This is a genomic window from Ideonella paludis (assembly GCF_018069865.1).
GTDB lineage: Bacteria > Pseudomonadota > Gammaproteobacteria > Burkholderiales > Burkholderiaceae_C > Ideonella > Ideonella paludis.
Map to the genome: position 1 here is coordinate 571,375 of NZ_JAGQDG010000003.1, position 45,189 is coordinate 616,563.

Below are 45,189 nucleotides of genomic sequence, written 5' to 3' on the forward strand. Positions count from 1 at the left end.
TCAGGTCCACGGTCAGGGTGTCGCCACCTTGGCCATCGCTCAGCTTGATCTGCTCGATCTGGCTGACTTGGCCCACCCAGTCAGAGAGGTCAATATCGGACTCAGGGGCCAGCAGCGTCAGGGTGTCGTAGCCGCTGCCGCCATCCACCTGGCCGATGTTGGTTGCGCTGTTGAGCACCAGGCTGTCGTCGCCGGCCTCCCCCCGCAGGCTGTCCACGCCGCCGCCACCCACCAAGGTGTTGTGGCCGCTGTTGCCGGTGATGACGTTGTTCAGGGCGTTGCCTTCGCCGCGCAGGTGAGCGCTGCCGGTGAGGCTGAGGTGCTCGAGGTTGGCACCCAGCACCCAATCCACGCCCGCTTCGACGCGGTCTGCGCCTTGGTCGGCGGCTTCGATGACTTGGTCGCTGGCGCTGTCCACCACATATACATCGTCGCCCAGGCCCCCGCTCAGGGTGTCCTGGCCCGAGCCGCCGTCCAGGCGGTTGGCTCCGCTGTTGCCGGTCAGGCTGTTGTTCAGTGCGTTGCCAGTGCCATTCAAGTCGGCGCTGCCGCTCAGGCTCAGGTTCTCGACGTTGGCCCCTAGGCTATGGCTGACGCTGGCGTTGACGCTGTCGATACCTTCGCCCGTGAGTTCGTTCACCACATCGCCCAGGTGGTCGACCAGGTAGCTGTCGTCGCCGCTGCCACCGGCCAGTGTGTCTGCACCGGCGCCACCATCCAACTGGTCGTCGCCGGCCCCGCCGCTCAGGCTGTTGCCACCGCTGTTGCCCAGCAGCACATTGTTGGCTGCATTGCCGCTGCCGCTGAGGTCGGCACTGCCAGTGAGGGTGAGGTTCTCCAGCGGGTCCGCCAGGGTGTAGCTGACGCTGCTGTGCACGGTGTCCACGCCTTGGCCGCTGACTTCTTGCACCACGTCGAGCGAGGAGTCCACGATGTACACATCGTTGCCCAGCCCGCCGACCATCGTGTCTGCGCCGCCGCCGCCGTCCAGCGCGTTGTTGCCGCTGTTGCCGACCAGCAGGTTGGCTTGGCTGTTGCCGGTGGCATTGAGGTGGGCAGACCCCAATAGCGTCAGATTCTCCACATGGGCGGCCAGGGCGTGACTGACGGTGGATTGCACCGTGTCAGTGCCTTCGTCGGCAGCTTCGGTGACTGTGTCGCCGCTGGTGTCGACCAGATAGAGGTCGTCCCCGCTGCCACCTGTCAGGCTGTCGTTGCCGCTGCCACCATCCAGCGTGTCGTTGCCGGCGCCGCCACTCACGGTGTCGTTACCGGCGAGGCCAGCGAGTTGGTTGTGGCCGCTGTTGCCCGTCAGCAGGTTGTCCACGGCGTTGCCGCTGCCGTTGAGGTTGGCGCTGCCGGTCAGGGTCAGGTTCTCCAGCTCGGCAGCCAGGCTGTAGTTCAGGCTGGCCAGGACGGTGTCGCTGCCTTCCCCAGCCAGCTCGGTGATCTGGTCTGTGAGGGTGTCCACCACGTAGCTGTCGTCGCCTTGGCCGCCGACGAGGGTGTCCACGCCTGCGCCGCCGTCCAAGGTGTCGTTGCCGGCCAAGCCCGTGAGGATGTTGTTGGCGCTGTTGCCCGTCAGTTGGTTGTCCAGGGCATTGCCCGTGCCGTCGATGGCCGCCGTGCCCGTGAGGGTCAGGTTTTCCACCTCGGCAGCCAAGGTGGTGCTGAGCGAAGTGAGCACGGTGTCTACGCCACCACCGGCCGCTTCGACCACGGTGTCGGCCGCGTCGTCCACCAGATAGCGGTCATCACCCAGGCCACCGGCCATGCTGTCCGCACCCAGGCCACCGTCCAGGGTGTCGTGGCCCAGGCCGCCGGTCAGGGTGTCTTGGCCTGCACCACCTTGCAGGCTGCCGCCAGTGCTGGCGTAGAGCAAGGGGGCGCTGGTCTTGTAGGGATGGCTGGCCGGCAGCAGGCCTTGGGTGCCCCACTTCCAGGCCAGATAGCCCTCCATCACTTGGCGGGTGGCCAAGTCCAGGGTATTGGTGGTGACGATGATTTCGCTCTCGTCGCCCGCAAAGTTCCAGTTGGAGTTGGCTGAACCGTAGCCATTGGCCAAGGTCAGTCCGCCATTGAAACCCAGGGGCTGGTTGACGATCGCGACGGTGTTCGTGCTGCCGTTCAGCCCGGTATAGACGCTGTTGCGGGTGGTCCAGTTGGCGAGCGCGCCGTTTTTGTAAAGCGCGGAGGTGGCGTAGAGGTTGCCCGTGCCCCCGATGTCGGTGCTGTTTTCGTTGATGGCGCCGATCAAGAACCAGCCATTGATGCCATTGTTGGAGGTCAGGGGCATGTAGTTGGTGTCGCTGGTCCTCTGCACCCAGAACAGGCTGTTGGTATTGCCGTTCAGTGTGGGCAGGCCCGAGAGTGTCATGCCGTCGTTCACCCCATCAAAACGCACCGTGGCCAGGCCATTCATGCCGCCTTGCACCACTTGGGGTTGTTGGAAGGTCTCGCCGGTCATGGCATGGCGGCCGTTGCCGCTCTTGTCGATCCAGGTGATCAGGGCGCCGGCATTCAAGCCGCTCTCGGCAATGCCCTCGCGGCTGCCGTCACCGTCGACGTCTGCAGCGTCCAGCCACAGCGCCAGGCCAGACCCCAGCGCGCCGGGCGACCAGACAGTGGCCAGGGTCAGGATGTCGTCGCCGTCACCACCGTCCAGGCTGCTGCCGCCGTCGGCCATCAGGTTGTCGTTGCCCAGGCCGCCTTGCAGGGTGTCGACACCGCCATGGCCCACCAGGGAGTCGTTGCCATCGCCGCCGTCCAGCACGTTGTTGCCGCGGTTGCCTGTCAGCACATTGGCCATCAGGTTGCCCGTGGCGTTGACGTTGCCCGAGCCCATCAGGTTGATGTTCTCCAGTTGGGTACCGGTCAAGTCGCTGCTGACGCTGGTCTGCAGGGTGTCCACGCCTTCGCCGGCCAGCTCGGTGATGGTGTCATTGCCTCCGCTGGCAATATAGGTGTCGTCACCTGTACCGCCCACCAGGGTGTCGTTGGCATCCGAGCCTTGCAGCATGTCGTTGCCCGCACCGCCGACCAGGCTGTCGCCTTGGGTGTCGGTGCTGATGGGGGTGCCGCTGCTGAGGTTGGCATTCGGGATGGCGGTGTAGCTGGCATTGCCTTGCTTGGCCCAGCTGAGCAGGGCCGTGGCGCCGCCACCGCCTTCATTGGTATCCACGCGAATGGTGTGGGTGCCGGCACTCAGCACCAAGGGCAGGCTGGTGACTTGGTTGTTCCAAGTTCCGCCGTTGTGCAACACCATTTGACCGTCGATCCAGACCATCAGGGTGTCGTCGGCGGAGCCGCGGAAGGTGTAGGTGCCGGCCTCCGCCGCTGACAAGGTCAATTGGCCGGTCCAGCGGGCCGAGAAGTTGTCGACGTTGACCACACCGGGGGCCGGGCTGCCGCTGCCCCAGTCGAAGTTGACGGTGGCGTCCTGTCGCGTCAGCACCGGCGTGCCGTACCAGCTCTGGTTATTGAAGTACTGAGCCTTCAGGCCGCTGAGTACACCAGTGCTTGCTTGTGCTTCTGCGGCGATGAGCACGTCACTGCCCGCTCCGCCGATCAAGGAGTCTGCCCCACCGTTGCCGCCCACCAGAGTGTCGTCACCCGTGCTGCCATCCAGGCTGTCGTTACCCAGGTTGCCAACGAGAATGTTGTTATTGGCGTTGCCCACACCGGTGTTGGTACCGGTGCCAGTGAATACCAGACGCTCCAGGCTGCTGGCCAGGGTGAAGCTGCTGAGGCTGGTGCGTACGGTGTCGGTGCCCGACGAATCGGTGAGAGTGTCGGCAGCGTTGTCCACCACAAAGGTGTCGTCACCAGCCCCGCCTTCCAAGGTGTCGGCACCGCTGGCCCCGTCTAGGATGTTGCTGTTGGCATTGCCTGTTATGCGATTGTTGAGCGCATTGCCGAAGAGGTTGCTGTCTCCGCCTGCATTGGCACCAGTCAGATTCTCGACGTCGTTGGGTAGGCGGAAGTGAAGGTTGCGAGCATCAACGGTATCGGTACCGCCCGTGGCCGTCTCGACCACATTGGTATAGAGGGAGTACACCACATAGGTGTCATTCCCATCGCCACCCGCTAAGCTGTTCGGATTGCCGCTGTAGCCTCCCCAACGCCAGGTTCCCATCAACGTGTCGCTGGCTGAGGTTCCCACGCCGCTGACCCCCCAGGTCGCCGTGAGGTCCAGAATCTCGGCATTGGCAGCCAGAGTGACTGTGACCGCAGTGCCCGAGTTGTTGCGCTGCACCCAAAGCGTGTCCGTGCCTTCTCCGACCAACTCGGTCACTGCATTGGCCGTGTTCAAGGTGCCATTGCTGTAGTCAATCAGGCGGTAGGTGTCGTTGCCGGTCCCACCCACCAGGGTGCTGGTGCCGCCGTCGGTACTGAAGCTCAGCGTGTTGTTGAAGGAGTTACCCACCCCCACCAGATTGCCCAGACCAAAGAGTTGCAGATTGTCGAGACCAGACGCATCGGTCAGCGTGAAGTTGATGCTGCTGAAGACGGAGTCGTTGCCACCGCTGTCGCTGATGGTGTCGCCGACGTTGTCCACGTAGTAGGTGTCGTTGCCGTCGCCCCCGTTCATGGTGTCGGAGCCGCGGCCACCGTCCAGCACATTGGCTGCGGCATTGCCTGTCAGCAGGTTGTCCAGGTCGTTGCCGTAGGCATTCAGGCTGCTGTTGCCCGTCAGCGTCAGGTTCTCCACATTCAGCTGCAAGCGCAAGCTGATGCTGCTGCGCACGGTGTCGTTGCCACCGCCGGCCAGCTCCACCACGCTATCTCCAACGTTGTCGACCACATAGGTGTCGTCGCCATTGCCGCCCACCATCCAGTCACCTTCGGCGCCGCCATCCAGGCTGTCATTGCCGTCGGCGCCATACAGCGCATCGACGCGTGCAGCGCCGGTCAAGTTGTCGGCCCCGGCGCCGCCGAACAGCACTGCATCCATGCGGCCGGCGCCACGGGCGACGGCGAGGTCATAGCTGGCGGTCATGCTGTCGGCCGATGCCGAGCCAAACGCGACCTTGGCATTGGTCCAGCTGTCGTCAAATCCAATGCTGCCCAGCGGCGCGACGGAGGCGTTTTGGCCGGTCCACTTGCCCCGCAAGTAGGCCTCAACAGCTTGACGTTGGATGTCGGTCAGTGCGCGGTTGAAGACCCAGACTTCGCCCAGGTCGCCCTTGCTGTACTCGCCCCAGACGGGGCTGCCGCCCAGGCTGATCTTGCCCAGGGTGCCGGTCCAACTGCTCGTAGCCGGCACCGCCGTGCCGTTGCTGTAGAGCGCGCCTGCGCCCGCATTGCCCACGGCGCTGTAGAGCTTGGTTTGATTGGCCACCACCGGTGTGTTCGGGTTGGAGACCCAGTTTTCCGCGTGGTACTGATCCTGCTTGCCACCCCACCAGCCCATCAACCAATTGTTGGTGCTGGAGGCCACCAGACGACCGTTCTGCGTTCCGGCCATGCTGCCCACCGCAAACACGGTATAGGTATTGCCGAAGTTGAGAGAGGAGGTCAGGACGTCATTGCCATCAAAGCGGATGGTGGACAGGCCATTGATGCCATTGGCGGTGAGCGTGGGGCTGCTGTTGGCGGCGCCAGACACCAAATCATTGCCCTGGCCACTCTTGTCGGCCCAGGTGGCCAAGGTCGACCCACCGCTGCGCAGGCCCACGGTCTCGCTCGCACCTTGGGCCAGGCCGTCGCCATTGAGGTCGGTGCCGTCCAGCCAGGTTGAGAGGCCGGCAATGCCGGTCAGCGGGTCGAGGATGCGGCCCCAGTTGCTGGCCAGCTCGTCAAGCTGAGGCATGACCAAGGCATTGGCGTCCACCGCCACCCCGGCATGGCCTTGTGCGATGGCCGTGAAGAGCTTGCCGGCCGTGCCGGTGCTCAGGACCACATTGGTGGCGTTGGCCACGCTGGAGACATTGGCGAATTCAGCCTCAGACAGCAGCACCACGTCCCGCGCGCCGACCAGGTTGTCCGTCAGCACCTCCAGCCGGTTGTTGGCATCAGTGCCAAGCAGCCCGCTGCGGTTGAGGTCGATGTCGCTGATGCTGAAGTTGGTGGCGGTGCCGCCGCGCAGGTCGAGCTGCTCTACGGCGGAGATGCGGCTGGCCAAGCTGCTGAGGTTGCTGACGCCCAGGGCGTCGATGCGCAGGCTGTCGAAGCCCGCACCGCCATCGGCCACGGCAAAGTTGTTGTCGCTCAGCGCAAAGCTGTCGTCTCCAGCGCCACCGTAAAGGCTGTCCGCCCCACCGCCGCTGGTGATGAGGTTGTTGCCCGCGTTGCCGATGATCAGGTTGGCCAGGCTGTTGCCGGTGGCGTCGATGTGCTCGCTGCCCGTCAGGGTGAGATTTTCCAGCGTGGCGCCCAAGGCCCAGCTGATGCTGCTGCGCACGGTGTCGGTGCCGTCGCCTGGGTTTTCGGTGATCACATCGCCGGTGTTGTCGACCACATAAGTGTCGTCCCCCGCGCCACCCACCAGGCTGTCTGCCCCCGTGCCGCCGTCCAGGGTGTTGGCGCCTCGGTTGCCAGTGAGCACGTTGTCCAGGGCGTTGCCGGTGGCATTGATCGCATCGGTGCCGGTCAAGGTCAGTCGCTCGACATTGCTGCCCAGCGTGAAGCTGACGCTGGCTTGGACCGTGTCGTCGCCTTGGTTCAGGCCCTCGGTGACTTGATCACCGCTGTCGTCCACGATGTAGAGGTCGTTGCCTGCACCGCCTGCCATGCTGTCAGCGCCTGCGTCGCCGTCCAGCCGGTTATTGCCGGCATTGCCTTGCAGCACATTGGCCAGGGCATTACCCGTGGCGTTGAGGTTGGCACTGCCCAGCAGGGTCAGGTTTTCGAGGTGGGCACCCAGGGTGGTGCTCAAGGTGGTGCGGACGGTGTCGGTGCCTTTGTTGGCCAGCTCGGTGATCACATCGTCGGCACTGTCCACCACATAGGTGTCGTTGCCGGCGCCGCCCTCCAGGGTGTCGTTGCCGCTGCCGCCGTCCAAGGTGTTGTCGGCGTTGTTGCCCAGGATCAGGTTGTCCAGGCTGTTGCCCGTGCCATCAATGGCTTCGGTGCCGGTGAGCCGCAGTTGCTCGACGTGATCGGACAAGCTGGTGCTGACGCTGGCATAGACCACATCCAGGCCGGCATTGTTCTCTTCCACCACCACATCATCGAGGTGGTCGACGGTGTAGCTGTCGTTGCCCAGGCCGCCTTGCAAGGTGTCGGCCCCTTCTTTGCCGTCCAGGGCGTTGTTGCCTTCATTGCCGATCAGCACATTGGCCAAGGTGTTGCCCGTGGCGCTCAGGTGGGCCGTGCCGGTGAGGGTCAGGTTCTCCAGGTTGTCGCCCAGCGTCAGGCTCAAGGACGACAGCACGGTGTCCGTGCCCTCGCCGCTGGCTTCTTGCACGACATCGGCCGCGTTGTCGACCACATAGGTGTCGTCACCCCCAGCGCCGGCCATCAGGTCCGCGCCGCGTCCACCGTCGAGGCGGTTGGCCCCGGCATTGCCCAGCAGCACATTGTCCAGCTCATTGCCCGTCGCATTGATCGCGCTGCGGCCGGTGAGCGTCAGGTTCTCCAGGTTCGAGCCCAAGGCCCAGCTGATGCCGCTGCGCACGGTGTCCGTGCCGTCGCCACTGCCTTCGGTGATTTGGTCGCCCGCGTTGTCCACGGTGTAGGTGTCGTCGCCGCTGCCGCCGATCAAGGTGTCGGCCCCGGCGCCGCCATCGAGGCGGTTGTTGCCCGCATTGCCCGTGATCTGGTTGGCCCCCGCATTGCCGGTGCCGTCGATGCTGCTGCTGCCTTGCAAGAGCAAGTCTTCGACGTTGTCGGTCAGGGCATAGCTGATGGCGCTGAGCACGGTGTCGCGGCCGTTGCCGGACTCCTCTTGCACCAGGTCGCCGGCGTTATCGATGAGATAAGTGTCATCGCCTGCGCCACCGGCCATTTGGTCGGCACCGGCTCGGCCGTCGAGGCGATTGGCACCGTCGTTGCCGATGAGGGTGTTGTCATCGCTGTTGCCGGTGGCGTCGATGTCCTGGCTGCCGGTCAGCGTTGCATTTTCAAGGTTGGCGCCCAGGGTGATGCTGACGCTGCTGCGCACCAGGTCCACGCCTTCGCCTGCGGCTTCCTCGGTCAGGTCTTGCAGGTGGTCCACCACATAGGTGTCGTCGCCCGCACCGCCGCGCAGGGTGTCGGCGCCGGCGGCCCCATCGAGCACATTGTTGCCGCTGTTGCCGACGATCAGGTTGGCCTGGGCATTGCCGGTGGCATTGGTGTGGGCCGTGCCGGTCAGCTCCAGGTCTTCGACGTTGGCGGACAGGGTGGCGCTGACGGAGGCCAGGACCCGGTCTTGGCCTTGGCCGTTCAGTTCCACCACCACCTCATTGACGTTGTCCACGACATAGGTGTCGTCGCCCAGGCCACCGGACAAGGTGTCCGCGCCCAAGCCGCCATCGATGCGGTTGGCGCCACTGTTGCCGTCAATGCGGTTGGCCAGCTCATTGCCGGTCGCGCTGAGGTCGTCGCTGCCGGTGAGGGTGAGGTTTTCGACGTCGCTGCCCAAGCGGTAGCTGATGCTGGCGATGACGCGGTCCGTGCCTTCGCCGGGGTTTTCGCTGACCGCATCGCCCAGGTTGTCCACGCGGTAGGTGTCGTTGCCAGCCCCGCCAGCCAGGGTGTCGGCGCCGGCGGCGCCGTCGAGCAGGTTGTCGCCGTCATTGCCCAGCAGCACATTGGCCAAGGCATTGCCCGTGCCTTCGAGGTGCTCGCTGCCGACGAGTTGCAGGTTTTCGACGTTGGCTGCCAGCACATGGTTGACGCTGGCCTTGACGCTGTCCGTGCCCGCATTGCCCGCCTCTTGCACCATGTCGAGTTCGTTGTCGACGGTGTAGAGGTCATCGCCTTGGCCGCCCACCAGGGTGTCAGCGCCTTGGCCGCCGTCCAGGCTGTCATGGCCGTCGCTGCCTTCGAGGCGGTTGGCCAGGCTGTTGCCGACCAGCAGGTCGTCCAGGGCAGAGCCCACGAGGTTCTCGATGGCGCTGAGCTGGTCGCCTTGTGCGTCGCCGCCGCGGCCTTGGCCGGACCCCAGGTCTACGCTGACGCCAGCGCTGGAGCTGGCATAGCTGGCCGTGTCGGTGCCGCTGCCGCCGTCCAGGGTGTCGGCGCCCGCGCCGCCGATGAGCAGGTCGTTGCCGGCCTCACCGCGCAGGCGGTTGGCATTGGCGTCGCCACCGAGCTGGTCCTCCAGGGCAGAGCCAATCAGATGCTCAATGCTGCTGTAGACGTCGCCCGCCGCTTCGCCGGTGTTGGCGCCGGCTTGGCTGAGGTCGGCCACCACGCCCGATTGCGCCAGGGCATAGCTGGCAGTGTCGCTGCCGCTGCCGCCCTGCAAGGTGTCCGCGCCCAAGCCGCCTTGCAGCAGGTCGTCACCCAGGCCGCCGTCCAGAAGGTTGGCGTTCACGTCGCCGACCAAGGTGTCGCCGTACTGCGAACCGCGCAAGCCTTCGATGCTGAGGGTTTGGTCGCCAGCGGCGTCGCCCGTGTTCTGGCCGGGCTGGGCCAGGCTGGCGGTCACGGCCACCGCGGCGGAGGCATAGCTGGCCACATCAAAGCCATCGCCGCCTTCCAGCGTGTCGGCGCCAGCACGGCCTTCCAAGACATCGTTGCCGTCGCCGCCACTCAGGCGGTTGGCCCCGGCGTCGCCGCTCAGGGTGTCGGCCCCGGCGCTGCCCAGCAGGTTTTCAATGCTGTCAAAGCTGTCGCCCTCGGCCTCGCCGCCTTGGCCGAGGTTGGCTTGCAGGTCGACGGCCACAGCCTGGGCCGAGACCGCGTAGCTGGCGGTGTCCTCGCCGTCGCCGCCGATCAGACTGTCGGCGCCCAGGCCGCCGATGAGGGTGTCTTGCCCCTGGCCGCCGCTGAGCTGGTTGGCCTCGTCATCACCACCCAGCACGTCCTCAAAGGCCGAGCCCAGCAGGTTCTCGATGCCGTCATAGCTGTCTGCCGCCGCGTCCCCGGTGTTTTGCGCCGGCTGCTTCAGTTGAGCCGTCAGCCCGGCTTGTGCGCCGGCATAGCTGGCCGTGTCTCGGCCCAGCCCGCCCACCAGCACGTCGGCGCCCGCACCGCCTTCCAGGGTGTCGTCGCCTTTGCCGCCCTCTAAGCGGTTGGCGTCGGCCGAGCCGACAAAGCTGTCGTTGCCGTCTGAGCCCACGAGGTTCTCGATACCTTGCAGGCGGTCACCTTCGGCATCGCCCCCCTTGCCCTGGCCGCTGCTCAAATTCACCTGTACGGCTGCGGCCGACTCGGCGTAAATGGCGGTGTCGCTGCCGCTGCCGCCGGTCAGGGTGTCGGCGCCGGAGCCGCCAATGACGGTGTCGTCGCCGCTGCCGCCGTCCAATTGGTCGTTGCCCAACAAGCCGGCCAAGGTGTCGTCGCCGTCTTGGCCCAGCAAGGTGTTGGCGCTGCCGTCGCCGGTCAAAGCGTCATGGCCTTGGCTGCCGGAGAGGTTCTCGATGAATTGGAAGACGTCACCCGCAGCATCGCCGCCCTCGGTGAAGCCGGTGCTGAGGTTGATGATGACGCCACTGGAGGACGTGCTGTAGTCGGCCATGTCCGAGCCGTCGCTGCCCATCAGGGTGTCGGCGCCGGCACCGCCGGTGAGCGTGTCGGCCCCGCGGCCACCGTTGAGCAGGTTGGCCTCGGCGTCGCCCATCAGCCGGTCGGCATAACGGCTGCCGATCAGGTTTTCAATGGCGGCGAGTTGGTCGCCATCGGCGTCGCCACCGCTGCCCAAGCCCGCGCTCAAGTCCACGGTGACGGCCTCGTTGGAGCTGGCGTAGGAGGCGGTGTCCAGGCCCGCGCCGCCGTCTAGGCTGTCGCGTCCCGCGCCGCCGACCAAGGTGTCTGCGCCCTCGGCACCGAACATCTGGTCGTTGCCAGGTCCACCGTACAAGGTGTTGGCCAGTGCGTCGCCGCTGAGGATGTCGTCGTACTCGCTGCCTTCAAGGTTCTCAATGCTGCTGTAGCTGTCGCCCAGCGCATCACCCGTGTTGCGGCTGGGGTCGGCCAGGCTGGCGATCACGCCGCTGGTGGCTTCCAGGTAGCTGGCGGTGTCAATGCCGGTGCCCCCCACCAGGGTGTCGGCACCACCGTTGCCTTCCAGCCAGTCGTCGCCGGCCCCACCTTCGAGCTGGTTGGCGCCCTCGTTGCCAGAAAGCTCGTCGGCGAACTTGGAGCCGATGAGGTTTTCAATGTCTTCAAGCTGGTCGCCTTCGGCGTCACCGCCCGCGCCTTGGCCAGTGCCCAAGCTGACGTTGACGGCCGCGCCTGAGGCGGCAAAGGTGGCGGTGTCGATGCCCGCGCCGCCTTTCAGGGTGTCGTTGCCCGCACCGCCATCCAGCGTGTCGTTGCCCTCGCGGCCCTCCAGTTGGTTGGCCAGCGCGTCGCCGATCAGCTTGTCGTTGAACGCCGAGCCCACCACGGATTCAATGCCGATCAGGCTGTCGCCCTCGGCGTCACCGCCGCTGCCGCTGCCACTGGCCAAGTTGACGGTCACGCCGGTTTGCGAGCTGCTGTACTCGGCGCGGTCCACGCCATCGCCCCCCAGCAAGGTGTCGGCGCCTGCACGGCCTTCGAGCACGTCGTCACCGTCGCCACCGTCCAGGCGGTTGGCTTGCGCGTCGCCGCGCAACAGGTCTTGTTGGGTGCTGCCGATCAGGTTTTCAATGTCCAACAGGCGGTCACCTTGGGCGTCGCCGCCTTCGGCCAGGCCTTGGGCCAGGTCGATGCTGACGCCGTCGGCGGAGCTGATGTAGCTGGCCGCATCGCGGCCTGTGCCGCCGTCGAGCAGGTCGGCGCCTATGCCGCCGATCAGGGTGTCGTTGCCGGCCTCGCCTTTGAGGGTGTCGTCCCCGGCTTGGCCCCATACGATGTCGTGGCCAAAGCCGGCCAGCACTTCGTCTTGGCCGCCGCCGGCCAGAATTTCATCGCCCAGGCCGAAAGCGGGGAAGACCACGCCTTCTTTGCCGCCCGCGCTGTACGCCATATCTTCAGGCGCCACCACGTCGCGCAAGATGGCGGGAATGACACGACTGCCCTCGATGTCTTTGCCATCCATCGTGCCGGTGGCCTTGATGCTCAGGTCAAACAGGCTGGGGCTGAAGGGGCTGCCGTCGGCGGCAATGGGGTATTGCAGCGTCACCTGCAGGCGGTTGCCGTTGGCGGCCAGGTCGGGCGGGAGCTCCAGCTTCCAGCCGTTGCCGGTTTGGGTGGCGCCGGTGACCACAAAGTTGTCAGGCAGGCCGGTGATCTCCACCGACTTGACGCTCAGGTCCAGTCGCCCCGAAAGGTTGAGCGTGAGCACACGCGCCCAGCCCTGGCCCAGCGCGGCGGCGCCGTCGCCCACGATGCGCTCATCGGCAGCCGTGCCCAAGATTTGTTCGCGCTCGCCCTGGGCGGCGATGGAGGCATCAGTGCCCGAGCGGGGGCTGCCGCCGGCACCGGTGATCACCGACTTGCCATCGGCTTGGCTGGTGGTTTGACCCGCCACATTGGTCCAGGTGGCCTTGATCCCGATGGTGTCGGGCGGCGGCGGTGGCGGCGGCGGGGGGTTGTTGTTGCCGGGCGGGGCACTGGGGCTGCCTTGCACCACCGGCGGTGCGGCCAGCGTGGGGGGCGCTTCGTTCTTGAAGTCTGCGTCTTTGCCGCCGGCGCTGGTCAGCTCAGCCTTGGCAATGCCCTCGGGCGCCGGGGGCTGGCTGGGCTTGGCGCTGGCCTCTGCATGGTCTGACTGCGCGGCTTTGGCGTCTGCGGGGTCTGCATCGGCGGCCGCAGCCTTTTTCTTGGTGTCGGGCGCCGGGGTGTCGTCGCTGCTGCCCGGGGTTTGGACCACGCGGGCGGTGGCCTCGCTGAGGTCGACCTTGCCGACCAGCTTCATCAGATCTTTGCCCGAGATAACCTGCCCGCCCAAGTTGAGTTGCAGCTGAGGCTGCAGGGCGACTTTGAGCGCAAAGTCACGCAGCAGGTGTTGGCTGCCGTCGGCCAGGGTCAGCACCATGTCGGTGCCGGAGATGCTCACGCCCTTGATGGCGGCCTTGGTGATGGGCAGTTGCGCCACGCCCCCGTCGGGGATTTGGTGCACGACAACGGAACTTTGAAGCCTCACGGCGGACTCCTGCAAACAGCTTGATGGGCTCGGCCCTGGCCAACCTGATCAACCGGCAACCCCGAGAGGTGGGCGTGGTTGGACTCAGGTCGGATTTCGGCCTGTCCGATGCTGTCGTGAAGTCCGCGTGCGTGATGGGCGAAACAACTTGCGCATTTCGTCCCATCTCCCTGTCACTTCAGTGTTTCAGGGTGTAAATCTTTGGGCTCAAGGCACATCGTGCCCGGTGCTGGCGGCCCAGAGGCGGGTCCAGTCTTCGCGGCTGAGGTGCAGCCGAGTGGCAGCCATGGCTTCGTCAGCGGCTTCGAGGCGGCGCGAGCCAATGACCGGCAGGGGGCGGCTGGGCAGACGCAGCAGCCACGCCAGCGCCAGGGTGGTGGTGCTGACCCCCAGGCGCGCGCCGATCTCGCCCATCACCCAGCGGACGCGGTGGGCTTGCTCGGTGTCGGCGTTGAAGAGCCGGCCACCGGCCAGGGGCGACCAGATCATGGGCCGCAGGCGCAGGCGCTGGGCTTGGTCCAGCGTGCCATCGTGCAGGGGGGCCAGGTGCAGCGGTGAACATTCCACCTGGTTGGTCACCAGGGGAATGCGGCTGTGCAGCAGCTCAAACTGCGCCGGCGTGAAGTTGGAGACGCCAAAGTGCAGCACCTTGCCGTCACGCCGCAAGCGCTCGAAGGTCTGGGCCACTTCATCCGCGTCCATCAAGGCGTCGGGGCGGTGGATGAGCAGCAGGTCGAGCCGGTCGGTGCGCAGGGCGCGCAGGGAGTTCTCGACCGAGGTGGTGATGTGGGCGGCCGAGGTGTCGTAGCTCTTAAAGCCATGCGCGGGCCGCGCCGGGCCGACCAGCTTGATGCCGCACTTGCTGACCAACTGCATCTGCTCGCGCAAGGCCGGGCGCAGGGCCAAGGCCTCGCCAAACAGGGCTTCAGCCTGATAGCCGCCGTAGATGTCGGCATGGTCAAAACTGCTGAGGCCGCGCGCCATGCAGCCTTCGATCCAGGCCAAGCGTTGCTCGACCGAGAACTGCCATTCGGCCAGGCGCCAAGCGCCCGCGATGATGGGGGAAAGCTGCAGTTCAGCCATGGATCAGCCCTTGTGGCGAGGCACACGGCCCATCAGGAAAAACTCGTCGTTCGGCCGCATGCCAATCACATTGGCCATGCGGTTGGACAGGCCAAAAAAGGCAGTGATGGCGGCAATGTCCCAAATGTCTTCGGCGCTGAAGCCGTGGCCCAGCAGCATGGCATGGTCTTCTTCGCCGACCTCGTGCGAGCGCTGGCAGACCTTGAGCGCAAAGTCCAGCATGGCTTTTTGGCGCGGTGTGATGTCGGCCTTGCGGTAGTTGACCGCCACTTGGTCGGCCACCAAGGGCTGCTTTTCATAGACGCGCAAGATCGCGCCATGGGCCACCACGCAGTAGAGGCATTGGTTGGCGCTGGAGGTGGCGACGATGATCATCTCGCGCTCGCCTTTGCTCAGGCCGCCTTCTTTGAGCAGCAGGGCGTCGTGATAGGCCAAAAAGGCGCGCAGCTCATCGGGCCGATGCGCCAGGGCCAGGAACACATTGGGCACAAAGCCGGCCTTCTCTTGCACGGCCAAGATGCGCTCGCGCAGGTCTTGCGGCAGGCTGTCCAAAGTGGGTACGGGGTAGCGGGAAATGGCGGGGGTGCTCATGATGGAAGGGGCTCCTTCTCAGGCGCGGAATTGCATGGCATGCAGCTTGGCATAGAGGCCCTCTGCGGCGAGGAGCTGGGCATGGCTGCCTTGCTCAATGATGCGGCCGGCTTCCATCACCACGATGCGGTCGGCCCGCTCGATGGTGGCCAGGCGGTGGGCGATCACCAGGGTGGTGCGGCCTTGCATCAGGTGGTCCAGGGCTTGCTGAACAAGATGTTCGCTCTCGGCATCCAGGGCCGAGGTGGCTTCGTCCAAGATCAGCACGGGCGCGTTTTTGTAGAGCGCCCGGGCAATGGCCAAGCGCTGGCGCTGGCCGCCGGAGAGCTGGTTGCCGTTGTGGCCGATGGCGCTGTGCAGGCCTTGCGGCAAGCCCTGCACAAAGTCCAGCAGATTGGCATGGCGCAGCGCGTCGGTCGCCCGGGCCTCATCAGGCGTATCGCCCAGAGCCACATTGGCCAGCACCGTGTCGTTGAACAGCACCACGTCTTGGCTCACCAGCGCGAACTGCTGGCGCAGGCTGTGGATGTCCCAGTCGGGCAGGGGCACACCATCCAGGCTGACCTGGCCGTGGGTGGGCTCGGCAAAGCGCGGCAGCAGGTGCACCAGGGTGGATTTGCCCGCCCCGGAGGGGCCGACCAGGGCCACGGTCTCGCCGGCTTGCACGCTCAGCGAGAGCTGGTCCAGCGCCGGGGCTTGGTCGGCGTGGTAGCGCACTTGCACATCGGCCAGCGTGATTTGACCCTGCGCGCGGCTGGCTTGGTGGCTACCGCCGGATTCGGCGGGCACATGCTCGATCAGGTCCACGCCGCGCTCCAGCGCGGTCAGGCCGCGGGTGATGGGGCCCATCACATCAGCCAAGTGCTTGATGGGCGTGATCAGCATCAGCATGCCGGTCACGTAAGACGTGAATTGGCCGACGGTGGCGCCGTTGGTTTGGCTTTGCCACAGCGCGATCACCACCACGGCCGACATGGCCACCGAGGCCATGATCTGGGTGATGGGAGTGATGGCCGCTTGGGCGGCCACCGACTTGAGCATCAGGCTGCGCAAGCGCTCGCTGAGCGTGGCAAAGCGTTGCCCTTCTTGGGCGGCTGCGCCGTGCAGGCGCACGATGCGCCAGGCCAGCACGTTTTCTTCCACCGCATAGGCCAGCTCATCGGTGGAGCTTTGGCTGGCCAAAGCCAGCTTGCGCAAGCGCTTGCCCGCCACGCGCATGGCCCAGGCCACGCTGGGCATCAGCACGGTGATCACCAAGGTCAACTGCCAGTTGAGGTAGAGCAGATAAGCCAGCAGGCCCACCAGGGCCAAGCTGTCCTTCACCAAGGTGTTCAAGGCGCTGGCCAACTGCTGCGCACCAGTGACGACCTCATGCACCAGGGAGTTGGTCAGGCTGCTGGCGCTGCGCTCGGCAAACACCGAGGGCTGGGCATTCATCAAGCGCCTGAACATGGCGGTGCGCAGCTCCAGCACGCCGCGCTGGGCCGCCCAGGCCAAAGCGTATTGGCCCACAAAGCTGAACAAACCCCGCACGCTGAAGAGGCCAATGATGACCACCGGCACGATCCACAGGGGTATCTTGCCCGCAAAGCCCTGGTCGATCAGGGGCATCATCAAATAGGCCGTGAGCGGCTCGGTCAGGCCGGTGATCAGTGAGGCAAAGAACGCCACCACCCAGGCTTTGCGGCCATCGCGGAAGTAGGGGGCCAGTCGGCGGAAGCGGGGCAATAGATCGTGCATGGGCGATACGGCCGTGCCGAAGTGGCACATCAAACTCAGGGGCCAAGGGGAGCCTGGCGGCCCTGATTATCAATGCCCGCACAGGGCGCGGGCGGGCGTGGTGGCCTGCCTACAATGCGCGGCGTCGGCGAAGCGCGCCTGCAGCGCGTTAGCCCAAGGTTTTCAACCTCTGCCAAGCCATGCAACACAAGCAAGAATCGACCGCACAGTGGCCCCGCCGGGCCTGGATGCAAGCCACCGCTGCCGCCGCAGCAGGGCTGGTTGCCCCCGCCAGCTGGGCCCAGTTCAAAGTGGAGATTTCAGGCGTGGGCGCCACTCAGGTGCCACTGGCCCTGGTGCCGTTCAGAGACGAAGGCAGTGCGCCGCAGGCGGTCTCGGCCGTCGTGCGCGCAGACCTGGAGCGCAGCGGCTTGTTCAAGGTGATGACCAGCGCCCTGCCCACCGATGAAGGCGGTTTGCCCACTTATCCAGCTTTGCGGGCCCAAGGTGCTGATGCGGTGGTGGCGGGCTCCATCACCCGCCTGGCCGATGGTCGCTTTGATGTGCGCTACAAGCTCTGGGACGTGGTCAAGGGCCAAGACCTGGGTGGACAAAGCTATGCTGTGCCGGCGGCCGATCTGCGCTTGGCCGCCCACAAAATCGCCGACGCGATTTACGAGCGGCTGACCGGTGACAAGGGCGTGTTTGCGACCCGTATTGCCTACATCACCAAGGGCGGCGGTAAATATTCTTTGCGCATCACGGATGCTGATGGTGAAGGCGGTCAAGTCGCCTTGACGAGCCCCGAGCCCATCATCTCGCCCGCCTGGTCGCCCGACGGGCGTGAACTGGCCTATGTGTCGTTCGAGCTGGGTAAAGCGATTGTTTGGATCCAAGAGACTTCGTCCGGCCAGCGCCGTCAGTTGGCCAACTACAAGGGCTCCAACAGTGCACCAGCTTTCTCACCGGATGGGCGCGAGCTGGCCGTCACGCTGTCGCGCGAGGGCGGCTCCCAGATCTATCTGGTAGGCCGCGATGGCGGCAACCTGCGCCGGGTCACCCAAAGCTTGGCCATCGACACCGAGCCGGTGTTCTCGCCCGATGGCAAGTCGATCTATTTCGTCAGCGACCGCGGTGGCAGCCCGCAAATCTACCGCCAAGCCACCAGCGGGGGCGGGGCTGATCGGGTGACCTTCAACGGCAACTACAACATCAGCCCGGCCATCAGCCCCGACGGTAAGACCTTGGCTTTTGTGCAGCGACAAGGTGGCGCCTTCCGTGTGATGACCATGGATTTGGCCAGCGGCCAAGCTCAAACCATCAGCGAGACCTCGGATGACGAAAGCCCCAGCTTTGCACCCAACGGCCGTTTGCTGATCTACGCGACCCGAGTGCAGGGCCGCGAGGTGCTGATGACCAGCACCTTGGACGGCAAGATCAAGAGCCGGCTGTTGACCAGCGGCTTGGACATCCGCGAGCCGGTTTGGGGGCCTTTCGGGCGTTGACCCGGCGTGCTCTGAAGCATTGGCCCCACGCTTCATCAAGCTTTACAGACAGCCGCACTCGGCCAGCGACAATGCGGGCATTCTTACTTTTTCCCCTCCACTCTTTTTCAGGAGTCACGACCATGGCCCATGCAAAAACCTCGACCCTTGTGATGTTGGCTGTCTCGGCCGCCATATTGGCCGGCTGCAGCTCCAGCGTGAAGCTCGATGAAGTGCCCGTGGAGACGCGCACGCCGGTGGCCAAAGATGCTGCGGCGGGCAACAAGGCCGCCACCACCAGCCAATCTGCGGTGGCCACGGTGGACCTGAGTGCCAAGAACGCCAATGCCAATGCGATGGCCAACACGGGCCTGGGGCGCGTGGTGTACTTTGACTTCGACAGCTTCAGCGTCAAGGACGAGTTCCGCCCTGTGGTCGAAGGCCATGCCAAGGCCTTGGTCGGCCAGCGCAGCAAGCGCATCGTCATTGAAGGCCATACCGACGAGCGCGGTGGCCGCGAATACAACCTGGCCTTGGGCCAAAAGCGCGCTGAAGCAGTGCAGCGCTCCTTGGTGCTGCTGGGGGCCACGGCCGAGCAGATTGAGGCCGTGAGCTACGGCGAAGAGCGCCCTGCCGCCACCGGCAGCAACGAAGACGCCTGGGCCAAGAACCGCCGCGCCGAGCTGAAGGACCGTTGAGCCCATGAGCGCGCAACGCCAACCCTCGCGGCCGCTCTGGCGTCTTTCTGCCGTGGCGCTGGGCCTGGCCGCTGCCCTGGCAGCGGGTGCGGCCCAGGCGGCCCTGTTTGAAGACGGCGAGGCCCGCAAAGCCATCTTGGATTTGCGCGCCCGTGCCAACCAAAACGACGAGCAGCGCCAAGCCCAAGCCGCCGCCATCAAGCAAATGCAAGAGCAAATCCAGCTCTTGCAGCGCAGCTTGCTGGACTTGAACAACCAGTTGGACCAAGCCAAGGGCGACAACGCCCGGCTGCGGGGCCAACTGGAGCAAACCCAGCGTGAAGTCGCCGAGCTGCAGCGCAAGCAAAAGGACATTGTGCAAAGCGTGGATGACCGCGTGCGCAAGCTCGAACCGCAAAGCGTGACGCTGGATGGCCGCAGCTTTACCGCTGAGCCTGAGGAGATCAAGGCGCATGACGATGCCATGGCGCTGCTGCGCAATGGCGAGTTCGAGCGCGCTGTGCCGGCCCTGGCCGCCTTCTTGCGCAAGTACCCTGAGTCTGGCTATCGCGACAGCGTGCGCTACTGGATGGGCAATGCGCAATACGGCGCTCGGGCCTACAAAGACGCGGTGTTGACCTTCCGCGCCTTTGCCACGGCCGCGCCCGAGCACCCGCGTGCTCCCGAGGCCTTGCTGGCGCTGGCCAACAGCCAAGCGGAGTTGCGCGACACCAAGACGGCGCGCCGCACCTTGGAAGAGTTGCTCAAGCTCTACCCCAAGTCGGAGGCTGCGCTGGCGGCCAAAGACCGTCTATTGACCCTGAAGTAAACCGTTTTGCAGCCTGAGTTGACCACCGCCGCAGAGGCCGACCTGGAGCGTCGCTTTGGCGGCCTGCGTCGCCTCTATGGCGACGGGCCTTACGAGCGCTTGCGCGGTCTGCGTTTGGCGGTGGTGGGCTTGGGCGGGGTCGGTTCCTGGGCCGTCGAGGCCCTGGCCCGCAGCGGCGTGGCGGGTTTGGTCTTGATCGATATGGATCATGTGGCCGAGTCCAACATCAACCGTCAGATCCAAGCCGTGGGCCAAACCGTAGGCATGGCCAAAGGGGAGGCGCTGAAGCAGCGCATCGCCGACATTCACCCCGGCTGCCAAGTCTGGTGTGTGGACGACTTTGTGACGCCAGAGAACTGGCCAGGCTTGCTGCCGGTGGTTGTGGATGGCGTGTTTGAGGCCTGTGACCAAGTGCGGGCCAAACAAGCGGTGGCAGCCTGGGCCCTGGCCCAGGGCGTGCCCGTGGTCACCAGTGGCGCGGCTGGCGGCAAGCGCCAACCCCACAAGCTGGAGCTTGACGATCTGGCCCATGTGACCCACGACCCGCTGCTGGCCTCTTTGCGCCAGCGCCTGCGCAAGTTTGACGGCGCGCCCCGCAGCGGCCCCATGGGCTTGCAATGCGTGTTCTCGCGCGAGCCTGTGCGCCAGCCCGAGCAGGCCTGCGATGTGGACGGCAGCCTCAACTGCCACGGTTATGGCTCCTCGGTCACCGTCACTGCGGCCGTCGGCTTGGCCGCCGCCGCGGCCTTGATCGAGCAGTGCTTGGCGCCGCGATAAGCGGGTCTGGCCGTGCAAACTCACAAGCATAGGTCAGCGACGCTTGAATTTCAGGCTACAATGGCAGGCTTGCCGGGTCGTTAGCTCAGTTGGTAGAGCAGCGGACTTTTAATCCGTTGGTCGCAGGTTCGAGTCCCGCACGACCCACCAAACGCTTCAGGCGAATTCGCTTAGAGCACTTGGAAAAGCAAAAAATCATGGCATAATCCATGGCTTCGCTGATGACGCAGCTTGCTGCATCTGAGGCTGAAGGGCTCTTAGCTCAGTTGGTAGAGCAGCGGACTCTTAATCCGTTGGTCGAAGGTTCGAATCCTTCAGGGCCCACCAAAATTCCCCAAAGAAATCAAAGGCTTGCACGAGAGTGCAGGCCTTTTTTCTTGGCTGCGCCCAACATGGGCTTGGGCTCGGGCCTGGAACCCCCAAGCTGGATCGAGGCGCACTGCAGCGTGCGTGGTTCAGCCTGGAGTGGGGTGCCGTGCTTTCACGGCGCAGGGGCTCAACAACGCGGTCTTTGCCCTTGCGGAGTCTGAGGTCTTGCAAGGAATACTGTATGAATGTACAGTGCTTGCAAGGAGATCGTCATGAAGTCTGAATTCCGCCTCGTCTACCAACCCAAGCCTTACCGCACACCCAGTTGGCTGCGCCGCATTTGGCTTTGGTTTTAAGGCCTCAGCCAGCCGGCATGGCCAAGTTGCGCACTTGAGTAGGGCCGGCCTGACGCTCAATGTCCGCCTTGAGCCGACGCAAACAGCCCATGGCAAACAGGGCTTCAGCCACCACAAACATGGGCCCCGTCAACAAGCCACTCAGGTTGAGTGTCTTCGCGGGTTTCGGGCCCTCGTAATAGTGGCCTACCCATTGGCAGCACCAGCCCAGCGCCAACGCCGCCAAGCCCCAACTCAGCCAAGCACTGCTGCTTTCGTTTGACAGGAGCAGCGCCGCGGCGCAGAGCAGGGCGCCATTGGCAGCACTCACCGCCACACCCAAGCCTGGCAGGCCGCGGCTGAGATACCACAGTGTCGTGGCCAGCCACACCAGCACCGCCGGAGTCAGGCCTGCTGCGCCCCACGGGGTGCTCAGCGCCCACAGTGCCGGTTGCGACAGCAGCGCCCCGAGGGCAAACACGATCAGTGGAATGCCCGCCAGGTGGGTGGCGATATTGCGCGGGTCGCGGTGCTGGGCGGCGTAGCGCACCAACAAGCTGGTGGCGTCTGTGGCGTGACGGGCCATGGCTGAGCTCCAAATGGGGCAAGGCCGACATGCTAAGCCAAGCGGCCACCTCTTGCGAAGGGGCTGGGGGCGTTTCAACGGTCAGCCAGAACCCGCATTGTGAGGTGGGGGGTGTCTACAGCATAAAGAAGGGGACAAAAGTCATCCTTATCAATCGGTTGCATTTCGTGTAGCCGGGCAACATCGATTCCGTCACTACATGAAATGGTTGGCGAATCGTGCTTGGCTTCTCTGCAACGCAAAAACGAATGGGCTGGGTGGGTGTCACGCTGCAAGGCGATACAGCCCGACTGGTTCATATCGTCCGTCCGGCGGGCGCAAAACCCCGCGTGGAGTGGGTGGCCAGTCAGCCCATGGCGCAGGCGGCCTCGCTCTGGCCCGGCCTGCGCAAGCGCTGGCAGCTGGATAAGCATCATGTGGTGGCAGTGCTGCCGCGCGGTCACTACCAGATGGTGTCCATGGAGGCGCCCGAGGTTCCTCGCGAGGAGTGGGTCTCGGCGCTGCGCTGGAAGCTCAAGGACGTGGTCGACTTCCCTGTCGAGCAGGCGGCCATTGACGTCCTGGCGGTGCCCGGTGCCACGCCCGAGAGCCCGGCACGCTCTGTGTTGGCGGTCACCGCGCCTGAAGAGCGCATACGCCCCTTGGTGGACATTTGCAATGACGCTGGCGTCGGCCTCGAAGCCATCGACATCGTCGAGACCGGTCTGCGCAACCTCTGCGCATTGACCGACGACTCCGAGCGCGCACAGGCCTTGATCCGGGTCGGCCCGATGGACACCCAGTTGGTCATCACCTATCGCAGCGAACTGTTGATGGTGCGCCACATCGAGGCCACCTCAGCGCAGGTGACCGACCCCGAAGACGACGTGAGGCAGACGGTTTTTGACCGCATTGCCTTGGAGGCGCAACGCACCTTGGACATGTGCGAGCGACTGTTCAGCTACGCCAATTTGGGCGTGCTGTGGGTCGCGCCAGGCTTGGGTGCACCGGGCTTGGCTGAATATCTGCGCGACGTGGTTTATGTCCCAGTCAACGAGATGAAGCTCAGTGATGTGCTGGACATCAGCGCAGCCACTGAGCTGAGTTCTCCAGAAGCGCAGAGCGCTTTTGCCGCGGCCCTGGGTGCGGCCTTGCGCGCCGAGCAAGGAGCCCGCTGATGGCACAGCAACTGAATCTTTACGGCGCCAGCTTCCGGCGGCCCCAACACCTCTTGAGCGCCGCGAACGCCCTGCGGGGCTTGGGCGTGCTGATCGCCTTGGGCCTGCTGGCCGGTGGCTTTTTGGCTTGGCGGACCAGCGCGAGCTCGGTGGATACCCAAGAGCAGCAGACCTTCGCTCAACACCGCGCCAAGGTGATGGCCATGCAGGAGCAGGTGGCTGCCCAACGCAAAGAAGTGGATGTGGAAGCGGCCAAGCTGCGCGAGGTCGAGCAAGCGCTGGCGCGTGTCAAAGCCACGCTGCAAGGGGGCTCCGGCGGAGAGCCTGCCGTCTCCTATTCGGCCTACTTTGAGGCCTTGGCCAAGCAGTCTCACAGCGCCCTCTGGTTGACTGGCTTTGCCGTGTCGGCCGACGGTCAGTCCATCGAGCTCAAGGGCCGCATGTTGGACGCCTCTGCCCTGCCGGATTACCTGACGCGCCTGAATGCAGAGCCTGTGTTCAAAGGCCGCCAGTTTGCGCAACTGCAGGTGACCTCCATGTCGACCGAAGGCGCCGAGACCACGGGCCCCCGTGTCACCGAATTTGTGCTGCGCTCCGGCGCGCCTGACAGCAAGGAGCTTGCACGATGAACGCCGCATCGCTGCGTCAAAAGCTCGATACCTTGTGGGTCGCATTGCCCACGCTGGGTCGTCGCTTTGATGCCAGACCCTTCCGGGAGCGCTTGATGATCACGCTGGCCGCTGTGGCCGTTTGCGTCATGCTGCTGGACCGCTTCCTACTCGACAGTGCGTTCAAGCGTTTCCGTGCGCACCAAACAGAGATCAGTGCCTGGAAGGACCAGCGTCGCACCATTGACACCGAGATCTCTGACCTCGCGCAAGAACTGCGCTCCTTGGAGCAAAGCAAGGCCCAACAGGTCCAAGAGGTTCGCAAGCGCTTGGCCGATGCCCAAGCTGCCCTGAATGACAACCAACAAGGCGTCGTCAGCGCCCAGCAGATGCTGCCGCTGCTGCAGCAACTACTGTTGCGCAGCCCTTGCGCCAATGCTCAGCCGGGCTGCAGCCGCATCCGGGTCCGCAGCGTCAAGTCGCTGGGCCGCAGCGAGGTGACCTTGCGTGCCGCGCAGCAGGCTCAGGCGGCGGCCCTGCCCGGTGCAGCGTCTGCGGCCTCTGCCGCCAATGGATCTGCAGCGGGCGCACCCGCCATGCCGCTGGCCGATGCGCTGTCCGCCCCGGCGGGCCCAGGCCTGTGGCGCCATGGCATTGAGGTCACCCTGGAGGGCAGCTACAGCGACCTGAGCGCCTACCTTCAACACCTGGAAGCCCTGCCACAGCGCGTGCTGCGTGCTGGCATGCGCTTTCAAGTCGAAGCCCATCCGAAAGCCAGCCTGACGCTGACGCTCTACACCCTGAGCCTCGATCAAAGCTGGTTGGAGATCTAAGCATGCGACAACCATCATCCCCTGCCGTTCTGGTCTTGGCCTTGCTCTTCTTGGCCGATCCGCGCACCGCGGGTGCCGCTCTGCTGGACCCGACTCGTCCGCTCGTGGGCGGTGGCCGCGAAGAGGCGGCCCCTCCCAAGCCTGCGGAGGCCCTCGCGGCTGCTGCGGCTGCCGCTGATGCGGCGTCGGCGCCAGCCGCGCCGCCTTCGCTGCAGTCCTTGCAAGTGCCTCGCCAAGGCGAAGCCACAGCCATCGTGGACGGCCAGTTGCTGAAAGTGGGCGGAAAGCTGGGCAGCTATGAAGTCACCCACATCGACGCCCACGGTCTGATGGTGCGTGGCCCGGCCGGCCGCGAACGCTGGACTTTGGCAGGCGTCGAAGTGCTGGACAGTCGCCAGTCCGCCGCCAGCCTGAAGATGGGCCCCTTGGGTGATGTGCGCAAGCCGACTCGCAGGCCCGTGGCCGACGCTGCCGCCTTGCCGCCGGACGGGCTGCCCCGTCCGCAGGGCGCAGCCCCCAGCCCCTTGGTGTTCCCGTTGCCTGCGCCGCAAAGCCAGCCCTTGCCGCTGCCCCGACCGGCTCAGCCCCTTGAGCAAGTGCCTCCCAGCGCGCCTGTGCCCGCAGCGCCCACCCGCCCGGCGGTCAAGCAAGCCTTGGCCGACGCCGGCACCTGGACGTCGGCTGCGCCCATGACCGTGGCCTTTGAGCCCGCCCCGATGGCCGCGCCCGTGCGCATGGCCCCAGCAGTCAAGCGCAGCGCAAAGGCGGGCCACACCTGGACCGCCTCTGCCCCGCAAAAGTCGCTGCGCATGGACTTGGACGATATGCGTCGCGTCATTCAAATGGGCGTCCAAACCAGCCCTGTTGCGGTGGCCAGTCTCGCGGCCTCGCATTGGCAGCGCCCCCTTGATCCTCAGCGCTATGGCGCCTGGGCCGCGGTCTGGGGCGCAGCGCCTGCAGGCTCCCAGCGTCAAGCGCTGTCTCTGCCATCGACCAGCCTGGTTCTGGCCCGCCTGCAAGCGCCCAGAGCGCAGCCCGCCAAGGCTCCCGTCGTGCGCTATGCCGCTGTCGCTGGCCCGCGGCCCATGCCCGCCAGCGTGGTGTGGCGTCAGTCCGCACCAGCCAAGGCCTGGCAGCCTCAAGGCGTGAATGAGCTGCCCGGCGCGCACACCAGCCAGTGGGCCAGTGCGGCGATGCGGCCGGTGCACATTGCCGCGCTGGAGGCCAAGCCCAGCACCCCGCGCAGCTTTGCTCAGGCCAGTGCCAAAACATTGCCGCGCGCCTGGGGCGCCGCGCGTTGGGCCCAAGGGCGCAGCACAGCCACTGCGGTGGCCGCAGCGCCAGTGACCCATTCCTACCCCATGGCCATGCCGAATTGGCGCAATACGCCTCCGGTTCCCGCTGACAACTCTTCTGTGACGCAGGTCGCATACGCCCTGGAGACACCATGAACACCCAGACTTTCCGCCCGTTCGTGCTGGCCGCCTCAATGGCTGCTTCCGTGGCTTTTGCGGCCCAGCCCGCCAACTCCGGCCTGCCTGCTCCGCTGCAACTGGCCGCTGCGCCTGTGGCTTCAGACCCTGCGCTGGAGGCCACCCCCCGCTTTGACATCACCATGAACAACGCCCCGGCCGCCGCGGTGTTTGCGCAGCTGGTGTCGAACACCCGCTACAACATGCTGGTCTCCCCGGACGTGACGGGCACCGTGTCGCTCTCCTTGCGCGACACCACCGTGATGGAAGCGCTGATGTCGCTGCGCGACCTCTACGGCTATGACTACAAAGTCCAAGGCAATCGCATCACCGTGTTCTCCAACGCGGTGCAGACACGGCTCTACCGCATCAACTACCTGCCAGGCCGCCGCCAAGGTGCCTCAGACATCCGGGTCTCGTCCAGCTCCATCACCCAAGCCGGTGGCGGTGCGGGTGGCCAGGCCCAAGGCGCGGGCAACAGCGCGGCTGGTGGCGGCAACAACGGTGCGGGTGGCGTGGGCTCTCGCGCTGAGGACTCCGCCCATGTGCGCACCACCTCGGATGCCGACTTCTGGCGCGAGGTTCAGGCCTCCTTGACCGCACTGGTCGGCAGCACCAACGGGCGCCAAGTCGTGCTCAACCCTGCCGCTGGCGTGGTGGTGGTCAAGGCCACGCCGGGCGAGCTGCGCCAGGTCGAGTCCTACCTCAACGCGGTGCAAATCAACATCGAGCGGCAGGTGATGATCGAAGCCAAGATCGTCGACGTGGCGCTGGCCAACGACTCTCAACAGGGCGTTAATTGGGCGGCTTTCGGGTCTCTGGGCAGCGGCAAGATCAGCTTTGGCACCGCCGCCCCCGGCGCTGTGCTCGGCAACAGCGGCGACCTGAGCGACGGCAGCAACACCGCCACCCCGGGCGGCAGCTTCAAGCCCAGCACCGCCGGCGGCGGCATCTATGGCCTGGCCTTCCAGGCCACCAACTTTGCCGCCATGCTCAACTTCCTGGAAACCCAGGGCGATGTGCAAGTGCTCTCCAGCCCCCGCATTGCGACGCTCAACAATCAAAAGGCTGTGCTCAAGGTCGGCACCGATGAGCTCTACATCACCGGAGTGTCCAGCAACACCTCGTCGACGGCGACCAGCTCCACCAGCTCGCCGACCGTCACGCTGCAGCCCTTCTTCTCGGGCATTGCGCTGGACGTGACACCGCAGATCGATGACCAAGGCAATGTCATCTTGCATGTGCATCCCAGCATCAGCGTGGTGAGTGAGCGCCAAAAGAACGTGGACCTGGGCTCGCTGGGCCAATACAAGCTGCCGCTGGCCACCAGCGCGGTGAATGAAACCGACAGCATCGTCCGGGTGCGCGACGGCCAGATTGTGGCCATCGGCGGCCTGATGACGCACAACCAAAAGTTCGACAAGTCGGCCCTGCCGGTCTTGGGCAATGTGCCGCTGCTGGGCAATCTGTTTGGTCAAAAGGCCAAGGTCGATCGCAAGCGCGAGCTGGTCATCTTGATGAAGCCCACGGTGATCCGCAACGAGCAATGGCCGGAGTCGGACGCCGACAGCCGGGCTCGCTCTGTGGGGCTGCCCGTGGTGCCCCTCAAGTCAGAACAGCAGGGCTCAGCCCAACGCCCCTGAGGCGCCTGACCCCATCGCTCTCCACACCATAAAAAAACTTGCAGGAATTCGCTCATGGCTCGCCCGGAACGTGTCCGCCTTGGTGACTTATTGATCCAAGAAGGCCTGCTGACGTCAGAGCAGCTGACCCAGGCCCTGGAAGAACAGCGCCGCACCGGCCGCAAGCTCGGCCGCATGATTGTGGACAACGGCTTGGTCACCGAAGAACAGGTGTCCAAGGCGCTGGCCAAGCAGCTGCGCATGCCCTTCATGGATGTGGGCGCCCGCACGCTGCGGCCCGAGCTGGTCAAGCTGCTGCCGGAGGTGCAGGCGCGCCGTCTGCGCTCCGCCGTCCTGGAAGACACCGGGGTCAGCTACAAGGTGATGATGGCGGACCCGACCGACATCAACGCCTATGACGAGCTGGGCCGACTGCTCAAGCGCGATATTGAAGTGGTGGTGGTCACCGAGACCAAGCTGCTGGCTGCCATCGACCGCAGCTACCAGCGCACCGACCAAATCGCTGGTTTGGCCAAGGAGCTGACGAGTGAGCTGAGCGTCACCGAAGGCCGCTTGGGCGACATGCTGGGCCTGGGCAATGTCTCCACGGAAGACGCGCCGGTCGTCAAGCTGCTCTCGTCGGTGTTTGAAGAAGCGCTGCGTGTGCGCGCCTCGGACATCCACATTGAGCCCCAAGAGCGCAGCCTGCGCATCCGCTTCCGCATTGACGGCGTGCTGCATGTCCAGACTGAAGCCGACCCCAAGATTGCCAATGCGGTGGCGCTGCGCCTCAAGCTGATGTCGGGCTTGGACATTTCTGAAAAGCGCCTGCCGCAAGACGGCCGCTTCCATGTGAAGCTCAGCCACGGTGCGGTCGACGTTCGTATCTCCACGCTGCCGGCGCAGTATGGCGAGTCGGTGGTGATGCGACTGCTGAACCAAAACGCGGGCCTCTTGGAGCTGCAAAAGCTCAATCTGCCCCCGGCCATGCTGGAGGCTTTGGAGCGTGCCATTGCCAAGCCCAGTGGCATGGTGCTGGTGACTGGCCCCACGGGCTCTGGCAAAACCACCACGCTGTACGCAGCGCTGAACCAGCTCAACACCACAGACCGCAAGATCCTGACGGCTGAAGACCCGGTCGAGTACCGCTTGCCGGGCCTGAACCAAGTGCAGGTGCAAGAAAAGATCGACCTCAGCTTTGACCGCGTGCTGCGCGCCGCCCTGCGGCAAGACCCGGACATCGTGCTGATCGGTGAGATGCGCGACCAGAAGACCGCCGAGATTGGCATGCGTGCGGCCATGACGGGCCACCTGGTGCTCTCAACCCTGCACACCAACGATGCGCTCTCAACGCCCATCCGCTTGTTGGACATGGGGGTGCCCGCCTATATGGTGGCCTTGTCGCTGCAGCTGGTCTTGGCACAGCGCCTGGTGCGCGTGATCTGCCCGAGCTGCAAAGAGCCCTACACCTTGCTGCCCAAAGAAGTGGCCTGGACCCGCGCCGAGCTGGGCGATGCCACCGAAAGCACGCCCTTCTACAAGGGGCGCGGTTGCGGCTCTTGCAACCACACGGGCTACAGCGGCCGCACCGGGGTGTATGAGTTTGTCGAGATGACGCAGGAGTTGGTCGAAGCCATCAATCATGGTGAACCCAGCGCCTTCACCAAAGCCGCCAAGCGCCAAATGGCCGGCAACACCTTACGCCGCGATGCGGTGCGTCTGGCCATCGAAGGTCGCAGCACCATCGAAGAAGCCATGCGCATCTCCAACCAGTTGGATGAATCCTGATGGCTGAATTCGTCTACAGCGGCCGCACGGCCGACGGCATCGTCAACGGCACCCTGGATGCCCCCAACGCCTCAGCGGTGGCCGACTTGCTGGCCGCGCGGGGGGTCACGCCGCTGGACATCCGGGAGAGCGACTCGCCCAGCAATGCCGAGGGGCTCTCGCGTGAGATCGACCTCTCGCGCTATTTCCCGCCCAAGGTCGAGACGGTGGACTTGCTGCTGTTCTCGCGGCAGCTCAATATTTTGATGCGCTCGGGCGTGCCCATCTTGCGGGCGTTGGCGGGCCTGACGGAGTCGGCCACCAATGTGGCCATGAAGAACACCTTGACCGAAGTGCGCCGCAGCCTGGAGTCGGGGCTGGACCTGTCCACCTCGCTGATGTCGCACCCCAAAGTCTTTGACACCTTTTATGTGTCCATGGTGCGGGTGGGCGAGATGACCGGCCGCTTGGATGACATCTTCATCCGCCTGTTCAAACACATCGAGTTTGAGCAGTTCATGCGCCAGCAGGTCAAGGCCGCGTTGCGCTACCCGAGCTTCGTGATGATCGCGATGTTTGTGGCGGTGGGGGTGATCAATGCCTTTGTGATCCCGGCCTTCGCCACCGTCTTCAAGGGCTTCAATGCCGAGCTGCCTTGGATGACCAAGCTGCTGCTGGCCACCTCGGAGTTCACGGTCAATTATTGGTGGATCATCTTGGGCGCCATCGCGGCCATGGTGTTTCTCTTTCAGCGCTGGGTCGCCACCAAAGCCGGCAAATTCATCTGGGATCGCACCAAGCTCAACATCCCGGTGGCCGGAAAGATTGTGCGGAAAGCCATGTTGTCGCGCTTCGCACGCAGCTTTGCGCTGGCGCTCAAAAGCGGCGTGCCGGTGGCACAAGCTCTGGGCGTCGTGGCCGCCACGGTGGAGAACAGCTACATCTCGCACAAGGTGGAAGGCATCCGCGAGAGCGTGGAGCGGGGCGAAACCATTCTGCGCTCCGCAGCCTTATCCGGCATTTTCACGCCCGTGGTGTTGCAAATGATCGCTGTGGGCGAGGAAACCGGCGCCATAGACGAGCTGATGGAGGAGGTCGCGGACCTCTACACCAATGAAGTCGAGTACGAGCTCAAGACCCTGGGCGCGCAGATCGAACCCATCATGATCGTCTTCATGGGCATCTTGGTGCTGATCCTGGCCATGGGTGTGTTCTTGCCCGTGTGGGATTTGGGTCGTACGGCATTCAAGAAGTGAGTGCTTTGTGCCGAAAAGCATGGAGAAGGCCCACAACAAGCCGCTAAGGCGGTGGGGCCAAGGATTCGGATTGTTGGAGTTGGCCGTTGTGTTGATCATCACATCAGTGCTCTTGTCCCTGGCGCTGCCACGCTTCAGAGACGCACAGAAAGCCGCACGCCAGGTCATGCTGGTGCGCATGGCCAGCCAGATGCGCGCGGCGGCGGACCTGTTCTTTCTGCAGTGCCAAGCCCAAGGCGATGCGGCGCTGCGCCGCGACTGCGCGGAGCTTACGGTGGGCCGCATGGTGGTGCAGGGCGAGCACCGCTATCCGACGGCCTCAGTCAATGGCATTGGTCGACTCGTCGGCCTGTCGGCGGGCGAGCCAGCCGCCGCGCACTTCCAAGTGCGTGAATTTCTGGCAAACGGCGTGCCTGCGCTTTCAGTTCGGGTTCGTCCGGTCGAAGAAGCTTCCTGTGAGCTGATCTATGTGCAAGCCAAGGCCCCTGGTCAATGGCCTGCCGTGTCCCTTGTCCCTGAGTCCTGTCACTGACCTACCCCTAGAAAGGAGTCCTCCTATGAAAACCCGCCTCCAACAAGGCTTTACGCTGATTGAGCTGATCGTTGTGATCGTCATTCTGGGCATCTTGGCTGCCACAGCCTTGCCCAAGTTCATCGACATGCGCTCCGAAGCCGAGGCTGCCGCCGTGCAGGGCATCGCCGGTGCCGCTGCGGCTGCCATGAACCTGAACTACAGCGGTTGCTCGCTGACCAACCATGTGGTGACCGCTGACAAGTGCGTCAAGGTCGACTCTTGCGACGACGTCAAGAACCTGCTGCAAGGCGGCTTGGATTCGGCCAAGTACCACCTCACCACCACCTCCTTGGGCAGCACCCTGGGCGGCACAGTCACCTGCGTGGCGACCTCGCAAGCCGCAAGTGCCGCGACAGCCAACTTCACTGGCATTCGCGCTGGTAACTAAAGCCGGGTGACGGTCAGTGACCACGGCCCGGTGAGGGCCGGCTGATCGCTGGGAGCCGGCCAGGGTCGCATCGGGCCCAAGCCAAGGGGGTGTGTCGAGAGACGCGCCCCTTTGCACTTGTTTTTCCAGCGGCCGCAAGCCATTCGGCTCGCTACATTGAAGTCAATGGGTTTCCTGTCGCGTTGCACCATGGTTTCTCTTCGTCGTCTCGCCTCCGCGCATCGCGCTCGTGGCTTTGCCTTGTTCGAAGTCCTGGCTGCCATGATGGTGTTGTCCGTCAGCTTCTTGGGGACGGCCATGCTGCTGGCCAAGACGGCACGTGAAGGACGCTCTGCGGTGTTCCTCAGCCGCGCAGCAGTGCTGGCCAGCGACATGGCGGAACGCATGCGGGTCAGCCCGGGCGCCAAAGCGTCCTACAACCTTCACGCCAGCTTCAGCTACCAACAGGCTGCCAATAGCGTGACCATGATGGGCAACTGTGGCGGCCTCTACACCGTACCCGGCGCGACGCCCACCACCCTGGGTGACTGCACAGGTCCGCAGCAAACGGCCTACTACGACGTCACCACCTGGCTCAACCAAATTCGCTATGGCTTACCTGGTGGCACAGGGTTCATTTTCCCGCCCACGCCGACACGGTCCACGCACATCATTGCGGTCGCCTGGATGGAACCCGTCGTACAGACCTCCCAGACGGGGGTCATCGAAAGCGTCAACCAGAAATGCAGTGCCCTCCCTGGCGCTAGCTTGGCTGCGCCTGACAACGTGCGTTGCTATGCCATGGAGATCCAGCTGTGAGCCGCTCTGCGCCACATCGCCCAGCTCGGGGCATGACCTTGATTGAGTTGATGGTCGCGCTGCTGCTCGGGCTGTTGGTGGCCGGCGCAGCGGTGGGCACCTTCTTGGCCTCTTCGCAGATGGCTCGCAGCATGCGCGGGGCTGCCGTGGTCAATGACGGCGGACAGAGCGTGGTCGGATACCTCTCGCAGCAGTTGCGCAGTGCGGGGCACCTGGATCTCATGGGCCAGGAGGGCCAATGGGGCTTGCTGCAGCAGATGGACGACCAGCCGGCCCCGAGCACGGGAGATGGCAGTGCCCTGTCCCTGTCAGTGGCCAGCACCTATCCTGGCTTGTTTGCCCTTCATGGTTGCAACCAGGCCTACACCAGCGCCAGTCAGCTGCTCAACTACAGCTGTGCAGCCGGGGGCAGCAACTTGGCAGCCTCAGTCACGGTGGCCTACCAAGTGTTGACCAGCCCCAACGGTTGGTTGGCCCCCAGTTTGATCTCGGCGCTGAACGTGAACCGGGGCTTTCAAACCGACTGCGGCGGTCGTGGCACACGCGCCAGCGACAGCCCGTCTGCCAGCCCCAGCGGTGACGCGGTGGTGAACCGCTATTACCTCGACGTGAGCAACCGGCGCCTCATGTGTGTGGGCAACGGCAACCCCGCGCAGCCGGTGCAAATTGCCGCCGATATTGAGCAGTTTCAAGTGCTTTACGGTGTGGCTCAGGCAGACATGAGCAATGGCGAGATGCTCAAGAACTACCTCACGGCGGATGAGGTGAATGCCTTGGTCAACGGGTGGCCCAACGTGGTCGCCGTGCAGGTCTGCGCATTGGCTGTGGCGGAGCCCGGCTCGGCGGCGGCCGCAAGCACCAATGTGTTCAACGTGGACTGCGCAGGTCGCCCTGTGGAGAGCCGCGACGGTCGTCTGCGCCGCGCCCACCGCGCCATCATCAACCTTCGCGCGGCCTCGCGCAGTGCGACGAGCTTGCGATGACCCATCACCTCATGGTTCCTGTGGCCCGCTTGCGGCCCTACCCCACCCGAGCGAGGCAGCGCGGTGCAGCGCTGTGGACGGTGGTGGTGTTGTCGCTGCTCTTGGGTCTGCTGGCCCTGGCGCAGACCTCCGGGGTGATGAGCCAGTTCAAGAGTGCTCGCAATGAGCGCGACATGGCCATTGCCCGCCAAGCGGCCGAAGCCGCACTGCGCGATGCGGAAGCTGAGGTGACCTGCCAGGTCTGGCAGAGCGGTGTGCTGACCCCCACCTTGGCCACCGAGCGCCCCGCCTTGGGCAGCCACTGCGACAGCCTGACCCCCGCGTGCACCTCCTTGATGCCGCAGCAAGATCGTCCGGGCATTCGCATCCTGGGCAAGTCGCCCCCGGTGGCGCCTGCGGCCATCGACTGGTCCCAGGCGCGCGGTGCTTGCAGCGATGGCGCCTGCGCGGTCGAGCTGGGTGAGAAGACGTCCGCGTCGGCCCTCTCTGAAGTGGCGCGCCAGCCCAAATATCACGTTGACGTGCTGGATGCCGATCTCACCGGTGCGCCGGGCGCCGCCGTTCCCCTGTTTCGCATTTCGGCGCGCGGCTATGGCGCCACGGCGGCCACGGTCGTCGATCTTCAAGAGGTGTATAGACCATGTCGCTGACCACACTGCTCCACCGACTGCAACGCGCCAGCTCTGGCGCTTTTGGCCTTTTTGTGGCGGCCGCGCTGAGTGCCAGCGGCATCGGCGCCTCGGCTTGGGCGCAAAGCGTTGACGGCAGCAGCCTGGACTTGGGGGGCCAAGTCGTGGCGCCGGCCACCTCGCCCACGCTCTACAGCACCTATGGCATCACCGCAGGCGACCAGATCCAATGGACGACCTACCTCCAATCCAAGATCGACCGGCCCTATGAAGCCATTGGCACCGTGACCTTGCCGCCCAACTTCAGTTGGGTCAAGGGCAGCGTGGTGGTGCCGCCCAAGGTCAGCATGGAGTGGAAGGTCAGCAACGCCTGGACTGCCACCGAGCCCTCCACCGGCACCCTGGTGGGTCAGGTGCGCTGGAAGCAAACGCCACTGATGGTGGTGAACTTTGGCGTGGTCGACAGCACGGTGGACTTCACGGGCACCGGCGACGGCTTTCGCATCATTCCGTACAAAGATCGGCTGTTTGTGGTCAATCACCACAGCACCTCGGGCTACTTGAATTGCCGTATGGCCAAGACGGGCGGACTGTGCCCCGGCTTTCCGTCCAACGGGGCAGGCTTGTCCTTCTCCGCGTCCAATGGTGCGGTGCTCACCACCAACAGCACCTACCGCACCTCTCACGCGCCCCTCGAGGCCATGAACCTGGCCACGGGTGAGTTGTTTGTGGCCATTCACAAATACGGCACCAACGAAGTCAAAGTGCTGTGTACCAACGTCAGCACGTCGGGAACGCCCACCTCGTGTGGAGAGTTTCACTTGGGCTTTGGCACGCCAAACCCCGAGGAAAACGTGGCCAATCTGGCTTACTTTGCGCAGAGTGGCCGCTACTACAGTTGGCTCTCCAGTGGGCAGTTGGTGTGCTTCAACGTCAAAACCAAGACCAGTTGCGGTAGCAAGACCCTGCCACTGGACAGTTGGAGCCCGAACCGAGGCATGGTGCACGTGGCTGCCACGCAATTTGAGGACAAATTCTTTTTCGCCACTCCGGTGCGGACACGCTGCTTTGACGCCGTCACTAACAACACCTGCGCCGGCTGGCCCGACAATGGCTTCGCCAGTGCCACGGGCGTCTATCCCTACCTGAGTGTCGATGCCAATGGCCTGGGGCGGCCGAAGGGCGTGTGCGATTCCCGTGGCAACTACTGCCGCGACCTTGCGGGCAACTCCTTCACCGCCAGCGCTAATTTCCGCAGCTTCATCAATGCCAACGCCTTTGTGTCGCGCGACAACCCCAACTGGGGGCCTGATGGCTACGTCAGAGCCACCTGGTCGGGGGCCTATGTGGGTACCCGCATCTATACCAGCGCATCTAACTGGAGCACGGGTGGGGTTTCCTGCTTTGACTTCAAAACAGACCGCGCTTGCCCGACCTACTCGCCGTCCACCATCACCTTGGGCTACACCACGTATGTGGACCCGACACGACCCAACTGCATTCTCCACCTGGGTGACAACTCACGCGGCTTGCTATTCGACGCTACCACCAACGGGCCTTGCACCGATGGCACAGGCGCGGACCAGCCCAAGCTGATGGATGTCACTCCGGCCGACTATTACCGCTGCGACGCGACCAAGTCCCGCGTGACAGGCTGGGATCAAGTGCGCCTCTCGCACTCTTTGCCGTGGGGCACGGGGGGCGGTCTGGCCTCGGTGAAGGTCACTCTGCAAGACGCCAACGGCGTTCCTCTGCCGCCCCTGCTCAACCCGGTCCGGCAGTTCGCCGCGGGCAGCTACAGCCTGAGCATTGCCGATGTGCCGTATCAACAGTACCCACGGCTCAAGGTCATCGTGCAAATGACGGGTGTGGGCGGCTTGGGTACGGCACAAGACTTCGGGATGGATGTCACCTGGAAGGGTGATCCGATCCAGCTGTGCTTCCAAGCCAAGTCACCCTCGCCCGCCACCTGCGAGCAAACCGCCTCCGAGACTGTCACGCTGGCCCGCTTTGAAAACATCGACGGTGTGTTTGACCGCACCCTCAAGGCCGACAAGGTGTTTTCACCCGGCGTGCCACTGAGCGGCTATGGCGCGGTGAGCATGGCCACCACGCTGCGCGCCCGCCTGACCGACAACCCGCGAACGGGTGAGCTGCGCACGCAGATTGCGCAAGGCCGCTATGACATGAGCAGCTTCACTGGCGACCTGTGGGTGTTTGACTTGAACGCCAGTGGCAACGTGGACACCAGCACGCACCGCTCTGCTGCCCAGACGCTCAGCCCCTCCAGCTATCTGAGCCGCGCGGTCTACTCGGCCAAGCCCAACGGCACCGGTGTGCTGGGGGCCATGTCGCTCTACAGCCTGAACTTCAACGCCGCACCGGCCGAGCATCAAGCGGCCCTGAGCACCACTATGAGTGGCACGCGCGACAACCGTGGAACGGACCGTGTCAACTACCTGCGCGGCTTGGATGGCAGCTTCCGTGCCCGCAGCTCGCTGCTGGGGCCGGTCATCAACTCCGGCCCGGTGCTGATGTATGCCCAGCCCACAGCGGGCTTGTCTGAGCGCCAATTCCCGGGCTATACGGCCTATCGCGTCGCCGGGGCCAAGGCCATGGCCAACCGCCCCCCCATGGCCTTGTGGGGCGGCAATGATGGCGCCTTGCATGCCTTCAGCTTGCAGGGCTCGCAGCTGCGAGAGGCCTGGTCTTTTGTGCCTGAAGTGATGCTGGGGCGGGCGGCGTTCTATTCAGACGCCACCGCGCGTGAGGCCCAGCTCAACCCTTACTTCGTCGACAACGTGCCCATGGTCGGTCACGCTGATTTGTCCGGCCAGGCTGGCACGGGCTGGACCTCCCTGGCCGTGGTCACCTATGGCCGCGGCGCACGCGCGATCACCGCCTTGGACTTGCACGGTGATGGCGACATCAGTGCGGGCCGCGGCGTGCTCTTTGAGTACACCCACCAAACCCCTGGCCTTGAAGACCTCGGCTACATCCAAAGCGCCCCGGTGGCGCCGGATGCCTTGGGCTCGCCGCAGATCGTTCGGCTCAACGACGGTGGCACTTTGCGCTGGGCCGTGCTGGTGGGCAACGGGGTGGACAGCCAAGTCGGCAGCGTGGGCGGCACCGGCCGCGCCGTGCTGTTTGCCTTCTATCTCGACACGCTCAAGCCCAACCGTTGGACCCGTGTCGCGGTGGATGACGCCGTGCCAGCTGAGCCCGAGCTGAAGATGAGCAACGGCCTCTCCACGCCCCGTCCGGCCGACAGCAATGGGGATGGCACCGTCGACATCGCCTATGCGGGCGACTTGCGTGGCAACTTGTGGCGCTTTGACCTCAGCAATATGGCCTCGGTGAGCGTGCACCGGCTGTTCCAAACGGATGTCACCCGGCCCATCCAGGCCGCACCCCTGGTGGTGCGCAACACCGCCGCAGGCGCTTGCCTCTCCGAGCGCCGTCAGCGCTGCTGGCAAGTGGCCTTTGGCACCGGCAGCTACTTCAACCCCATCATGGGCGATGCGGCGGCCAACAAAGCCCAGCAGTATCTCTACAGCGTCTTGGACAAGGGCGACAACACCGTGGTCAACCCCAGCGCCTTGGTGGCGCACAGCGTCACCAAGGTCACCGTCAACGGCATTGACTACCGGGCGGTGCAGGCTGCCAATGTGGACTACGCCGACGGCAAGCGCGGCTGGTTGGTCGCCTTGGGGGCCAATGAACACCTGACCGGCGGGCCACGGCTGCAGCCTTCGGGCCAAGTCCTGTTCCCCGTCAACAAGCCCATCACGGCGTCCACCAGCGCAGGGTCCTGCTCGCCGGCCAGCGCCTGGTTGTTTGACCTCAACCCCCAAACAGGTGCGCCCTCGGCCAGCTCTTATGACGTGAATGGCGACAACAAGATCGATGCCAACGACTTGATCGATGTGAACGGCAAAAAGGTGGCCGCTGGCGCCATGTCCATGGCGGGCAATCAGTTTGGGGCGCCCACCATCTTGCTGGATGGTGCCAATGCCTCCGACACCTTGTCACTGATCACGCCGGGCCTCGGCCAAACCGTGGGTGAAGCGGGCACTTGGGGCGGCTCCAGCGGCGGCCCCGTCAACAACAGCAAGTCCCTCAAGCGCAGTGACAAAAAGCAGGTCGGGCGCATGACCTGGCGTGAGGTGTACTGACCCTTAGGCCAAAGGGCACAGCCTTTCACGGTTGGGCCTGTGGCTGCCAGGCTGGGGCCTGCGTCCTGGCGGGCAGGCCCTGGTCGCAGTGCACGAGGCGCTGCCCACACCGCCATGCTTGAGGCCGGCAGACCGATGATGCCGGCCCGCTTCGATCAGGTCGGGTCCGCAGTCTGTGCCGCTCTGGGCTGGGGCGAGTGCGGTCAGCCCGCGCTTGGGCTGGCTGAGCCTGCGCTGGCCTGCTGGCGGGCGCGACAGCGCCTCGTCAGGGCATCCATCGCCGCTGCTCAGTACACCTCTCGCCAGGACATTCGGCCCAGCTTGCTCTTGTTCGCGTGCGTCAGGGCGGCGCTGTTCGAGCCCACCGCCGTGCTGCTGCTGCCCAAAGTGGTGCCTCCCGACCAGGAATTGGCCTGGGCGGTGTCCTGCCCCAGGCTGGGCAGCAGCAGGGACATCTGCTGCGCTTGGTTGGACGCGGCCAGCAGCACCGCCGGTGGCCCAAACTGCGCCCCACTGACCGACATGCCCGATGGGGTGAGTGGCTTCGCGCTGGTGGGGTTGAAGCGGTCCTGGCCGTCGATCTGGCCGTCGCCGTTGGTGTCAAAGCTCAGTTGCGCGCTGTAGCCCTGCAGCGGGTCCACCTCGTTGAGCCAGGAGCGCGCACCGATGCACACATTGATGGCGCGGTCAGGCGTGGTGGGCCGCACCGACGAGAACATCACCAAGCCCGTGGGCTGTTGGCGGGGTGCGCCCACACCGTGCTCATAGGCTTGCAGGTCGATCACCCAGCCCATCGCACCGCTCTGGTAGGCCACGGTGGTGGGTTTGAGGGCGCGGTACTCGACCCCTTGGATGACTTGATTGGACTCGAAGGGGATTGGCGTCAGGCTGGCCCGCGCCACGCTGGCGCCCGTGCCTTTGTCCAGCACGCCGTAGAGGGACTGTGTGCTCACATTGGAAGAGCCTTGCAGCGGTGAGATCGGGGCACCGGTGGAGAAGACCACTTGCCAGCAGCGCTTGGAGGCGGGCGTGCTGCTTCCGCTGTGGTTGCCACAGCCGCTGGCCAGTGGATTCACGGCGACAAAAGGCGCTTGGGTGATGGGCTGTTGGGCCTCGGTCTTGAACAAGCGGGTGACGCCCGCCGTGGCGGGATTGCGGATGTCAAAGCGCCACAGATTGCCTTGCAGATCCCCGGCGTAGACCAGGTCGATGCGGCCATCGTCGTCCACATCCACGGGGGTCGGTGTGCTCAGGCCATTGCTGACGCTCAAGCCCGGCTCGCTGGCCGCACCGGCCCACAGCTCGTCCACGGCCCAGCGCTGCCAGCGGCGGTTGCCACCTTGGTCCAGGTAGAAGGCATACAAGACCGCCTTGCCCGTGCCGCTCGCGTCGGCGCCGCCTTGGCCGTCATTGCTGTTGATGCCATTGCCCACCAGCACGGCAGGGCGCCGGCCTGAGCCCTCAGCCAACTGCACGATTTGCTGCGAGACCATGGCGTTGTTGCTCACCGGCTGGCTGATGATGTAGCCCAGGTCTTTGAGTTCAGGGTCCGAGGCATTGGTGTATTCAAACAAGACGCCACTGCCGTGGGACAAATCGGGGCGGGTCACATCCAGCGCGGTGATGGCACGCGCACCTCGGCCATAGGTCACCACCGCCACTGCGCGCCAGCCGTCGGCGCTGCTGCCGGTATTGACATGGCCCACCATGGGGATGTTGTCCACAAAGTAGGGGTTGGTGCGAATGCCCATGATGTTGGGGTCGGAGAAATTGGCGGCCTTGCGCAGCATCACCTCGGGCACAAAAGACCAGGCTTCGCGCAAGCTGCCAGTCCGCACCTCGTAGGCGTGCAGGGCGCCGTCGTTGCCGCCAAACAGGGCGATGGGGTGGGGCCGTGTGGTCCCTGCCCGATAAGCGGTGTAGCCGGGGTAATTGCGCTCATTCAGGCTCATGGTGGCCGAAGGCAACAGCATCGCGGGGCTGGAGTTGATGACCGGCCCGAGGCTCTTGCCGCCACGCGCCCGAAAGCTGCCGTCCACGCCACGCAGATAGTCCAAACGCGCACCGCCCCGGCCATCGGCCACGCCGTATTGATTCAGGTTCAGCCATTCCTGCTGCGCTGCATTGAGCTGGGACCACTGCAGCGGCTTGACCGCTTGCAGGCCCGCCTGGCCGCCCGCCGCGGTGAACATGGGGCGAGCGCCCGGCGCCAAAGTCGTGGCCTGGGCCGAGAGGTGGCTGCTGTTGTCCAGGCGGCCATTGGGTGCCAGGCCAAAGGCCCAAAGGTCTCCGCTGAACTGCTGCAGCGCCCAGCGGCCCTGCAGCACATAGGTCTTGGGGTCTCGCGGACCCAGGGAACTGAGCACCGCCCGCGGCGAGGTGGGCGTGGCCACGGCCGAGTAGCCGATGGAGAGGCCGCCAGGGGACATCACCGTGGAGGCGGTCAGGCTTTCTTGGAAGACGCCGGCCGAGTAGTCGATGGCGCGGGTGTTGACGGTGACTGACGAGCCTGTTTGGCAGTCCGGTGCGGCCGGAGCCTTGGTGCCCACACAGACTTGGATGGGGTCACCGTCGTAGGTCAGGTCAATGCCAAAAATGGCCTCGGAGGGCAGCAGCGAGGGGCTGTGCAGCTCCAGGGCAATGCGCAGCGCCGGATATTTGCTGTAGGGCACATCCGAGAGGTCCAACTGATAGCCGTTGCTAGGGAAGTTGCGCACCGGCTTGTAGAGCGCAGGCAGCAAGGCGCCGTTCGCGTCTTTGAGCGTGGCAGTGACGCGGTCCAGGCCGCGCGGGCCGCCCCAAGGCAGGCTGGGGCTCAGGCGCAGCTTGCCCCAGGCGCGGATATTGGCGCGGCTGGGGTCGCACTGAAAGTAGTCGCTGACGGGATTGAAGACGAAGTCGGGCAGGGTGGCTGGGATGCCGTTCTTGCACTCGCCGCCCGTGGCCGGGTCAAAGATCATGGCTTGAGCCGAGTCGCCCAAGATCATCAGGCAGCTCGGCCGGATCGGGTCCATGCGGGTGGTGTAAGGGTAGAGCACCCGCCCACCGGGGGAGGCCCAGGTGCCGCACATGGTCTGGGTCGCGAAGTCATAGCAGGCGGCCGTGGTGCTGTTGGCACCATAAACCTTGGAGCCCACGATGCCGGCCATGTTGTGAAACTGATAGCTGGCCTGCCCAAACACCGACGAGAACAAACCATAGCTGGCAATGAAGCTGGTGTAGGACTGCGGGGCGGTGACGCGCTGGCCATCCAGGGTGACGCAGTCACCACCCGCATTGCAGGCTCCGCGCGGCGTGCCATTGGCATTCATGAAGGGATAGAGGCCCAGCCGGCCTCCGCCCACGCCGACACCGTTGGTGGACCAACCCACGCAGGGGCCTGCCCGCGCCGGGTCATGGCAAAAAATCTTGCCCGTGTTGTTCGAGAAAAACAGCCGGTCGCTGTAGGCCACCGAGGTCGGTCCGCCGTAGCCTGTGTCGTAGGAGCTGGGGTAGTTGGTGCTGCCGCAGCTCTGCCGGGTGTCGATGTCAAAGCACACCAAGTTGCCGCGCAGCGTCAGCACATAGTAGAACTTGCCGATGGCGCTCATGCCCGTGATCGCGTTCCAGGTGCCGCCACCGGGGTCGACCACCCAGGAGCCGCACGATGCGCGTTTGTTCAAGTCGGTGCAGACGATGGTCGGGCCGTTCGGGCTGTCCACGCCCACAAACAATTCACCCGTGCTTTGGTTCATCGCTTCGAGTGGCACATTGGGGGTTCTGAACGGGCCGTTGCTGTTCAAGGCCGTGCCGGCATTGGCCGCAAAGGCGAAGCCGTTGGCGGGCCAGTTGGGGCAGGTTTGGCCGTCCACGGCGCTGCGGCACTTCAGCACCGTGCCGCTGCTGTGGTGATTGACCACATACAAGCCATCGCCATACGGAATGATGCGAAAGCCGTCGCCCGTGCCGCTGAAGTTCACCGCCTTGCTGACGGTGCTGGTGGCCCCCTTGAATTTGGAGCTCATGACCCAGCGCACCTCGCTGACCACCGTGCCATTGGCAGGCTCGGTGGCTGTCCAGGTGGGGCCGACTTTCCATTCCAAGGTGGTGTTGGCCGGTCGTAAGGCCGAGCCTGCAGCCCAGGTGTGGTTGGCGGGCAGGGTGACTGTGCCTACCGCCTCAAACGGGCTTTCAATGCGGGAGTTGAAGTAGCTGGTCCAGCGCACGATGTCTGAGCCGTTGACATCATTGGTGCTGCCCAGCGTGGGCGTGCCCGACGGGCCAATCACTTGGCCGCCGTACTCGAGAAAGCTGCCAATGGCGCTCGTGACTTGGCTTTGCGCCACAGCCCAAGCCAAGACGCCCACCGCGCTGGCGGCCAACAGCCCACGTGCCCATGCAGGAGCGCGCAGGCGTTGCCAAATCTGCCAGTTTGAATCAGCCATCTCCCGAGTCTTACCCACGGAGGCATCGGCTGATCGTTGGATAAGTGCGCCATCGTGGCGGCTCTTCAAGTCCTGCGTGCCGTGGCCGCGCAGGCGGCGAAGACTGCGGTGGTGCCTTGGAGCCTCAGATCAGAGCGGTTGGTCGGACGCAATTCACACGATCGCGAAAAAGAAGATCCGCCAAGAATCGCGCAGGCGATGCTGCGACAGGTATAGCCATGGCCGCCGCGTTGGGACCCTGAACACCACCATGACTGTGCTCATCAATGAACTGCCTTCCCTGCTGCGAGCTGTGCACTTGACCAAGCTATTTGGGGCCGTGGTCGTGCGGGGGCGATGGCTGCTGGCCTTACTGCTTGCGCTGCTGGCAGGCTTGGTACAAGCGCAGACCTATACCCGCTTGAGCACCCCCTACACCTGGGACACGGTGTCCATCAACTCCGGTGTGGTGGGTGACGACGTGTCTTCGGGCCTCATCAGCATGGGATTCAACTTCCCCATTGGGGGGCAGACCTACAGTTCGCTGTACTTCAGCAGCAATGGGTTTGTGAACTTCACGACCGCGTCAGGCTCATTGAGCAACGCAGTGCCACCGACCTCAAATGCGCCCTATCCGGCCTTGATCGTGTATTGGGACGATTTGCATCCGGGTTATGGCGGATCGTCCATCACCTATGACACCTTGGGCACTGCGCCCAACAGGCGCTTCGTCATTTCATACAACAACGTCTCTCAGTACGGCAACTCCGCCTATCGGTACACCTTTCAGGTGGCCTTGTTCGAAAGCGGCAATGTGGAGTACCGCTACCAGTCCATGGCCTGTTGCGTATCCACCGCCAGTGTTGGCATACAGGTCAGTGCCACCGACTACGCCAGCTACGGCGATGTCAACACCATGCCCGGCGGCACGGCGATTTTGTGGGCGGCGAGGGAGAACTCTTCTCCGGGTGGCCTCAGCGGCCATGTCTGGTGGGGCCGCGCCGGCACGATTGGCCTGGCCGACAACGCGGATGTGGTGACCTGGAGCAATGCCGCCAACTATGCCAAGAACCTGACCGGCAGCACCACCCGCCCCAAGTACCGCAACAACAACGCGCAGAACATCAACTTCAATCCGGTGGTGGAGTTCACTAGCGCTACGGCCTCTGATGCCGCTGCGCAGTTCTTCTCTGCGCCGAGCTTTTTGGGGGCCTCCACGTGGAACCAAGCGCACTACGCACTGGTGGGCTACCCGAGCAGCCAGCGCCAAGGTGACAGGGTTCTCTATGAGGACGCAGCCAGCCCGGTAGGTGCGGATGGCCGCTTGTCCATTCATTGGGCGTGGTTAGATGATCGTGTGTTCTGGGATGCCGGTGCGAGCGGAAATGGCAACCGTACTTTCTACCTGGATACCGATGTTGCCAACAAAGCGTCCATTTGGCTGTTCAATGCGGACACTGCGACAGCATCCCCTAGCGGATCTCGGCTGGGCATTCGTCGCGATGGGCTGGCCAAGGCCACCTCAGGCGCACCTGCGGCCTTTACCGGCATCAACGCCAACTTCCGTGTCGGATACGGTGGAGTGGACAGCACATTCCGAGGCGTGTTGGCCGAAGGCATGCTTTTCTTGGGCAACACCATGAGCAACACCCAGGCCGCCCAACTGGAGAGCTACCTGGGCGTGAAGTACGGCGTTACCCTGGGGGGCAACGCAGCCACGGCGACGAGCTACCTGAACAGTGCTGGCGCCACCGTGTGGGCTGCGAACACGGGCTATCACCACAATGTGGCTGGCGTGGCGCGCGACGATGTCACCAAGCTGGACCAACGCATCTCCCGCAGCGTGAACAGCGGCGATCAGATCACCGTCACCACCAACGCGACCGTGCCCAGCACCGCCAGCGTGATCAGTGCGCAGACCGGATCGGCCTTTGCGACGGACAGGTCGTACACGATCTGGGGCGACAACAACGGCGTGGTGAGCGACACGGTGGCCATCACCGCGGGCTTTATCGCGGGCCGCTCGCGCAGCGCCCGGGTCTGGCGCTTGCAGATGACGGGCACGGTCCCCACGCAGCTGACGGTGTGCATCCCTGATGCGCTGATCCCAGCCGCATTCTTAACGGGCGACTTGACGGACCTGAAGCTGACCGGGGCCACCGCCGCAGATTTCAGCGCTGGCAATTCGCTCTACACCATGACGGCCGGTACCTGCCCCGGCACCGGTGTGGGCGTGACCACGGGCGTTCCAGGCCGCTATGCCACCTTTGACAGCACGGTGCTCAACGGCATGGGCGGTTTGGGCTACTTCTCGGTCTCGCGCAAGATGCTCGACCACATCGAGATCACTGCGGACGCCAACTCGGGCGTGACTTGTGCGCCCACCACCTACACGGTCAAAGCCTGTGGCGATGCGAGCTGCAGCAGCCTCTACACCGGCGGCCTGACGGGCACCTTGACGCTGACGGGCAGCGGCGTGACCAGCCTGCCCAGCGGTGGGGCGCCTTTCACCATTGCAGCGGGGCAATCCAGCACCACGGTCAGTGCCCAGGTGTTGAGCGTGAGCACGGCCACAGTCGGTGCGACGGGCTTGTCACTGACGCCTGCCAATGCCAAGCCCGTGTTCTGTGGCTTAGGTGTGGCCGCCAACGCCAGCAACGCCTGCAGCATGAGCGTGAGCAGCGCAGGCTTGTTGATGAGCGTGCCCAGCCACTACGCCGGCGCGAGCCAGACGCTGAGCATCAAGGCGGTGCGCAGCTCGGACAACGCCCAGGTGTGCGTGCCGGCCTTTGCCAACGTGACCCGCACCGTCAAGGCCACCTGCAGCTATGTCAACCCGAGCAGCGGTACGGCCCCGGTGCAGTTGGGGTCGGTCAAGCTCAACAGCGGCAACACCAACAGCGCCTGCGATGTGACAGGCCAGAACCTGAGCCTGGCGTTTGACGCCACCGGTGCAGCCAGCACGACGCTGA

24 protein-coding genes and 2 tRNA genes (1 of these 26 only partly in view) are annotated in these 45,189 nt (G+C 64.7%); 20 read left to right on the forward strand and 6 right to left on the reverse strand.

The features are described 5' to 3' along the window. From KAK11_RS10295 to msbA, 4 genes are all read right to left on the reverse strand, one after another. On the reverse strand, positions 1 to 13,162 hold the 5' portion of the coding sequence (locus tag KAK11_RS10295; RefSeq protein WP_210808905.1) for a PA14 domain-containing protein. 221 nt of this gene lie to the left of the window's left edge; 13,162 of the gene's 13,383 nt are visible here — the first part of the coding sequence; its start codon is at positions 13,160 to 13,162; its stop codon lies beyond the left edge, outside the window. Between the two features lie 207 nt (positions 13,163 to 13,369). Then, positions 13,370 to 14,245, reverse strand: a complete 876-nt coding sequence (locus tag KAK11_RS10300) for an aldo/keto reductase (protein WP_210808907.1) — start codon at positions 14,243 to 14,245, stop codon at positions 13,370 to 13,372. A 3-nt stretch (positions 14,246 to 14,248) separates the two neighbouring features. Then, positions 14,249 to 14,836, reverse strand: a complete 588-nt coding sequence (locus KAK11_RS10305; RefSeq protein ID WP_210808909.1) for a peroxidase-related enzyme — start codon at positions 14,834 to 14,836, stop codon at positions 14,249 to 14,251. An 18-nt stretch (positions 14,837 to 14,854) separates the two neighbouring features. Then, positions 14,855 to 16,606 carry a lipid A export permease/ATP-binding protein MsbA gene (gene msbA / locus KAK11_RS10310; protein WP_375140678.1) on the reverse strand — a complete coding sequence of 584 codons (1,752 nt, stop codon included), beginning with the start codon at positions 16,604 to 16,606 and terminating at the stop codon, positions 14,855 to 14,857. Between the two features lie 149 nt (positions 16,607 to 16,755). Between msbA and tolB the strand changes: the two genes are divergently transcribed. From tolB to KAK11_RS10340, 6 genes are all read left to right on the forward strand, one after another. Beyond that, positions 16,756 to 18,060 carry a Tol-Pal system beta propeller repeat protein TolB gene (gene tolB, locus KAK11_RS10315; protein WP_210808913.1) on the forward strand — a complete coding sequence of 435 codons (1,305 nt, stop codon included), beginning with the start codon at positions 16,756 to 16,758 and terminating at the stop codon, positions 18,058 to 18,060. Positions 18,061 to 18,182: 122 nt separating this feature from the next. After that, the gene (pal, locus tag KAK11_RS10320; protein ID WP_210808915.1) at positions 18,183 to 18,737 is read left to right on the forward strand and encodes a peptidoglycan-associated lipoprotein Pal; all 555 of its coding nucleotides are present in this window, start codon (positions 18,183 to 18,185) and stop codon (positions 18,735 to 18,737) included. Positions 18,738 to 18,741: 4 nt separating this feature from the next. Beyond that, a complete protein-coding gene (gene ybgF / locus KAK11_RS10325; protein WP_210808917.1) occupies positions 18,742 to 19,545 on the forward strand; it encodes a tol-pal system protein YbgF in 804 nt (267 codons plus the stop codon). Between the two features lie 18 nt (positions 19,546 to 19,563). Continuing rightward, a complete protein-coding gene (locus tag KAK11_RS10330; protein ID WP_210808919.1) occupies positions 19,564 to 20,322 on the forward strand; it encodes a tRNA threonylcarbamoyladenosine dehydratase in 759 nt (252 codons plus the stop codon). 74 nt (positions 20,323 to 20,396) lie between these two features. Further along, positions 20,397 to 20,472 (forward strand) — tRNA-Lys (locus KAK11_RS10335). Positions 20,473 to 20,573: 101 nt separating this feature from the next. After that, positions 20,574 to 20,649 (forward strand) — tRNA-Lys (locus KAK11_RS10340). A 342-nt stretch (positions 20,650 to 20,991) separates the two neighbouring features. On the opposite strand, the gene KAK11_RS10345 is transcribed toward KAK11_RS10340, so the two are convergent. Beyond that, positions 20,992 to 21,552 carry an Mpo1 family 2-hydroxy fatty acid dioxygenase gene (locus KAK11_RS10345; RefSeq protein WP_210808921.1) on the reverse strand — a complete coding sequence of 187 codons (561 nt, stop codon included), beginning with the start codon at positions 21,550 to 21,552 and terminating at the stop codon, positions 20,992 to 20,994. Between the two features lie 248 nt (positions 21,553 to 21,800). On the opposite strand from KAK11_RS10345, the gene KAK11_RS10350 reads away from it, so the two are divergent. The 13 genes from KAK11_RS10350 to KAK11_RS10410 all read left to right on the forward strand — a co-directional run bounded on the left by KAK11_RS10350 (position 21,801) and on the right by KAK11_RS10410 (position 37,814). After that, positions 21,801 to 22,709, forward strand: coding sequence for a type IV pilus biogenesis protein PilM (locus KAK11_RS10350; protein ID WP_210808923.1), 909 nt, complete (start codon positions 21,801 to 21,803; stop codon positions 22,707 to 22,709). After that, the gene (locus KAK11_RS10355; protein ID WP_210808925.1) at positions 22,709 to 23,338 is read left to right on the forward strand and encodes a PilN domain-containing protein; all 630 of its coding nucleotides are present in this window, start codon (positions 22,709 to 22,711) and stop codon (positions 23,336 to 23,338) included. Before KAK11_RS10350 ends, KAK11_RS10355 begins: the two co-directional genes overlap by 1 nt. Further along, entirely contained in the window at positions 23,335 to 24,150 is an 816-nt protein-coding gene (locus tag KAK11_RS10360; protein WP_210808927.1) for a hypothetical protein, read from the forward strand. Before KAK11_RS10355 ends, KAK11_RS10360 begins: the two co-directional genes overlap by 4 nt. A 2-nt stretch (positions 24,151 to 24,152) precedes the next feature. Beyond that, a complete protein-coding gene (locus KAK11_RS10365; protein ID WP_210808929.1) occupies positions 24,153 to 25,601 on the forward strand; it encodes a hypothetical protein in 1,449 nt (482 codons plus the stop codon). After that, positions 25,598 to 27,265 (forward strand): pilus (MSHA type) biogenesis protein MshL, encoded by a 1,668-nt coding sequence (mshL, locus tag KAK11_RS10370; RefSeq protein ID WP_246498722.1) that lies wholly within the window; start codon positions 25,598 to 25,600, stop codon positions 27,263 to 27,265. The genes KAK11_RS10365 and mshL overlap by 4 nt, the downstream gene beginning before the upstream one ends. 54 nt (positions 27,266 to 27,319) lie before the next feature. Then, entirely contained in the window at positions 27,320 to 29,032 is a 1,713-nt protein-coding gene (locus tag KAK11_RS10375) for a GspE/PulE family protein (RefSeq protein WP_210808930.1), read from the forward strand. Then, a complete protein-coding gene (locus tag KAK11_RS10380; RefSeq protein ID WP_210808932.1) occupies positions 29,032 to 30,267 on the forward strand; it encodes a type II secretion system F family protein in 1,236 nt (411 codons plus the stop codon). Before KAK11_RS10375 ends, KAK11_RS10380 begins: the two co-directional genes overlap by 1 nt. Positions 30,268 to 30,358: 91 nt before the next feature. Continuing rightward, positions 30,359 to 30,799: a hypothetical protein gene (locus KAK11_RS10385; RefSeq protein WP_210808933.1), complete on the forward strand. Its 441-nt coding sequence runs from the start codon at positions 30,359 to 30,361 to the stop codon at positions 30,797 to 30,799. Between the two features lie 25 nt (positions 30,800 to 30,824). After that, positions 30,825 to 31,229, forward strand: coding sequence for a type II secretion system protein (locus tag KAK11_RS22190; RefSeq protein WP_210808934.1), 405 nt, complete (start codon positions 30,825 to 30,827; stop codon positions 31,227 to 31,229). 189 nt (positions 31,230 to 31,418) lie between these two features. After that, positions 31,419 to 32,027, forward strand: a complete 609-nt coding sequence (pilV, locus tag KAK11_RS10395; protein WP_210808936.1) for a type IV pilus modification protein PilV — start codon at positions 31,419 to 31,421, stop codon at positions 32,025 to 32,027. After that, positions 32,024 to 33,010 (forward strand): PilW family protein, encoded by a 987-nt coding sequence (locus KAK11_RS10400; protein WP_310737781.1) that lies wholly within the window; start codon positions 32,024 to 32,026, stop codon positions 33,008 to 33,010. Before pilV ends, KAK11_RS10400 begins: the two co-directional genes overlap by 4 nt. Beyond that, the gene (locus KAK11_RS10405) at positions 33,007 to 33,660 is read left to right on the forward strand and encodes a pilus assembly protein (protein WP_210808937.1); all 654 of its coding nucleotides are present in this window, start codon (positions 33,007 to 33,009) and stop codon (positions 33,658 to 33,660) included. Before KAK11_RS10400 ends, KAK11_RS10405 begins: the two co-directional genes overlap by 4 nt. Next, the gene (locus KAK11_RS10410) at positions 33,651 to 37,814 is read left to right on the forward strand and encodes a pilus assembly protein (RefSeq protein ID WP_210808938.1); all 4,164 of its coding nucleotides are present in this window, start codon (positions 33,651 to 33,653) and stop codon (positions 37,812 to 37,814) included. Before KAK11_RS10405 ends, KAK11_RS10410 begins: the two co-directional genes overlap by 10 nt. 287 nt (positions 37,815 to 38,101) lie before the next feature. On the opposite strand, the gene KAK11_RS10415 is transcribed toward KAK11_RS10410, so the two are convergent. Continuing rightward, on the reverse strand, positions 38,102 to 42,238 hold the full coding sequence (locus KAK11_RS10415; RefSeq protein ID WP_210808940.1) for a pilus assembly protein: 4,137 nt from the start codon (positions 42,236 to 42,238) through the stop codon (positions 38,102 to 38,104). A 250-nt stretch (positions 42,239 to 42,488) separates the two neighbouring features. Between KAK11_RS10415 and KAK11_RS10420 the strand changes: the two genes are divergently transcribed. Next, positions 42,489 to 45,189: NIDO-like domain-containing protein (locus KAK11_RS10420; RefSeq protein ID WP_375140679.1), on the forward strand; the 2,701-nt coding region annotated here is incomplete at its 3' end.

What these genes read in the sequence shown, in the direction of transcription:
- KAK11_RS10300 (WP_210808907.1), bottom strand. Translation starts at nt 14,245, where the DNA reads ATGGCTGAACTGCAGCTTTCCCCCATCATCGCGGGCGCTTGGCGCCTG.
- KAK11_RS10305 (WP_210808909.1), bottom strand. Translation starts at nt 14,836, where the DNA reads ATGAGCACCCCCGCCATTTCCCGCTACCCCGTACCCACTTTGGACAGC.
- msbA (WP_375140678.1), bottom strand. Translation starts at nt 16,606, where the DNA reads ATGTGCCACTTCGGCACGGCCGTATCGCCCATGCACGATCTATTGCCC.
- tolB (WP_210808913.1), top strand. Translation starts at nt 16,756, where the DNA reads ATGCAACACAAGCAAGAATCGACCGCACAGTGGCCCCGCCGGGCCTGG.
- pal (WP_210808915.1), top strand. Translation starts at nt 18,183, where the DNA reads ATGGCCCATGCAAAAACCTCGACCCTTGTGATGTTGGCTGTCTCGGCC.
- ybgF (WP_210808917.1), top strand. Translation starts at nt 18,742, where the DNA reads ATGAGCGCGCAACGCCAACCCTCGCGGCCGCTCTGGCGTCTTTCTGCC.
- KAK11_RS10345 (WP_210808921.1), bottom strand. Translation starts at nt 21,552, where the DNA reads ATGGCCCGTCACGCCACAGACGCCACCAGCTTGTTGGTGCGCTACGCC.
- KAK11_RS10350 (WP_210808923.1), top strand. Translation starts at nt 21,801, where the DNA reads ATGGGCTGGGTGGGTGTCACGCTGCAAGGCGATACAGCCCGACTGGTT.
- KAK11_RS10355 (WP_210808925.1), top strand. Translation starts at nt 22,709, where the DNA reads ATGGCACAGCAACTGAATCTTTACGGCGCCAGCTTCCGGCGGCCCCAA.
- KAK11_RS10360 (WP_210808927.1), top strand. Translation starts at nt 23,335, where the DNA reads ATGAACGCCGCATCGCTGCGTCAAAAGCTCGATACCTTGTGGGTCGCA.
- KAK11_RS10365 (WP_210808929.1), top strand. Translation starts at nt 24,153, where the DNA reads ATGCGACAACCATCATCCCCTGCCGTTCTGGTCTTGGCCTTGCTCTTC.
- mshL (WP_246498722.1), top strand. Translation starts at nt 25,598, where the DNA reads ATGAACACCCAGACTTTCCGCCCGTTCGTGCTGGCCGCCTCAATGGCT.
- KAK11_RS10375 (WP_210808930.1), top strand. Translation starts at nt 27,320, where the DNA reads ATGGCTCGCCCGGAACGTGTCCGCCTTGGTGACTTATTGATCCAAGAA.
- KAK11_RS10380 (WP_210808932.1), top strand. Translation starts at nt 29,032, where the DNA reads ATGGCTGAATTCGTCTACAGCGGCCGCACGGCCGACGGCATCGTCAAC.
- KAK11_RS22190 (WP_210808934.1), top strand. Translation starts at nt 30,825, where the DNA reads ATGAAAACCCGCCTCCAACAAGGCTTTACGCTGATTGAGCTGATCGTT.
- pilV (WP_210808936.1), top strand. Translation starts at nt 31,419, where the DNA reads ATGGTTTCTCTTCGTCGTCTCGCCTCCGCGCATCGCGCTCGTGGCTTT.
- KAK11_RS10405 (WP_210808937.1), top strand. Translation starts at nt 33,007, where the DNA reads ATGACCCATCACCTCATGGTTCCTGTGGCCCGCTTGCGGCCCTACCCC.
- KAK11_RS10410 (WP_210808938.1), top strand. Translation starts at nt 33,651, where the DNA reads ATGTCGCTGACCACACTGCTCCACCGACTGCAACGCGCCAGCTCTGGC.
- KAK11_RS10415 (WP_210808940.1), bottom strand. Translation starts at nt 42,238, where the DNA reads ATGGCTGATTCAAACTGGCAGATTTGGCAACGCCTGCGCGCTCCTGCA.